General features: G+C 68.3%; 43 protein-coding genes and 1 tRNA gene (2 of these 44 cut by a window edge). 17 read left to right on the forward strand and 27 right to left on the reverse strand.

Going from position 1 to position 57,671, the window contains the following annotated elements:
• A protein-coding gene (locus tag CRYAR_RS43065; protein WP_051570246.1) for a Dabb family protein crosses the window boundary here: on the forward strand, positions 1–38 show its 3' end. 292 nt of this gene lie to the left of the window's left edge; only the last 38 of its 330 coding nucleotides appear in the window; its start codon lies beyond the left edge, outside the window; the stop codon is at positions 36–38.
• Between the two features lie 21 nt (positions 39–59).
• On the opposite strand, the gene CRYAR_RS15200 is transcribed toward CRYAR_RS43065, so the two are convergent.
• Positions 60–1,007, reverse strand: coding sequence for a helix-turn-helix transcriptional regulator (locus tag CRYAR_RS15200; protein ID WP_035851481.1), 948 nt, complete (start codon positions 1,005–1,007; stop codon positions 60–62).
• 64 nt (positions 1,008–1,071) lie between these two features.
• On the opposite strand from CRYAR_RS15200, the gene CRYAR_RS15205 reads away from it, so the two are divergent.
• A complete protein-coding gene (locus tag CRYAR_RS15205) occupies positions 1,072–1,992 on the forward strand; it encodes an alpha/beta fold hydrolase (protein WP_211247455.1) in 921 nt (306 codons plus the stop codon).
• An 88-nt stretch (positions 1,993–2,080) separates the two neighbouring features.
• Positions 2,081–2,977 (forward strand): bile acid:sodium symporter family protein, encoded by an 897-nt coding sequence (locus CRYAR_RS15210; protein WP_051570247.1) that lies wholly within the window; start codon positions 2,081–2,083, stop codon positions 2,975–2,977.
• Here the strand turns inward: CRYAR_RS15210 and CRYAR_RS15215 are convergent.
• Both CRYAR_RS15215 and CRYAR_RS15220 read right to left on the reverse strand, forming a co-directional pair.
• Complete coding sequence (locus tag CRYAR_RS15215; RefSeq protein ID WP_084700515.1) at positions 2,940–9,878, reverse strand: type I polyketide synthase; 6,939 nt, start codon at positions 9,876–9,878, stop codon at positions 2,940–2,942. The two genes, CRYAR_RS15210 and CRYAR_RS15215, sit on opposite strands and share 38 nt — an antisense overlap.
• Before the next feature lie 47 nt (positions 9,879–9,925).
• Positions 9,926–11,236 carry a cytochrome P450 gene (locus CRYAR_RS15220; protein WP_051570248.1) on the reverse strand — a complete coding sequence of 437 codons (1,311 nt, stop codon included), beginning with the start codon at positions 11,234–11,236 and terminating at the stop codon, positions 9,926–9,928.
• Positions 11,237–11,856: 620 nt separating this feature from the next.
• On the opposite strand from CRYAR_RS15220, the gene valS reads away from it, so the two are divergent.
• From valS to CRYAR_RS15235, 3 genes are all read left to right on the forward strand, one after another.
• Positions 11,857–14,337 carry a valine--tRNA ligase gene (gene valS / locus CRYAR_RS15225; protein WP_035851486.1) on the forward strand — a complete coding sequence of 827 codons (2,481 nt, stop codon included), beginning with the start codon at positions 11,857–11,859 and terminating at the stop codon, positions 14,335–14,337.
• A gap of 276 nt (positions 14,338–14,613) precedes the next feature.
• The gene (locus CRYAR_RS15230; protein ID WP_035851488.1) at positions 14,614–16,689 is read left to right on the forward strand and encodes an SNF2-related protein; all 2,076 of its coding nucleotides are present in this window, start codon (positions 14,614–14,616) and stop codon (positions 16,687–16,689) included.
• Positions 16,686–17,303 carry a peptide deformylase gene (locus tag CRYAR_RS15235; protein WP_035851489.1) on the forward strand — a complete coding sequence of 206 codons (618 nt, stop codon included), beginning with the start codon at positions 16,686–16,688 and terminating at the stop codon, positions 17,301–17,303. Before CRYAR_RS15230 ends, CRYAR_RS15235 begins: the two co-directional genes overlap by 4 nt.
• Here the strand turns inward: CRYAR_RS15235 and CRYAR_RS15240 are convergent.
• Together CRYAR_RS15240 and CRYAR_RS43070 are read right to left on the reverse strand one after the other, a co-directional pair.
• Positions 17,300–18,844: a phospholipase D-like domain-containing protein gene (locus CRYAR_RS15240; RefSeq protein ID WP_211247457.1), complete on the reverse strand. Its 1,545-nt coding sequence runs from the start codon at positions 18,842–18,844 to the stop codon at positions 17,300–17,302. The genes CRYAR_RS15235 and CRYAR_RS15240 overlap by 4 nt on opposite strands.
• A 10-nt stretch (positions 18,845–18,854) precedes the next feature.
• A complete protein-coding gene (locus CRYAR_RS43070) occupies positions 18,855–20,210 on the reverse strand; it encodes a diguanylate cyclase domain-containing protein (RefSeq protein ID WP_084700517.1) in 1,356 nt (451 codons plus the stop codon).
• Positions 20,211–20,334: 124 nt separating this feature from the next.
• On the opposite strand from CRYAR_RS43070, the gene CRYAR_RS15250 reads away from it, so the two are divergent.
• From CRYAR_RS15250 to CRYAR_RS15260, 3 genes are all read left to right on the forward strand, one after another.
• A tRNA-Leu gene (locus CRYAR_RS15250) sits at positions 20,335–20,417 on the forward strand.
• 254 nt (positions 20,418–20,671) lie between these two features.
• The gene (locus CRYAR_RS15255; protein ID WP_035862711.1) at positions 20,672–20,998 is read left to right on the forward strand and encodes an AbrB/MazE/SpoVT family DNA-binding domain-containing protein; all 327 of its coding nucleotides are present in this window, start codon (positions 20,672–20,674) and stop codon (positions 20,996–20,998) included.
• Positions 20,995–22,086, forward strand: a complete 1,092-nt coding sequence (locus CRYAR_RS15260; protein WP_035851491.1) for a tyrosine-type recombinase/integrase — start codon at positions 20,995–20,997, stop codon at positions 22,084–22,086. Before CRYAR_RS15255 ends, CRYAR_RS15260 begins: the two co-directional genes overlap by 4 nt.
• A gap of 91 nt (positions 22,087–22,177) precedes the next feature.
• On the opposite strand, the gene CRYAR_RS15265 is transcribed toward CRYAR_RS15260, so the two are convergent.
• The 16 genes from CRYAR_RS15265 to CRYAR_RS47035 all read right to left on the reverse strand — a co-directional run bounded on the left by CRYAR_RS15265 (position 22,178) and on the right by CRYAR_RS47035 (position 38,951).
• Positions 22,178–22,645, reverse strand: a complete 468-nt coding sequence (locus tag CRYAR_RS15265; protein WP_211247459.1) for a site-specific integrase — start codon at positions 22,643–22,645, stop codon at positions 22,178–22,180.
• Positions 22,646–23,196: 551 nt separating this feature from the next.
• A complete protein-coding gene (locus CRYAR_RS47025; protein WP_157017695.1) occupies positions 23,197–25,143 on the reverse strand; it encodes a P-loop NTPase fold protein in 1,947 nt (648 codons plus the stop codon).
• A 1,085-nt stretch (positions 25,144–26,228) separates the two neighbouring features.
• The gene (locus CRYAR_RS15270) at positions 26,229–27,392 is read right to left on the reverse strand and encodes a hypothetical protein (protein ID WP_051570251.1); all 1,164 of its coding nucleotides are present in this window, start codon (positions 27,390–27,392) and stop codon (positions 26,229–26,231) included.
• A gap of 373 nt (positions 27,393–27,765) precedes the next feature.
• Positions 27,766–28,842 (reverse strand): hypothetical protein, encoded by a 1,077-nt coding sequence (locus CRYAR_RS15275; RefSeq protein WP_211247460.1) that lies wholly within the window; start codon positions 28,840–28,842, stop codon positions 27,766–27,768.
• Between the two features lie 110 nt (positions 28,843–28,952).
• On the reverse strand, positions 28,953–29,120 hold the full coding sequence (locus tag CRYAR_RS47030; protein ID WP_157017697.1) for a hypothetical protein: 168 nt from the start codon (positions 29,118–29,120) through the stop codon (positions 28,953–28,955).
• Positions 29,121–29,289: 169 nt separating this feature from the next.
• A complete protein-coding gene (locus CRYAR_RS15280; protein ID WP_035851494.1) occupies positions 29,290–29,820 on the reverse strand; it encodes a hypothetical protein in 531 nt (176 codons plus the stop codon).
• Entirely contained in the window at positions 29,820–30,812 is a 993-nt protein-coding gene (locus CRYAR_RS43075; RefSeq protein ID WP_051570253.1) for an ImmA/IrrE family metallo-endopeptidase, read from the reverse strand. The genes CRYAR_RS15280 and CRYAR_RS43075 overlap by 1 nt, the downstream gene beginning before the upstream one ends.
• Positions 30,813–30,925: 113 nt before the next feature.
• Complete coding sequence (locus CRYAR_RS15290; RefSeq protein WP_051570255.1) at positions 30,926–31,945, reverse strand: DUF4192 domain-containing protein; 1,020 nt, start codon at positions 31,943–31,945, stop codon at positions 30,926–30,928.
• A complete protein-coding gene (locus CRYAR_RS48030; RefSeq protein ID WP_035851496.1) occupies positions 31,942–32,319 on the reverse strand; it encodes a hypothetical protein in 378 nt (125 codons plus the stop codon). The genes CRYAR_RS15290 and CRYAR_RS48030 overlap by 4 nt, the downstream gene beginning before the upstream one ends.
• A gap of 580 nt (positions 32,320–32,899) precedes the next feature.
• The gene (locus CRYAR_RS15300) at positions 32,900–33,508 is read right to left on the reverse strand and encodes a hypothetical protein (RefSeq protein ID WP_035851498.1); all 609 of its coding nucleotides are present in this window, start codon (positions 33,506–33,508) and stop codon (positions 32,900–32,902) included.
• The gene (locus tag CRYAR_RS15305) at positions 33,505–34,638 is read right to left on the reverse strand and encodes an FAD-dependent monooxygenase (RefSeq protein WP_051570257.1); all 1,134 of its coding nucleotides are present in this window, start codon (positions 34,636–34,638) and stop codon (positions 33,505–33,507) included. Before CRYAR_RS15305 ends, CRYAR_RS15300 begins: the two co-directional genes overlap by 4 nt.
• A 102-nt stretch (positions 34,639–34,740) precedes the next feature.
• Positions 34,741–34,956 (reverse strand): hypothetical protein, encoded by a 216-nt coding sequence (locus CRYAR_RS15310; RefSeq protein WP_035851499.1) that lies wholly within the window; start codon positions 34,954–34,956, stop codon positions 34,741–34,743.
• 275 nt (positions 34,957–35,231) lie between these two features.
• The gene (locus CRYAR_RS15315) at positions 35,232–35,726 is read right to left on the reverse strand and encodes a hypothetical protein (RefSeq protein WP_157017699.1); all 495 of its coding nucleotides are present in this window, start codon (positions 35,724–35,726) and stop codon (positions 35,232–35,234) included.
• A gap of 18 nt (positions 35,727–35,744) precedes the next feature.
• Positions 35,745–36,491, reverse strand: coding sequence for a GGDEF domain-containing protein (locus tag CRYAR_RS43080; RefSeq protein WP_051570259.1), 747 nt, complete (start codon positions 36,489–36,491; stop codon positions 35,745–35,747).
• Positions 36,492–36,567: 76 nt separating this feature from the next.
• Positions 36,568–37,215, reverse strand: coding sequence for a hypothetical protein (locus CRYAR_RS43085; RefSeq protein ID WP_157017701.1), 648 nt, complete (start codon positions 37,213–37,215; stop codon positions 36,568–36,570).
• A gap of 1,562 nt (positions 37,216–38,777) precedes the next feature.
• Entirely contained in the window at positions 38,778–38,951 is a 174-nt protein-coding gene (locus CRYAR_RS47035; protein ID WP_157017703.1) for a hypothetical protein, read from the reverse strand.
• A 656-nt stretch (positions 38,952–39,607) separates the two neighbouring features.
• Here CRYAR_RS47035 and CRYAR_RS15330 point away from each other — a divergent pair.
• Positions 39,608–41,077 (forward strand): hypothetical protein, encoded by a 1,470-nt coding sequence (locus tag CRYAR_RS15330; protein ID WP_035851504.1) that lies wholly within the window; start codon positions 39,608–39,610, stop codon positions 41,075–41,077.
• 44 nt (positions 41,078–41,121) lie between these two features.
• A complete protein-coding gene (locus tag CRYAR_RS15335; RefSeq protein ID WP_169745033.1) occupies positions 41,122–42,342 on the forward strand; it encodes an ATP-binding protein in 1,221 nt (406 codons plus the stop codon).
• Between the two features lie 71 nt (positions 42,343–42,413).
• Here the strand turns inward: CRYAR_RS15335 and CRYAR_RS45275 are convergent, their stop codons facing one another.
• A complete protein-coding gene (locus CRYAR_RS45275; RefSeq protein WP_342673865.1) occupies positions 42,414–44,729 on the reverse strand; it encodes a tetratricopeptide repeat protein in 2,316 nt (771 codons plus the stop codon).
• Between the two features lie 405 nt (positions 44,730–45,134).
• On the opposite strand from CRYAR_RS45275, the gene CRYAR_RS43090 reads away from it, so the two are divergent.
• Positions 45,135–48,881, forward strand: a complete 3,747-nt coding sequence (locus CRYAR_RS43090; protein ID WP_051570263.1) for a DUF4365 domain-containing protein — start codon at positions 45,135–45,137, stop codon at positions 48,879–48,881.
• An 8-nt stretch (positions 48,882–48,889) separates the two neighbouring features.
• On the opposite strand, the gene CRYAR_RS45280 is transcribed toward CRYAR_RS43090, so the two are convergent.
• Both CRYAR_RS45280 and CRYAR_RS15355 read right to left on the reverse strand, forming a co-directional pair.
• Positions 48,890–49,761, reverse strand: a protein-coding gene (locus CRYAR_RS45280; protein WP_169744990.1) for an IS5 family transposase whose coding sequence is annotated in 2 segments (ribosomal slippage) — positions 48,890–49,372 and positions 49,375–49,761 — 870 coding nt in all. Because the reading frame shifts where the segments join, the coding sequence is not laid out codon by codon here.
• Positions 49,762–50,258: 497 nt separating this feature from the next.
• The gene (locus CRYAR_RS15355) at positions 50,259–50,546 is read right to left on the reverse strand and encodes a hypothetical protein (protein ID WP_035851507.1); all 288 of its coding nucleotides are present in this window, start codon (positions 50,544–50,546) and stop codon (positions 50,259–50,261) included.
• A gap of 97 nt (positions 50,547–50,643) precedes the next feature.
• Between CRYAR_RS15355 and CRYAR_RS15360 the strand changes: the two genes are divergently transcribed.
• Positions 50,644–51,525, forward strand: a complete 882-nt coding sequence (locus CRYAR_RS15360) for an SMI1/KNR4 family protein (protein ID WP_211247461.1) — start codon at positions 50,644–50,646, stop codon at positions 51,523–51,525.
• A 225-nt stretch (positions 51,526–51,750) separates the two neighbouring features.
• Here the strand turns inward: CRYAR_RS15360 and CRYAR_RS15365 are convergent, their stop codons facing one another.
• Positions 51,751–52,395, reverse strand: coding sequence for a hypothetical protein (locus CRYAR_RS15365; protein WP_157017707.1), 645 nt, complete (start codon positions 52,393–52,395; stop codon positions 51,751–51,753).
• Between the two features lie 934 nt (positions 52,396–53,329).
• Here CRYAR_RS15365 and CRYAR_RS15370 point away from each other — a divergent pair.
• The 3 genes from CRYAR_RS15370 (at position 53,330) to CRYAR_RS45285 (ending at position 55,181) form a co-directional block, all read left to right on the forward strand.
• Positions 53,330–53,752, forward strand: coding sequence for a DUF6313 family protein (locus tag CRYAR_RS15370; RefSeq protein WP_157017709.1), 423 nt, complete (start codon positions 53,330–53,332; stop codon positions 53,750–53,752).
• 74 nt (positions 53,753–53,826) lie between these two features.
• Positions 53,827–54,129: a hypothetical protein gene (locus CRYAR_RS47040; RefSeq protein ID WP_157017711.1), complete on the forward strand. Its 303-nt coding sequence runs from the start codon at positions 53,827–53,829 to the stop codon at positions 54,127–54,129.
• Positions 54,130–54,257: 128 nt separating this feature from the next.
• On the forward strand, positions 54,258–55,181 hold the full coding sequence (locus CRYAR_RS45285) for a response regulator transcription factor (RefSeq protein WP_169745034.1): 924 nt from the start codon (positions 54,258–54,260) through the stop codon (positions 55,179–55,181).
• Positions 55,182–55,644: 463 nt separating this feature from the next.
• Here the strand turns inward: CRYAR_RS45285 and CRYAR_RS47045 are convergent, their stop codons facing one another.
• The gene (locus CRYAR_RS47045; RefSeq protein ID WP_157017713.1) at positions 55,645–55,899 is read right to left on the reverse strand and encodes a hypothetical protein; all 255 of its coding nucleotides are present in this window, start codon (positions 55,897–55,899) and stop codon (positions 55,645–55,647) included.
• 369 nt (positions 55,900–56,268) lie between these two features.
• On the opposite strand from CRYAR_RS47045, the gene CRYAR_RS15380 reads away from it, so the two are divergent.
• On the forward strand, positions 56,269–56,484 hold the full coding sequence (locus CRYAR_RS15380) for a hypothetical protein (protein ID WP_035851510.1): 216 nt from the start codon (positions 56,269–56,271) through the stop codon (positions 56,482–56,484).
• Between the two features lie 177 nt (positions 56,485–56,661).
• Here the strand turns inward: CRYAR_RS15380 and CRYAR_RS15385 are convergent, their stop codons facing one another.
• Positions 56,662–57,671, reverse strand: the 3' portion of a protein-coding gene (locus CRYAR_RS15385; RefSeq protein ID WP_169745035.1) for a hypothetical protein. The gene runs 868 nt beyond the window's last position; only the last 1,010 of its 1,878 coding nucleotides appear in the window; its start codon lies off the right edge, out of view; the stop codon is at positions 56,662–56,664.

Raw genomic sequence — 57,671 nt, forward strand, 5'->3', positions numbered from 1 at the left:
GTCGGCTGGTCGTGTTCGACCTGCCGAACCGGGCCTGACCCCGGGCATGGCCCCGGGGTTCAGCCGTACCGCTCGACGAGCGCGGCGCCGATCGAGGCCAGCTGGTCACGCACGCCCGGCGGGCCGGTCACCTCGAGCCACTCGACCAGCCCGGCGAGCTCGCCGGCGAGTGCGTACGCGTTGTAGCCCCGGATCACGACCTCGATCCGCTCGTCGGCGGTGGCCCCGCCGACCTCGAGCCGGTCGCCGAGGATCATCCGGAGGCGGGCCACCCCGTCGGGTGCGCAGGTCGCCAGGGCCTCGAGGGGCGTCCGCCGCCGATCCACCTCGTCGGCGATCTCGCGCCAGCTCTCGGCCAGGTCGAAGTCGTCCGGCCGGTGCACCGGTTCGCCGGTCGGGTCGGCGGACGACACCCGGTCGATCCGGAAGGTCCGCCGCCCGGCGTCGGTGGTGCCGACGAGATACCAGGACGGGCCTTTGGCGACGATGCCCAGCGGGTGGACGATCCGCTCGGTCACGGCCCCGACGCTGTCGACGTAACCGAGCCGCACCTGGACGCCGCGGATCACCGCGTCCTGGAGCGCGTCGAGCCAGCGCGGCGACCGACGCTCCACCGGGCTCGACCCCCACCGCTGCGGGTCCGTGATCACCGAGGACGCCGCGGCCTCGGCCTGCACCCGGAACGGCTCCGGCAGCGCGCGGACGAGCTTGCGCAGCGCCGCTTTCAGGGCCGGCGTCGCCGCCGAGGCCGGGCCGGCGACCAGGAACAGGGCCCTGGCCTCACCCGCGGTCAGCCCCGACAGGTCGGTGCGGGCGCCGCCCACCAGGCGCCAGCCGCCGCCCCGGCCCCGGATCGAGTAGACCGGTACGCCGGCCATGGCCAGGGCGTCGAAGTCGCGGCGGGCGGTGCGTTCGGACACCTCCAGCTCCCGGGCGACGTCCGCCGCGGTCAGCTGCTCGCGCTGTTGCAGCAGCAGCAGGATGGCCATCAGCCGGTCAGCTCGCACACCGGCAACATTCGCACGGAAAACCGGTCACGGGATGACCGGTTCAGGTGGCCACGATGACGCCATGAACACTTTCCCCGAACCCCGCTTCGTCTCCGTCAACGGTGTGGAACTCGAGGTCTTCGAAGCGGGCCGCGAGAACGCCGGAAAGCCGATCGTGCTCTGCCACGGCTGGCCGGAGCACGCCTACTCCTGGCGCCACCAGATGCCGGCCCTGGCCGCGGCGGGCTATCACGTCATCGTCCCGAACCAGCGCGGGTACGGGAATTCCTCCCGCCCGGCCGAGGTGACCGACTACGACCTCGCGCACCTGGCGGGTGACCTGGTCGCGCTCCTCGATCACTACGGTTACGACGACGCCACGTTCGTCGGCCACGACTGGGGCGCGTTCGTCGTCTGGGGCCTGGCCCTGCTGCACCCGGACCGGGTGAACGGCGTCGTCGCGCTCAGCCTGCCGTACCAGGAGCGTGGCGAGATGCCCTGGGTCGACGTCCTGGAGGCCGTGCTCGGCCCCGACTTCTACTTCGTCCACTTCAACCGGCAGCCGGGCGTCGCGGACGCCGTGCTCGACGAGCACCCGGCCCGGTTCCTGGGCAACCTGTTCCGGACCCCGCCGCGAGCGGGGGCGACGATGATCGACCTCGCCCGGGACGAGACACCGACCGGCGAGCCCGTCCTGAGCGACCGCGAGCTGGCCGTCTTCGTCTCCGCCTTCGAGTCGACGGGGTTCACGAGCAGCATCAACTGGTACCGCAACCTCGACCGCAACTGGCACCTGCTGGCCGACGTGGACCCGGTCGTCCGGCACCCCGCCCTCATGGTCTACGGCGACCGGGACACGATCGTGCGGGCGCAGCGGCTCACCGACTTCGTGCCCGAGGTGGAGGTGGTCAGCCTGGACTGCGGGCACTGGATCCAGCAGGAGAAGCCGGACGAAACCAACCAGGCGATTCTGAAGTGGCTGGACCAGCGGGCGGCTGGCTGAGGCACGGGGTGGCGAAAGGGCTGTGGACGGGCGTGCGCGGATGTTTCACTGTGACGCCCGTCTCTTCGCCGCCCCCACAGGAGAGCCGATGAACGATGCCGCGCTGATCACCGTCGGCCTTCCGATCGCCCTCGCCGTCATCATGTTCGGGCTGGGGCTCTCGCTCACGCCCGGCGACTTCCGCCGGGTCGCGGCGGCGCCGAAGGCGGTCGCCGTCGCGCTCGTCCTGCAGGTCCTGGTGCTGCCCCTGGTCGCGTTCGGGCTGGTGATCCTGTTCGACCTCGAGCCGCTGCTCGCGGTCGGCGTGATGCTGCTGGCCGCGTCGCCCGGGGGCACCACGGCCAACCTGTTCAGCCACCTGTTCCGCGGCGACGTGGCGCTCAACGTCTCGCTCACCGCGATCAACTCCGTCCTCGCCGCGGTGACGCTGCCGCTGATCACCAACCTGGCCATCGACTACTTCGAGGCCGACGGCAGCCTCGGGCTCCAGTGGGCCAAGGTCCTGCAGGTCATCGCGATCGTGCTGGTGCCGGTGGCGATCGGGATGGCCGTCCGCCACCGGTCCGGGGCCTTCGCCGCACGGGCCGACAAGCCGGTCCGCGTCTTCTCCATCGTGGTCCTCGTGCTGGTGGCCGCCGGCGCGCTGTTCGGGGAGCGGGAGAACCTCGTCGGTTACGCCCGCGACGTCGGGCTGGTCACCGGCTTGTTCTGCGCCGCGAGCCTGACCCTCGGCCACGCCGGCGCCCGCCTGCTCCGGCTCTCCGAACCGCAGGCGATCGCCTGCGCGATGGAGGTCGGCATCCACAACACGACGATCGCCCTGACGATCGCGCTCAGTGTTCTGGACAACACCGAGGTCGCGATCCCGGCGGCGGTCTACTCGGTGACGATGTACGTGCTGGCGCCGGCCTTCGGGTTCGCGATCACGCGCCGGCGCCGCACCGGCGTCACCGCTGGTGATACGGCCCCGGGCGGCCGGTCGTGACCCCGTCGTCCAGGAAAGTCACCAGGTCCGGCCACAGCCGCGACCAGGCGTCGTGCTGGTGATCGATGTCGTGGCCCAGGCCGGGAACGACCACCAGGCGTACCGGCCCACCGGCCGCCTCGGCGCGTTCGGCCAGGTCGTACGCGTGCTCGACCGGTGTCACCTCGTCCGCCGCGCCGTGCAGGACGTACAGCGGGGCGGTCACCCGGTCGAGGACGCGTAACGGCAGGCGGTCCGCGGACGCCGCCAGGACGTCGAGTGCGTCCCAGGTGGCGTCGGCGATCAGCCGCGACGTCGTCGGGCGGGCGGCGCGCTCGGCGGCCACGTACCGGCCCGGATCGTAGAAACCCATCGCCAGCACACCGCGGTGCCACAGGCCGGGCGCCCTGGTCAGGGCCAGCAGCGCGGCGTACGCGCCCCGGCTGACGCCGTAGATGCTCAACCGGTCCGGATCGATGTCGTCCCGCCGGATCAGGAACTGCGCCGCGGCGATGACGTCGTCCACCTCAAGGCCGCCCACGTCGGTCCGCGCAGCGTACTCGTCGCCGTGCCCGAGCGCTCCCCGCCGGTCCACGGAGAACACCGCGAAGCCGGCCCCGACCAGCGTGGCGTGCTCGGGGATGCGCCGGTAGCGGCCCTCGGCGTCGAGCACACCGCCGGGATCGGGTGGGCACACCAGCACGGCCGGGTGCGGCCCGGGGCCGGGTGGCAGGCTCAGGTGGCCGTACACGGTCAGGCCGTCCGAGGACGTCAGCTCGTGGACCACCGGCAGCGCCGTCTCCGGCGCCGCGCCCTCGAGGACGTCGGCGACGACCTCCACCAGCCGGCCGGCCGTCAGGTTCTGGAGCAGCTCCACGATCGGGACCGACACGCCCAGCCGGTCGCGCAGCAGCACCCGCAGCTCGACGCTCATCATCGAGTCGAGCGAGACCACGCCCTGCTCGGCCACCTGTTCCTTCGGCAGGCCGGTGAGCAGGCCGAGCAGGTCCTCGACGAGGTCGGGCAGCAGCGCCAGGCGTTGCTCGCGGGTGCCCGCACGCAACCGGTCGGGCAGGGCCGCGTCGCTGTGCTCGGACGCGTCCGCCGGGGCCACGTCGGCGTACCGGGGCAGCGTGGCCAGGTGGGCGTTGGCCCGCACCCACCGGTCCCACCGGATCGCGCCGATCGACGCGCGGGCCGGATCGGTGCGCAGCAGCGTGGTGAGTTCGGCCAGCAGGCGGTCGGCCGTCGAGCCGACGAAACCGCGCCGGGCCAGCGAGTCGCCGATCTGGTCGAAGCGAGCGGCCACCCCGACGTCGGCGACGGCGCCCCAGCCGACCGCGACCGCGGGCCGGCCGAGCGCGCGGCGGTGGTCGGCGAGGGTGTTGAGGAACTCGTTGGCCGCGGCGTACGGGCCGACCTTGGACCCTCCGAACTGCGCCGCGGTGGAGGAGAACAGGATGAACAGGTCGAGCTGGTCCGGTGCGGTCTCCACGTGCAGGTTCCAGGCGCCGTCCGCCTTGGCCGCGGTCGCGTCGAGGAAGTGCTCGGCGGACATGTCCGCCAGCAGGTCGTTGTCGTAGACCACCGCCGCGTGGACGACACCCCGCAGCGGCGGCAGGGTGCGACGAGCCTCCTCCAGCGTCCGGTGGAGCTGGGCGCGGTCGGTCACGTCGGCCGGGGCGATTCGGACCGTGACCCCTCGCTCGCGGAGCTCGGCGACCGTCCGTTCGGCCTCCGCCGACGCGAGGCCACGCCGGCTGAGCAGGAGCAGGTGCCGGGCGCCGCGGTCGGCCAGCCAGCGGGCGGTCGCGAGCCCGAAACCGCTGGAACCGCCGGTGACGACGTAGGTGCCGGGCGCCAGCGTCACCGCGGGCAGCGAACTGGCCGGCACCCGGACCTGCTGGTCGCCGATCCGCACGACGAGCTTCCCCACGTGCTCCCGGCGCGCCATCGCCCGGAACGCGGTGGCCGCGGCCTCGAGCGGCACCTCGGTCATCGGCAACGCGGCGATCGCGCCGTCGTCGAACAGCCGCACCACGTCACGCATGTAGCGCCGGCCGATCTCGGGCCGCTCGAGCAGCAGACGGTCGTAGTCGAAGGCGTGGAAGGAGATCGACCGGTTGAACGGGCGCAGCCGCAGGGCGCGATCCGCGGCGAAGTCGGCCTTGCCCAGTTCCACGAACCGGCCCAGCGGGCGGAGCAGCTCGAGGCTGCGCTCCAGGATCTCACCGGGAATCGAGTTGACGACGACGTCGACGCCCTCGCCGCCGGTCCACGCCCGGATCTCGTCGGCGAACGCCGTCGTCCGCGAGGTGGCGACCCCGGCCACCCCTTCTGCCCGCAGCAGGTCCCGCCGTTCGGGCGTGCCCGCGGTGGCGAAGACCTCGGCGCCCAGCCACTTCGCGATCCGGATGGCGGCCAGCCCGACGCCGCCGGCCCCGGAGTGGATCAGCACCCGTTCGCCGGGCCGCACGTTCGCCAGGTGCACGAGCGCGACGTAGGCGGTGACGACGGGGAACAGCGTCGCGGACTCGGCGAGGGAGAGCGACGCCGGCCGGCGGACGACGTGCACCTGGTCGAGGGTGACGTAGGACGAGAACAGGCCCTTGCTGACCGCGAACACCTCGTCGCCCGGGCGCAGATCGGTGACCTGGGCACCGACCCGGACGACGGTTCCCGAGCACTCGATGCCGACCGCCGGTCCGCTGTGGGTGTTCTCCATCGCCTCCCGGGCCAGCAGTCCGGTCGCCTTCAGGACGTCCTTGAAGTTGAGCCCGGTGTACGCGACGGCCAGTTCGACCTCGGTCGGCGCCGGCTCCCGCCGCGAGCAGGCTTCGATCCGGATGTCCTCGATGCTGCCGCCGGTACGCAGGCGCACCGGGGTGTCCGCCGTGCCGACGGTGACGTGGTGGAGCGGCGACCGGGCTTCGGCCCGCTGGAACCGCAGCACGGAGCGGTGCCCGGACCGCAGCAGGACGTCGTCGGCCCCGGAGTGGATCAGCTCGTCGATGAGCGCGTCGTCCGGTGCGTCGGCGTCGATCTGCCGGCAGCGCAGCTCCGGGTGCTCGGCGTTGACGGCGCGACCGAAGCCCCACACCGACGCGCTGAACGGGTCCGGCGGACCGTCCCCGGCCCGGCCTTGCGCGCCGCTGGTGACCAGGAACAGCGACGTCGGCTCGTGGAGGGCCCGGATCAACTCCAGCGGCCGCGTGCACGCTCCGCAGGCCCGGTCGTCGGCGCGGTCGGGGTCGACGACGAGGATCACGCCGCGTGTCCCGGCGGACAGGCCGGTCGACCAGTCGCCCTCCGGAACCACCCGCCGGACCACGCCCCCGCGTGCCGCCAGTCCGTCGGCGATGCCGACCGCCAGCGGTGACGCGCCGACGACCGTCCAGCTGCCCTCGGCGGTGCCGTCGTCCGGCGCCGGTTCCGGGCGCCACACCTGCTCGTAGTACAGCTCCTCGGTCGTCTGGCCGGGTGTCGCGGCCGAGTCGGACAGGGCCTGGGCCCGCATGCCGATCAGCTCGGCGACCACCGCCCCGTCGTCGGTGATCAGGGTCAGGTCGCCCACCACGCTGTCCGGCCCCGTCCGCCCCCGGCCGTGCACCCACAGCGACCGGCCGGGCGAACGGTGGAAGCGGACCTCGTCGATGCGGACCGGCACGAACGTCCTCGACGTGCCGTCCGGCCGGGCGCCGACGAGCATGGCGTGCAGGGCGGCGTCGAGCAGCGCCGGGTGCAGGCGATGCCCGGAGTGGTCGACACGGCCGACGTCGATGCGGGCGACGACCTCGCCGGACCGCCACCAGAGCCGTTCGATGCCGCGGAACGCCGGCCCGTACGGCAACCCCGCGCCGGCCAGGTGCGCGTAGACCGCCTCGTGCGCCATCTCCGTCCAGCCGACCGGCGGATCGGTGGCGACGGCGGGCGGCGGGGCGGGGTCGGCGAGCGTCGCCAGGCGCAGGCCGGCGTGCCGGGACCAGCCCGAGTCGTCGCCGCTGCGCCGGGCGTGCATCGTGACCTCCCGGGTCAGCGGGTCGTGGGTGACGCGCAGGGTGGTGACGCACTTCGGCGGCAGCGCCAGGGTGCGGTCCAGCACGATGTCCGCCAGGACGCACGGCGTCCGGTCGCCGAACGCGGCCAGCGCCGCCTCGATGTAGCCCGCACCGGGGAACACGACCGTGTCGGCGATCCGGTGGTCGGCGAGGTAGGGGAACTCGGCGGCCGACAGTTCGGTGTCCCAGGACGGCAGCGGCGTAGGGAGCTTGCGGCCGGCCATCAGCCAGCCCTCGTCGCCGAGCCGGGCCGACCGCGCGTAGGGCGACTCCAGCCAGTGCCGCTCGCGCTGCCAGGGGTAGGTCGGCAGGTCGACGGGCCGGCGCTCGCCGGGGTGGATCCGCGCCCAGTCCGGCTCGCCCCCGGCGACGTAGAGGCCCCCGAGCGCCTCGCGCAGCGTGCGCGCCCCGGGCCGGTCCCGGTGTTGCGAGGCGAGCACCGGGACGTCGGCTCCGGCGTCGATCACCACCTCGCGGATCGCCGGGGCCAGCACCGGGTGCGGCCCGACCTCGAGGAAGGCGGCCGGCCCGGTGGCCGCCGCCCGCGCGATCGCCTCGGCGAAGCGAACCGGCTCACGCACGTTGCGCCACCAGTAGCCGGCGTCCATCGTGGTCCCGTCCAGCCAGTCGCCGGTGACCGTCGAGAGCAACGGCAGCGTGGCCGCGCGCGGCCGCAGGCCGTCCAGCGACGCCAGCAACGGCACGCGGATCCCGTCCATGACGTCGCTGTGGTACGCGATGTCGACGCGCAGTTCGCGGACGAAGACGCCGGCGTCACGCAGCCGTTCGGCGACCAGGGCGACCGGCGCGCGCTGACCGGACAGGGTGCTGGTGCCGGGGCTGTTGCGGGCGGCCACCGAGACCCCGTCGACGAGGTACGGCGCGAGGTCGTCGGCACCGAGCCCGACCGCCAGCATCGCACCCGGTCCGGCCGCGCTGGTCCGCCGGGCCCGCTGGACGCCGATCGTCAACGCGTCCTCGAGCGAGTACACCCCGGCCGCGTACGAGGCCGACACCTCGCCGACGCTGTGCCCCACGACGGCCGACGGCTCGACACCCCAGGATCGCCACACCGCGGTGAGCCCCGCCTGCACCACGAAGTTGCCCACCTGGGCGTACAACGGCTCGGTCAGCCGGGACGTCTCCTGGTCGCGGCGGAGCTCGTCGTCCATCGAGATCCCGAACCGGGCGAGCACCCGGTCGCACTCGCGCACGGTCGCCGCGAACACGGGTTCCTCCTGCAGGAGGGCCCGGCCCATGCCCCACCACTGCGGACCCATCCCGGTGTAGACGAACACCGCGCCGGAGCCGGCGGCCCGGCGGGGCTTGTCGGGGATCTCCAGCGCACGCAGCGCGACCGCCGCCGAGGCGGAGTCCGCGGCCACCACGGACGTCCGGAGCGGGTGGTGCGACCGGCCCCGGCTCGCCCCCCGGCACACCTGGTGCAGCGCCGGAGCGTCGTCGGCGGCGAGCAGCTCGGCGTAGCCGTCGACGAGCGCGCGGAGCGCACCGGCGCTGCGCGCGGAGACTGGCAGGACGAACGGACCGGTGGCCGGATCGGGTTCCGGCGAGGGTCCCGGTGGGGGCTGCTCCACGAGCGCGTGCGCGTTGGTGCCACCGAACCCGAAGGAGTTCACCCCGGCCCGCCGCGGGCCGATCGCCGGGTCGAACTCCACCGGCTTCGTCGGTACCCGCAACGGCAGCGTGTCGAAGGGGATGGCCGGGTTGGGCCGTTCGAAGTGCAGGTTCGGCGGAATGAGGCCGCGCTCCACGCACAGCGCCGCCTTGATCAGGCCCGCGACCCCGGACGCGCCCTCCAGATGGCCGATGTTCGTCTTGACCGAGCCGATCCAGTGCCGGGCCGTCGACCCCGCGAGCGCGTCGCCGATCGCGGCGACCTCGATCGGGTCGCCGACCGGCGTCCCGGTGCCGTGGGCCTCGAAGTAGCCGATGGAGCCGGCCTCGATGCCCGCCGTGTCGCACGCGGCGGCCACCGCCGCGCGCTGGGCCGCCCGGCTCGGCACGGTGATGCCCGGGGTGCGTCCGTCCTGGTTGACCGCGGTGCCGAGGACCGCGGCGTAGACGCGGTCGCCGTCCCGCCGTGCGTCGGCCATCCGCTTGACGACGACGACGGCCGCGCCCTCGCCGCGTGCGTAGCCGTTGGCCCGGTGGTCGAACGCCTTGCACCGCCCGTCGGGGGAGAGGAACTGGCCCTTGGCCAGCACGATGCTCGACGCCGGGTCGAGCATGACGTTCACGCCGCCGGCGATCGCGACCTCGCACTCGCCGCTGGCCACCACGCCGCACGCGTAGTGGAACGCCACGAGCGACGAGGAGCACGCGGTGTCGATGGAGAGGCAGGGCCCGCGCCAGTCGAACGCGTGCGCGAGCCGCGCGGAGAGCAGGGTGAGGCTGGCCCCGGTCGCGGTGTGGGCGCCGATCATCTCCAGGTTGGGTTCGGAGACCTGGAGGTGGGTGGCGTCGACCATGGCGTTGCCGATGTAGGTGCCGACGGCCCGGCCGGCCAGCGCGCTCGGGGGGATGCCGGCGTCCTCCAGCGCCTCCCACGTCACCTCGAGAAGCAGCCGCTGCTGCGGATCGACGATCGCCGCCTCGCGGGGAGTCAGGTCGAAGAACCCGGCGTCGAGCCGGTCGACCGGCTCGGTGAGGAACGCCGCCCGGCGGACGGACATCCGGCCCGGGGTCTCCGGATCCGGGTCGTAGAACCGTTCGGTGCGCCACCGGTCGGCGGGCACCTCGCCGACCGTGTCCACGCCGGACATCAGCAGCTCCCAGAACTCGTCGGGGCCGTGCACTCCGCCCGGCAGCCGGCATCCGATGCCGACGATCGCCAGAGGCTCCATGGTGATGACTCCTGTCGTCGAGGTGGCCGGTGGTGGGTGTCGCGGCCCTAGGCCCGGGGAACAGCCGAGATGCGTGCGCCCCGGGCCGGGACGAGCATCAGGTTGCGCACGCGGGCCGGCTCGGTGCGGTCGCCCGCCGGCCTCAGCTGCCACCGGACGAGTGCTTCGCGCAGCACGATCACGCCTTCGACCAGGGAGAACGCCGCGCCGATACAGCGCCGGAGCCCACCGCCGAACGGAAGCCAGATGGTGGCGGGCGGGTTGCCGTCGAGGAACCGGGCCGGCCGGAAGGCCGCCGGCTGCTCGAACAGCGTCGGGTCGGCGTGCACCAGCCCGATCGAGCCCATCACCAGGGTGCCGGCGGGCAGACGGTACCCACCGAGGTCGACGGGTTCGGTGAGCGTGCGGCCGACCTCGTGGATCACCGGATGCAACCGGAGCGACTCCTTGACGACGGCCTCGAGGTACTTCTGGTCGTTCTCGTCGGCCGCCCGCTGCGCCGCCGCGAGCTGGTCGGGGTCGTGCGAGAGCTCGTACAGCGCCCAGGCCAGGGCGGTCGCGGTGGTCTCGTGCCCGCCGACGAGCATCGTGATCAGGTTGTCGTGCAGCTCGGCGTCGGACAGCCCGTCCGCGCCGCTCCCGGCGGAGAACCGCAGCAGCTGCGAGAGGACGTCGGTGCGCTCGGCGAGGTCGGGAGCCTTGCGCCGCTCAGCGGTCTCGGCCCGGATCAGCGCGTCGACCCGCCGCTGGAGCTCGGCCTTGCGCCGCCACACCCAGAACCGTTGGAGCTCGGGTTTCTGCAGCCCTGGGAGGTCGAGCGGACCGATGTCGAGCAGCTCGGGGAACCGGACGCGCAGTTCGTCGAGGCGTGGCCCGTCGGCGATGCCGTAGACGACACGCAGCATGACCTCCAAGGTCAGCGTCTGCATCCGGGCGTGGGCCGAGAACGGCACTCCGGACGGCCACCGCTCGGCGTCCTCGGCGGCGAGGCCGGTGATCAGTTCGCCGTAGCCGCGCAGCGCCGCCCCGTTGAAGGCCGGCCACAGCAGCCGACGAAGACGCGTGTGCTCGTCCTCGTCGGCGAGGAACAGGGAGTGCTCGCCCAGCAGCGACCGGAGGACGGCGTTGCCGCGGTTGGCGTGGAACGTCGTCGGCGACCCGGCCAGCAGCTGCCTGATGTGCTCGGGGTTGGACAGTTGGACCGCGGTCCGGCCGCCCACCAGGCGCAGCCGCACGGTTTCGCCGTACCGGCGTCGCAGGAACGGCACGATCCGGTGCCGCAGGCTGAGGAAGGCGGCGCTCTGGACCCACTCCGGCAGGCGTGGCCCCGGGGGCAGGTCGGCGGTTCGGGTGTTCATGGCGCCGCGGATCCTTTCTGGCTGAAAAACGGAAACAGTTCGCGCCGAATTCGGCGGCGTCAGGACAAGGGGAATGCCAAGCCCTGGAATTCCGGGAAAAGAACCGGAGAGTCGCTGTCCGAGTGCCTCGAAAGGCGGCGCGCCGTCGCTGATTCCGCGCCCGGACAGGTTCATTCACCCGGCACGAGAAGGGCCTCGATGCCGGTGACAGGTAGGGGTCGAGATGATTTGTTGTCCGGCCATACTAAATCCCACCAGCAGCCACGAGTCAACGCTCGACCTGTGCATACTTTCGTGCACAGGTCATGGTTGCCCGATTCGTCGGAGGTGGGAACGGTGGGGGAGAAGTGTCGAGTGCGGTGGGTGGGATCCTCGTATTAGGGAATGCGAATCGCAGTTTCGACTGCGTGTTCGGAAATTTCGAATCGCCCTGGCAAAAGAATGCAATCTAGGGTTCACTGTCCTGATTGGAGTACCTCGCGAAGCGGTACGCGAATGCGGCGGGTGGCCCCGCGCGCCGGCGTGCGCGGGCGACGTCACCCGACCCCGGGGGAGGAATTGATTCGCCCGGGCGGGCACGATGGTCGTCAGGACGTCCGGACGACGCGAAAGGTGAAGCGGTGACCGATACGGCAGCCCCTCCGGAGAGGCCCTCGCTCGAGGGTCTGGAGGAGAAGTGGTCCGATGCCTGGGAGGCATCCGGTCTCTATCGCTTCGAGCGGGCGGTATCGCGGTCGGACGTATTCTCGATCGACACGCCGCCGCCGACCGTCAGCGGGTCACTGCACGTCGGCCACGTGTTCAGCTACACCCACACCGACATCGTCGCCCGCTACCAGCGCATGCGCGGCAAGTCGGTGTTCTACCCGATGGGCTGGGACGACAACGGCCTGCCCACCGAGCGCCGGGTGCAGAACCACTACGGCGTCCGCTGCGACCCGTCGCTGCCGTACGACCCGGACTTCGAGCCGCCGGCGAAAGCCCCGAAGCGCCAGCTGAGCATCTCCCGGCGCAACTTCATCGAGCTCTGCGAACGGCTCACCGGCGACGACGAGAAGCAGTTCGAGCACATGTGGCGCCGGCTCGGGCTGTCGGTGGACTGGTCGATGACCTACACGACGATCGGCGCCCGCGCTCAGAAGGCGTCCCAGACCGCGTTCCTGCGGCTGGTGCGGCGGGGCGAGGCGTACCAGTCCGAGGCGCCGACGATGTGGGACGTCACGTTCGGCACCGCGGTGGCGAACGCGGAGGTGGTGGACAAGGAGGTCAGCGGTAACTACTACACGCTGGCCTTCGGCGACGTGCTGATCGAGACCACCCGCCCGGAGCTGCTCCCGGCGTGCGTGGCCCTGGTCGCCCATCCCGACGACGAGCGCTACCGGCATCTGATCGGCACCGAGGTCGAGACCCCGCTGTTCGCGGTCAGGGTCCCGGTCATCGCCCACCCGGCCGCCGCCCCCGACAAGGGCACCGGCATCGCGATGGTCTGCACGTTCGGTGACAGCACCGACGTGCAGTGGTGGCGCGACGCGTCGCTGCCGACCCGCACGATCGTCGGCCGCGACGGGCGCGTGCTGCCGCTGGACTTCGGCGCACTGCCCACGTCGGACGCCGCGGCGGCGCAGAAGCTGATGGACGAGCTCGCCGGCAAGACGATGTTCTCGGCGCGCGAGCTGCTCCTCGAACGCCTCCGCGACGCCGGGGCGCTGCGCGACGATCCGCGCCCCACCACCCGCCCGGTCAAGTTCTACGAGAAGGGCGACCGTCCGCTCGAGATCGTCTCGAGCCGCCAGTGGTTCATCCGCACGCTCGGCCACCGCGCCGAGCTGCTCGCCCGCGGCGAGGAACTGCGCTGGACACCGCCGTACATGAAGGCCCGCTACGACGACTGGGTGCGCGGCCTCAACGCCGACTGGCTGATCAGCCGCCAGCGGTTCTTCGGCGTGCCGTTCCCGGTCTGGTACCCGGTCTCGGCCGACGGCGAGCCCGACTACGGGCACCCGATCTTCGCCGCCGAGCAGATGCTGCCGGTCGACCCGTCGGACGCCTGCCCGCCCGGCTACACCGCGGAGCAGCGCGGGAAGCCCGGCGGTTTCGTCGGCGACCAGGACGTGATGGACACCTGGGCCACCTCGTCGCTGACGCCGCAGCTGGTCACCGGCTGGCTCACCGACCCGGAGCTGTCCGCGCTGACGTTCCCGATGGACCTGCGCCCGCAGGCGCACGACATCATCCGCACGTGGCTGTTCGCGACCGTGGTGCGCTCGCACCTCGAGCACGGCGTGCTGCCGTGGAGGAACACCGCGCTCTCGGGCTGGATCCTCGACCCCGACCGCAAGAAGATGTCGAAGTCCGTGGGCAACGTCGTGACGCCGACGCACCTGCTCGACGACTTCGGCGCCGACGCGGTGCGCTACTGGGCCGCCAACGGCCGGCCGGGAACCGACACCGCGTTCGACACCAAGCAGATGAAGATCGGCCGCCGGCTGGCGACCAAGCTGCTGAACGCGACCCGCTTCGTGCTGGCCGTCGGCGACGCCGGCGGAGAGGTCACCGAGCCGCTCGATCGTGCGCTGCTGGCGTCGCTCGACGTGGTGGTGGCCGAGTGCACGGCGGCACTCGACGCGTTCGACTACACGACCGCGCTGGTCAAGGCCGAGCGGTTCTTCTGGCTCTTCTGCGACGACTACCTGGAGCTGGTGAAGGCCCGCGCCTACGAGGGCGGAGCGTCGGCCGCGGCGACGCTGCGGCAGGCGCTCGACGTCCTCGTCCGGCTGCTCGCGCCGTTCCTCCCGTTCGTCACCGAGGAGGTCTGGTCGTGGGCCCACGAGGGGTCGGTGCACCGCGCCCCGTGGCCCTCGGCGTCGGGCACCGACGGCGACCCCGTGCTGCTGGCCACCGCGTCCGCGACGATCGCCGCCGTCCGGAAGGCCAAGTCCGCGGCGCGGCTGTCGCCCCGCGCGGAGGTCGCGCGGATCACGGTGACCGGTCCGTCCGAGGCCGCGTTCCGGGCCGTGGCCGACGACGTGCGCGCCGCCGCTCACGCCGCCGAGTTGAGCTTCACCGGGTCCGACGAGATCGTGGCCACCGTCGAGGCCTGAGGACGCCGGTACCCCGTCCGCCGGAACGCGACGGACGGGGTGCCGCACGAAGTTCCCGGACGCGGTGTAATCTGAGGCTGTCGCCACTGCGCTGTCGTCGCCTTTCGCCGCGGGGAACGTTGCCCGCCGCCAGACCCATCGCACCCGTGAGACGCCTGCCGAGGCCTGAACCACGCCGTAGCCGCAGGTCGTCACCGCCCGGGAGCGCCAGGCTCGTGCCGCGCCGCAACGACACCCCGCCGCGGCGAATCCGCCCGGCAGTCGAAGGAGGATTCTGTGGCTCGACCTGGCCAGCGCCGTACGGGCGCTCGCCGACCTGCTCCGCGTAACCAGCGGGCTCGTCGTCCCGGTGACGTGATCGCGTTGCTCGCCGGCACCGCCCGCGAAGTCGAGGCGGCCGCTCAGCGTGGGCGTGTGACGCCCGCCGTCCGTACCAAGTTCCACGCCGTCGCGCTGCTGCTGCGCGACGAGCGGGCCCGCCTGCGCGCCGAGGCCAACGGCGCCGAGCAGCTCAAACGCCTCGACGGCATCGCCCAGATCCTGGCGACGACCGCCGTGCGCGACACCGAACTCATGGCGCTGCTCGCCGAGGACGCGGTGGTCTCCGACGCCACCCGGTCGCTCAAGCGCGAGATGCTGCGCACCGTCGGCATCGAGCCGGCGCCCGAGGAGGCCCCGCCGCCCCCGCCGGTGGCCACGACGCCGGAGCGCCGGGTCGTACCGCAGTCGGTGGTCACCCGGCAGCTGGCCAACCCGTTCCTGGCCCCCGACTTCGACGCGTACGCGCAGCGGCCGGCCACCCGCTCCCGCCGGCTGACCAGCTGGGAGCTGATCAGCCCGCTGCTCAACTCGTTCGAGCGCGCCGGGAGCGGCGACTCCGCCTGCATGGCGCTGCCCGCCCCGTGGGAGCTGCGCCGCACCAGCGGCAAGGAGCTGATGGCGCACCAGGCCCGCCTGGTCGCCGCGGCCGCCGACGGGCACCGCACGTTCCTGCTCGCCGACGAGCCCGGCCTGGGCAAGACGGCGCAGGCCCTGCTCGCCGCCGAGGCCGCGGACGCCTACCCGCTGCTCGTCGTCGTGCCGAACGTCGTCAAGATCAACTGGGCCCGGGAAGCCGGCCTGTGGACGCCGCACCGCCCGGCCACCGTCGTGCAGGGAGACGGCGACAACATCGACGGCTTCGCCGACATCGTCGTCATCAACTACGAGGTGCTCGACCGCCACGTCGGCTGGCTCGGCAACTTCGGGTTCCGCGGCATGGTCGTCGACGAAGCGCACTTCATCAAGAACAAGACCTCGCAGCGCTCCCAGCACGTGCTCCAGATCGCCGACCGCATCCGCTCGCGCAACCCGCGGCCGCTGCTGATGGCCCTCACCGGCACCCCGCTGATCAACGACATCGACGACTTCCGCGCGATCTGGCAGTTCCTCGGCTGGATCGACGACTCCAAGCCGCTCGGCGACCTGATGAACGCGCTGGAGGACACCGGCCTGACCCCGGCCGACCCCGGCTTCTACGCCGCCGCCCGCCAGTGCGTGATCGACCAGGGCATCGTGCGGCGGCGCAAGGTCGACGTCGCCGCCGACATCCCGGGCCGGCGCGTCGCCGACCTGCCGGTGGAGCTGGACGGACCGGCCGGCCGGTCGATCCGCGCGGCCGAGAAGGACCTGGCCCGCCGGATGGTGGAGCAGTACGAGCGCGCCCGCACGTCCGACGGCATCGATCCCGAACTCGTGCGCCGCATCGCCAAGGCCGAGCTCAAGGACGCCGCCAAGACGACCGGCGAGAACGTGTTCAGCATGATGCGCCGCATCGGTCAGGCCAAGAGCGGGCTCGCCGCCGACTACGCGGTCCAGCTGGCCCGCAGCGCCGGCAAGGTGGTGTTCTTCGCCAAGCACGTCGACGTGATGGACGCGGCCGAAGCGCTCTTCGAGAAGCAGGGCGTGCGGTTCGCGTCGATCCGCGGTGATCAGACGCCACGCGCCCGGCAGAAGAACATCGACGCGTTCGTCGACGACCCTGACGTCGCGATCGCGGTGTGCTCGCTGACCGCCGCGGGCGTCGGGCTGAACCTGCAGGTCGCGTCGAACATCGTGCTCGCCGAGCTGTCCTGGACCGACGCCGAGCAGACGCAGGCCATCGACCGCAGCCACCGCATCGGCCAGACCGAGCCGGTCACCGCGTGGCGCATCATCGCCGCGCAGACCATCGACGCGCGCATCGCCGAGCTGATCGACAGCAAGGCCGGGCTGGCGGCCCGGGCGCTCGACGGTTCGGACGAGGAGGTCGTGCCCTCGGCCGACGTGCAGCTGGAGGCGCTCGTCGCGTTGCTGACGGACGCACTCACGTGAGTGAGCCCTTGGCCGACCAGGTGAAGACGCTGCTGGCCGCCCCGCGGCCGTGGAGCGTGACCCAGGTCGGCGAGGCCGTGCTCCGCCGCCCGGCGGAGCGCTACGACGGCCAGCTCCCCGACGACCTGCTCGCGCTGCTGCTCGACGCCATGCGCGAGCACCTGCCCGGCGTCGGCGTGGGCATCGCCGCGCCGCAGCTGGGGATACCGCTGGCGCTGGCCGTGATCGACGACCCGGCGCAGGTGTCGCCGGAGGTCGCGGCCGCGCGCGAGCGGGCACCGCGGGCGCCGCTCGACCTGATCAACCCGGTGGTGACGCCGGTGGGGGAGGAGCGGGTCGCGTTCTACGAGGGGTGCCTGAGCGTCCGCGGGCTGACCGCGGTGGTGTCCCGTTCCCGCCGGGTGGTGCTGACCGCGTCGGACCGGACCGGGGCCGGCTACTCGCAGGAGCTCACGGGCTGGGCGGCGCGGATCGCGCAGCACGAGACCGACCACCTGAACGGCGTCCTGTACCTCGACCGCGCCGAGCTGCGCTCGCTGTCGACGACCGCGGCGTACGAGGAACACTGGGCCGCGCCGACCCCGGCCCTCGCGGCGGCCGCGCTGGGGTTCTAGGAGCGCGACCAGCGGGAGTAGCGCGCGGGGATGAGGACCTGCTCGGCCGGGGCGAAACCGGCCGGCGCGCCCGCGCGGCGCCAGGTGTCGGGCGGATGACCGGCGGGCAGCCACTCGGTGCGCCAGATCCCCAGCGCGGTGTCCAGGTCCTCGAGGTCGTCGACCGCCGGCGCACGCAGGTGCTCGGCCCACAGGCTCACCCGCAGCTCGGTCACGGCCCGGCCCGTGGTGACGACGGCGCAGGTCAGCTCGCTGTCGGTGCCGACCATCGACCGGCTGAAGAAGTTCGCCGAACCGATGCTCGCGAAGACGTCGTCGATGAGCATGAGTTTGGTATGAACCGTCAGATCCCGGACGCGGTACATGACGACGTTCGTCCTCGCCGGGGGCGGGAGCCGCTTGATCATCCGCCGCAGGTCGCCGGTGATCACCGGGCGCACGGTGCTGTCGCCGCCGTCGGCCGGGTCGCGCCGGCCGGACCCGACCAGGATCACCTTGACGCCCCGCTCGGCCGCGGCACGCAGCTCGCCGTACAGCTCGTAGTGGCGGTTGCCGCCCGGCGACTCGTGGAAGTACTGGTCCTCCAGGTAGATGTAGCGCCGCGCCGCCCGGATCGCGGTGATCAGCGTCCCGTACACCTCGTAGGTGCCTTTGCGGACCACGGCCGGTGTCCGCATCCCGCGGCGGTACACCTTCCAGGGGGCGTAGGACCGCAGCACCCGTAAGGCGACGCCGGGCGCGTCCCGGGCCGGCTGCGCGGGCGGCGGCGGCACCGTGCGCGGCGCGTCGGCCGGGTTGAGCGCGGTCGCGCCGCCGCGCGGGTAGACGAACCAGCGCCGGGGGAGGAACCGCGGCGGGAGCTTGACCGCGTTCTCCCAGCGGGAGCGGAACACCTCCCAGACCCGCTGGGCGGCCGGCCCGCACAGCCGCGCGGCACCGTCGTGCCAGCCCCAGCGGTGGACCCCGAGACGCAGCCGGTCGTGCGGGGTGGTGTCCCAGCGGCTGGGCACCAGGTCGAGGCCGCCGACGAACGCGGTCAACGTCCGGTTGATCGAGAATACGATCAGCTTCTGGTGGTTGGACCCCAGCACCGGCCCGGACCAGTCCAGCAGGACGCGGTCGTGCAGCGGAGGCGTGGCGACCTCCCGCGTGGTGGGCAGCCACCCGCGCAGGGCCCTGGCCGCGACGACGTTGGCCCGGAACGGCCCGAACGGCAGCCAGGGGATTCCACCGGAGTACTCGGCCGCGCTGAGCACGACGCGGACGTCGGCGCCGTCCGCGACCTTCTCCGCGAGGAGGTCCTTCAGCGGCCGGCCGAGGTCCAGGTCCGGGTCGGCCTGGTAGCTGGCGATGTACACCGCGTCGCCCGGCCCGACCTGCTCGAGCAGCCGCGTCAGCTCCTGGAAGTAGGCGACGCCGTCGACGATCGGCTGCCAGTGGGAGTCCTCGACGAGCGTCGGGCAGGCCTCGGTCGAGGGCGGGAAGAACCGGGCGGCTAAGGCCTGCGCCGACACCGGGCTGTCATCGACGTCCGAACTCACGCCGCAGACGTTACTCGGCGGCACTCGCGAGCCGCGGTTCGAACCGTTCGATTCGGCCGCGACCACCGCGTTTGGCCTCGTAGAGCGCGAGGTCGGCGTGGTGGATGAGGGTTTCGGCGCTGTCCGCGTCGCCCTCCAGCGTGGCCAGGCCGATCGACACACCGACGCGGAGCGTGTGCCCGTCGATCTCGTAGGGCTGGGAGAGCTGGTCGTGGATCCGGGCGGCGACCGCCGTCGCGTCCCCGCGGCACAGCACCAGGAACTCGTCGCCGCCGAACCGGCTGACCAGGTCGTGGGCCCGGGTCGCTCCGACCAGGCGCTTGCCGACCTCGGCCAGCAGCTTGTCGCCGACCGCGTGGCCGTAGGTGTCGTTGACCGGCTTGAACCCGTCGAGGTCGAGGAAGAGCGCGGTGACCGCGTGCCGCTGCGCGATCGCGGCCGCCGCGCGCTCCAGGAAGAGCGCCCGGTTGGGCAGCCCGGTGAGCGTGTCGTGCAGCCGGGCGTGCGCCAGCCGGGCCGACCCGAGCAGCGTCAGCGCGCCGACCACGATGATCACCGTCACCGCGGCGGCGAACCCGGCGAAGATCAGCCACGCCACCCGGGTGGTCTCCTTCACCGGGGCCAGCAGCTCCGCGCGGGGCTTGGTGATGATCATCCGCCAGGCCGTGCCGTCCACCGGCAGCGCGAGGTAGTAGTCGCCGCTCGCGGTGACCCCGCGACCGTCGGTCCGGGCCGCCGCGGCCAGCTCCGGGTCGAGCCGCCCGCTCGTCGCCACGATCGTCGCTCCACTGCTGTCGACGACGTACGTGCGGCTACCGGTCACGTCCAGGGCGCTGCGCAGGATCGTGGCCAACTCGTTCACGGTCGCCGGCACCACCAGCACCCGCTGGCCGTCCCCGGCCGCGAACGGCTGAAAGGCGTACACCATGTCGACGCCGGTCTGCGTCGTGATGTCGCCGTAGGTGAGCTTGTCCCGGGTGAGGGCCAGCCGGTAGCCCCGCGTGGTGAGCAGCGACGCCGCCAGCGTCGAGATCCCCGGCGGCGACGCGCTCAGCACCGCCCCGTCCGCGTCGAGCACCGCCAGCCAGGTGATCCCGGACCGCTGCACCTCGAGGATCGGCGCGAGCCCGGAGACCGGCCCGGCGAACATCGTCTCCGCCCACTCCCGGGTCTTCTCCTCACTGGCCGTCACCGTGTCCCCGCTGACCCCCGCCGCCAGCCGGGCCCGCGTGTCGAAGTCCTCGACGATGCTGTGCCGCGCATCCCGCTGCACCTGGGCGAGGTAGAGCCCGGCCGAGGCCACCACCGCGACCGCGAGGAGCACCACCAGCCCAGCAGCGAGGCGCCCTCGCCACGCGGTAGTCATGCCTGTCTTCTCGGCAGCTCACCCGGCGAGCTGAGAACCCGCACCACAGGGGGTGGGGCCGACTTGGGAGTTCGTCGGCGTATTGGGTAAGGTTTCCCCAGCGGTCGCCGAGAGGCGAACTCGCGTCCGGGTGGCGGAATGGCAGACGCGCTAGCTTGAGGTGCTAGTGCCCGAAAGGGCGTGGGGGTTCAAGTCCCCCCTCGGACACACACGCACGGCATACATGCCGCACTTGATGGTCTCGTGGTCAGACCGTGTTGACCACCCTTCCGCGGCATATTTGCTGCTCTTTTCGTCGTGACCACCCTTGTGTGGTGGGTCTCGTGAGCGCGACGGTTCCTGCTGTCGTCCCGGTCTCCGGTGGATCGGTTCCCGGTTACGGGCGGGGCTCGGGTCGCCCTGGGCGGTTGCCGCTGGCGCGGCTCGCGCCCGCTGGCGCGGCCGGGACGCGGGTGTATGGCGTGACGGCGTTGGACGACAGCGGACGGATCCTGGACCGCGGTGTGCTGTCCGCGCTGGGCTGGGGCTCGGGTATGCGGCTCACGGTCGGCGAGCGCGGCGGGCTGATCGTGGTGGCGGCCGATCCGGCCGGGGCGTGCCGCGTGACGAGCCAGGGCTTCGTGGTGCTGCCGGTAGCGCTGCGGCATTGGTGCGGTCTGCGCCGGGGTGACCGGGTGCTGGTGGTGGTCGATCCGGGCCGCGGGTGGATGGTGGTGCATCCACCGGCAGCGCTGGAGGCGATGGTGTCCGCAGCGCACAGCGCGGTGTGGGGCGGTGAACCGCTATGACCGGATCGCCGGTGGGTGCTGGCCGGGCTGAGGTGGACGCGGCGCTGGTGTTGCTGGCGCGTCTGGGGGTCCGTCCGGAGGATCTCGTGGGAGCTGGCGGCGGGCGGGCCGTGGTGCCGACGTTCGCCGAGTACGTGCCGGTGGTGGCGGCCGCGGTCGGGGCGGGCACCCGCCGGGTATACGGCTCGTACTGGAATCGGGTGGTCGAGCAGTGGGGTGCGCGGCGGCTGGACGAGCCGAGCCCGTCGGAGATCGCCCGGCTGGCCGAGACGCTGCGGGCCCGGCGGGTCGTCCGCGCCAACGCCCGTGGGGGCCAGTCGACGTCCGAGCATCTGATCGCGGCGCTGCGGTGCGTGTATCGGCATGCGGTCGCCGACGGACTGATCGGTGAGGGTGACAATCCGGCGCGGAAGGTGCCCAAGCCACGGCGTGCGCCCAGCACCCGCGGCGCGGTCGGGGCGGAGCGGCTCGCGGAGATCAACCAGGTCGCGGCCACGACCGGCGACGACCCTGCGCTGGACACGCTGCTGCTGCGACTGCACACCGAGACCGCGTGCCGGCGCGGCGGTGCGCTGGCGCTGCGTCCGTGTGATCTGGACGCGACGCAGTGTCTGGTCCTGTTGCGGGAGAAAGGTGAGATCAGCCGCTGGCAGCCGGTCTCGCCGACACTGATGCGTCACCTGCTGCGCCATGCCGAGGAGCGCGGCGCGCCCCGGACCGGGCAACTGCTGCGGTATCGCTCCGGGCGTCCGATCACCACACGCCGGTACGACTACCTGTGGAAGCGGATCGGACAGCACCTGCCGTGGGTCGCCGCGCAGGGCGTCAGTACTCACTGGTTGCGGCACACGACGCTGACCTGGGTGGAACGGACCTACGGCTACGCGGTCGCGCACGCCTATGCCGGGCATACCGACCGGCGCGGTGGCGGAGAAACCGGCGCGACCATCACTTATGTGCGTGCCTCTCACGAGGAGGTAGCCGCGGCGCTGGTCGGTCTGGTCGCCGAGTCGCATCCCCTCGCGCCGCTGCCTGGAGTAGCTCCCGGCCCGTCGCCCGGCGAGACCAACGCCGGGAACTCGTGCTGAGGATGGGGCGTCAGGGCTGCCTGCCCGTGACCCTGTACGGCCGCACACGTGCGGCGGCGTGGCCGCCCCAGTGGATAGGTGCCACGATGATCTACCACTGGGGCGGAGCGTCGGCGGAGCCGATCGCGAGCGGGTGCGGTTCGCCGGCGAGCGCGGCCAGTGCGGTCGCGACTTCGTAAGTGCTGGCGCGGACGTAGGTGGCGGTGGCCGACGGATCGCTGCGGCCCTGGTGTCCGGCGTAGGCGTGCGCGACGGCATAGCCGAAGCGGCGTTCGACCCAGGTGAGCGTCGTGTGCCGCAGCCAGTGGGTGCTGATCTGTTCCGTGGCGACCCAGGGCAGGTGGTTGCCGATGCGGGTCCAGAGGTGGTCGTAGCGGCGTGCGGTGATCGGTCGTCCGGTGGTGTAGCGCAAGAGCGGCGTGGTCGGGTCGCCGTCGCCGCGGGTGTCGCGGTGGTGTTCGAGGTGGCGCATCAGGGTCGGGGAGACCGGCTGCCAGCGGATGGTTTCCCCTTTTTCGCGCAGCCGGATCAACAAGTGCGCGAAACCTCCTGCCGCCACTCGTATCGCCTAAGCAGCGGAAGCCACCGTCCGCGTTCTAATTCCGACACCAAACCTCGACAAGGACGCTGTACACCGGCGACGGCGAGGCATTGTTGACCCAAACGTTGGCAACTCCCACTACGCTGCCGCCACCATCCACTCCGTCAGGAAGCCATGCGGCGATCTGTATCGCCTGCTCGCGCAGTCGCTGGTCCTCGCGTGCGGCATCGCGGTCTGCCTCTCTCCGAGCCAGGTCCCTTGTCGCGTCTGCTGCTTTCCGGTAAGCCGCCGCCCCGCGCTACCGGCAAAGTAGAGGGCGGCTCCGACTATGAGGGCCGGCTAGGACGGTACCGCCCGCATTGACCCAGTCGCTGTCCACTGGGGCAACCTAGCGTCACCGACCGTCTTTTCCGGCGCCGTACCAAGCACACTGGCCGCATCGCCCGCCTTGACGAGCACTGTGCGTCTGGGCTGTCCGGTGGCAACAAGCGTGCGCTCCTCGCGCTCGGCGGCCAGTAGAGGACGTTGCATCCAAAGGGCTGCGATCGACGTCGCCAACCCTACTCGTCTTAAATGGGACGTGAATTCCGCAGTGAGAACTGATCAACCGCAGACTGGCCAACTATCGAAGCGCAACTCTTGACCGCACGGTTTATTGATCGTTGGATCTCTGCCGGATGGCGGCCCAGACCGGACCGCGCGGCGGCAACCTCCGTGACAGCGACGATCATTGACTCAGACTGCCAATCTCGCGGGGAGCGATCCGCCTCGAAAAGCGTTGCTAACAAGGCAGCGATTCGCATGTATGGATCGATCGCACTGGCAAGCAACTGCGCTTCCGAACCGCCGGTTGAGGGTCCAGGAAGCGAGCTCTTCGTAAGGGCAGCACTGAGGACTTCCGCTAACGTCCCATCTCCGCTTGCAAGAAGCTCCTTGAATGCAAGAATCTCGGTGAAAGAGTCATCAGCGGCCGGTTTGTGACGGAGTCGTTGGAGGACCGCGCTCAAGACCTCATTTAGATCCGCGGTAAGTACGCGGTCCACCACGGTCGCCAACCGAAGTTCGGAAGTGGTATCGCCGAGGCTCTCCTCCTCAAGGACCTGGACGCACGACCGAGCAGCCCGAATCAGATCGCGAGCATTTCCTCCAGACCAAGCATGACAGAAAAGAACCGCACTGGCTGGCACGTCACTTGCTCGTCGCGCAATGAGATCTCGACTCTCCGCGAAGGTCAGCGGCTTCAGTTCGATGAGCGTATCAAAAGACGAGTCGAAGACGTCGCGCAACGGAACACCACGGGTCGCGAATCTCAGTAAAGCGTCATTGGATACGGATACCAGGAAGTGAACACCGGCCACATGGAACAAGTCCTTCAGGCCGTTCACTACCTTCACTGCGTCACTACCTTTGTTAAGCTTATCTAACTCGTCTACACATATGATTACGGGTGTCTTCCGCCGCGTGATCTGGGAAATCCGATACATGAAATGCCGTAGCGCGTGGACAGAGTCGGCGTGCGTGAGCGCCCGTTCGGCTCGACTCAATTTGCCCTGACCTTCGAGCCCAACACTGCCGATCTTCAGCGACTTTTTCGTCGTTCCCTCGAGGTTCACAGTCCACTTAAGCCAGTCAAGCTGTTGATGTGCGAGACCGGCGAGCGTCCGAGGAGACGACCGCAGGCGGGCGCCCGCTTGGAAGGCGCGCCAAATTTTCGCGATGAGTAACCCGGCTAGAACGCCGAGGCCCGCCAGTGCCGTCAAGCCTGTGTAGCCGACGCTTCTGGCGGCGAGCACCTCGTGTGCAGCATCTCCGTAATCCGGCAAAGTGCTGAGGTTCTGCTGATCGCCAACCCAAAGAAGGGTTAATCCAGCAGCAACTCCGATAAAAAGCAACCAGCGGGACGCTGGCAGGATTTTGTCGTGGAGAGTGGGCGCTAAGCGCAACTGATCGATACCGGAGGATTTCCGCCGTCCTAGCTTCGCGTTGTTTGATGTCGCGCTCAGCAGGGCCTCTGTCAATTTCCAATGAATCAGTCGGACTATTTCAGACTCGCTGTAGTGGATTGGCGCCACAACGTGAGCGCCGATGCATTCGAACTTCGGATTGGCGATAAGGTGCCGCATAAGCGTCGATTTACCGGCGCCTCGTGCGCCGACTATCCCGACTGCAGAAGCAGTATGTCCGGTAACGAATCTGAAGGCACGGTCGTAACTACTCGAGGAAACTACGTACAGATCTTCCACCTCGACCAACCTCGGTGCCTTTACTGCAACAAAAGTGTTTGCCCAGCGTTCTTCCGCCTCCATGAGCTCTGTGATCGCGAGATTCGCGGCCGACTTGAGTTGCTCCTTTAGTGCGTCGACCAGAGAAATTCGCACTTGTAAATCAGTTCTCCGGGCGGACCGGATCCACCAGACAAGCACAGTGACACCCAGCAACTCCCACAGCATGATCGTGACGAACGGCCAGGACAGCGTCGGCGATCGCAATAACGTGCTCAATTTGTTGTGGAGCATGTACCACAGAACTAGACCCGCAGGAGGGCCCGCCCAAAAGGGGAAGGCCCGTATGAAAGATGCGAAAGATATAGCGGATGGTGTTCGCTTGACGTGTTCTATTGTTTCGGCGCACGCACGCAACACCTCGTCGTAGTGGTCTAGAACGTGACCCCGCACTTCATCCCGGAGTTTTCTATCTAGCATTAAGCGGTTCTCAAGCGCGAGAGTCGCATCCAGGTGTCGAGCGAAGGCTGTACGCGACGTCTCCCTCTCGACGATACGCACCGTCATCGCAGGAGCCCGCCATCAATACATAGCATCCCTCTATTTTGATCCCACGTCGCATTGCGGATAGCCGATATTCGGCCAGGAAAGAGTGTCATAAGGTACCAGTCGAGCGGTCGCTGAAGAGGCGAGTCGACTTCGCCGCAACGGACTGACGAGGTCCGGTTTGCCCCGAGAACTGCGCACTTTTGCGGATAGGCTGGTACGCTGATTCGCGCGCGCATGTCGGGGTCTCAATGCAGCTGTCAAACCAGCTTCTGGCTTGGTGCATGCAAGGCAACTCGGAATTGTTAAGTTCATGGCACCCCGATCTGATGTCGCCCATGCCAGGCACGACACTCGGACGTACTTCCGTGGGAACGACAAGCGCCTCCGCGCCAACCAATTGCTCGGTCCGGAGCATCCGCTCATCGGCCATGACAGTACGTTTGCGAGCTGGCAGGCGAGTGGCCAGGACGCCTCGGGAGCTAACATCGGCGTTGGTTCGTACTCGGCGGCGCACTGCGTCCACGCCTGGAGTGCGCCACTGCTCTACTTTTGTCATTGACTCGTGCAAGGGCCTGGTTCACGCCTATTTGCCCAGGGTATCCCGGCGTCGGCACTCATGCCCTGCCTGCTGGCCACGAGTGAGGTCCAGCCCCAAGAGCATAGCTACAGAAGAGCGCTCATTCCGACCTATATGATGACTAATAAACCAAATAGAAAAGGCCGCTTTGCGCTCAAACGCTGCCGAGAAGGCGAGGGTTCGGCCATTCGGGCCGTTCAGTGCGAGCCAGCCTGCCGACGGGTGTCGGCAGGCTGACTGAGCGCTGATGAGATCAGTGCGGTGGGACGGCTCCGTTCGTCGGATCGCCGGCCGGACTGCGTCCGGACACTGCAAGGTCCGCGACGCGGTTGAGGAGCGGGACAGGCGAGTCGAGGAGGCCGCTTTGTCCGACGCTGCGGATCCATTGGACTTGGCGGGTGGAGATGCCGTGGCGGGCCGCGAATTCGGATGAGCTGATGTCAGGGCCGGCTCGCAGTTCGGCCCAGAGTTGGCGCCAGCGCTCGTACGACGCGGGGTCTCGGGGAACGCGTCGAAGTACGTCCGCCGGCGGCGTGGCGCCACGGGGCGGTGGGGCGTTCCGGTCTGTGCCGGGTGGCGTGAGCTGAGCACCGATGATGCGGGCCCACGCCGCGCTGTCGGATTGGGCTGTGAGTGCCGCGGAGATGGCGTCGATGTCGAGTGTGGTGACGGCGATCTCGGCGAGGATGGGGTCTTGGTGTCGCGCACGGATGAGCTTGTTTATGTGCATGGAAAGCGCTGCGTGGCGCTGCTCGCCCCGCAGCTGCTGCCGCGCCACGGTGAGCGATTCCTGGCGGGAGTAGCCGAAGTCGACGGCGAGCTGGCGAGCCCGGCCGGTAACGGCCGGTTCGCGGAGCTCCTGACGGAGACCGTAGACGGGTGCTGTCTCGGCGAGTTTCTCGGCGGCGCGGAGGGCATCGCGTCGGCGCGCGGCGGCGTGGAGCAGCCACACCGCGTAGGCGAAGATTCCCATGCCGCCGAAGACGACTGACAGGTAGGGCACGTGGTAGTGGCCGACGAGGTTGATGGAGACGGCAACCGAAACCGCGCCGGCGGAGAGGACGCGCCAGCCATAGGCGGTCTCGCCCAGACGTCGCCGAAAGTCAGCAAAGGCCGAGGCGACGACGCCGCCCAGGTCGATGACGATCGCGAACGGGGTGACGATCAGGGCGCGCCACCACCAGTCGATCTCCGGTGGCCACGGCGGGGCGTCGATGCCTACCCAGATCTGGCCGATCGCGGAGCCGAGAGCGGCGATGCAGTAGAAGATCCACGCGGCTGTTTGAACAGCGGCGCCGTCTGGTGGAGCGGCGGGGGGATCAGCTGCGAGTGGGGTAGTGGTGAGGTCCGAATGCGACGTGGTTTCGTTGATCTTGCCGGGATCTGTGTCGGCGGTCAGCGATGCAGTGGGCGGCATGGGTACTCCTGCGACGGTGAGGCAGGACCCAGCGCCCCGAGTTGGGACGCTGGACCTGGTGAGGGCGCGTCCCTGGCGATCGCGGTGAGTTGCTCAGCGATCGATGGGCGATGAGTTGATGCGGAAACGGGCTGGTTGCCGATGCGTCCGGGCGACCGTGCCGAGAGTTTCCTGATTCAGCAGAATTCGGTGCACGGTGCCTCTGGAGCGTCCGAGGACTCGTGCGAGCTCGTAGGACGTGTAGTCCAGTTCAGGGTGCGCGCGGAGGTGAGTGAGCACCAGATCGACGAGCTGACCTGGGCGGAGGCGGGGCGAGTGCTCTCGCATCATGAGTCTTGCCGCCGGCGGGTAGTCGCTCGGCCCGTCGCCAGTGTCAGCGAGCACATGCGTGCGTCTCCATCTGTGCGGAGAGCGGCCCGTATTGCGGCCGCGCGGCGACCCACTCGGCGAACGCAGCCCAAGTCCAGCCGCCGCGGGTGATGACCGGCACGGTTAGGTGTCGGGTGTATTCGACTGATGCGTCGGCCAGCGCGAGCGCGGCTCGGACTTCCTCGGCGTCGAGTGAGCTGGCGAAGACTCGCAGTTCGAAGGTGTCCGTGTTGCAGGCGTTTATAGCGGTGTACCGGACGTTGCCGGACGTGCCTTTGGCGTAGTCCTTGACGGCGCGGCGATCGCGGTTGGTGAACGCCGCGAAGTCGGGCGAGCTCCGCCGGGCGAGGCGGACGATTTGCTGCTCGTTGCGATAGAGGAGCTTCATCCATCGGTAGGTGTGGCCCGGTGAGCTGAATCCCTTTCTTGAGAGGTGCACGTGGAGGCCGGTGCGCTCGGACGTGCGGCATCCGTGCTCACGCAGCAGTGTGAGCATTTCCCAGGGGAAGTGCGCGAGTGCCCAGGTGTAGGACATGGGGTGGCTGACGATCTCGAAGCCATCCGTGACGGAATTGTCGAGCTTGAGGTAGCCCAAGTCCCCGAGGTGTGACGTTGCGGTTCGGGCGGGGCCGTGATCGTCGATGCTGTGGACTTCCAGTTCCAGCCCGAGGTACAGCGGACCGGCGCCGTGGAAGATCGGCAGCGGTTTGTAGCTGTAGTCGAAGATCAGTGAGCGTTCGTCGCTGCAGCCGTCGCAGCCGCAGCGGGTGGGACAGCCGTTGTCGCAGGAGTCGGTGTCATCGCTGGTGTATTCGCCGCATTCCTCGCAGCACCAGTAGAAGCGCGAGCGGCAGTCGGAACAAATCTCTTCCCCGGACGCGAGGGTGCTCGTCGCGTCGGATGGGACGGCGCGGTCACAGGAGACGCAGTAGAAGCAGTCACTGCAGTAGGCGGTGGCCAGGTACCACTGGCCGCAGCCGTCGCAACGGGAATGTGCGTGCCCGATGCATGCGCGGCAGCGGAGCGCGCCGTCCTGGGTGGTGATGTCGGCTGGGCAGTTGGCGCAGAGTGCGCTGGTCATTGTCGTGAACCTCCGGTGTTTCCGGGTGTTCGACAGCGCGGGGCCGCATCGCCCCGCGCATGGCGTCGAACGGGGCGATCAAGAAGGTGCGGGCAGTGCTTACGGGTAGGTCAGTGGAGGAACAGGAACGTCAGCAACGGAGTCTTTTCGATGACGGTCAGCGCGGCGACGTGCAAGCCCACGAGTGTGACGATGTGGGTGAGTGGGTGCAGTGCGCCGCGGGTGATCCGGTGGCGGCAGCCGAGTCGTTCGGGGTCAGGTGCTGCGTGTTTGCCCATGAGGGGCCGCCTTCCTGGGAGGTAATCGCGAGCGGGTTCGTTCGGTGCCGTGTCGGGCGGCGGCGGACGACGGGTGCCGTCGGCCGGGATTCAGATGTGGCTCTCGTTCGCGGTGACCGAGTGCTCGTTCCGCGCGTGTCGTGGCGACACAAGCGCTGAGTCGCGCGAGTCAGGCGGCGCTCTGGCCCCTGCCGGTCGTGACCGGCCGAATGCGCAGTGGCGGGATCCGCCGCCAGGAGGCAGCTAGCGTCTCGGGGAGGATCGGGTGGTTGATCACGTCGTAGATGCGGACCCACACGGCGTGCCAGGGCTCGGCGGACGCGCCCTGACGGAGCAGCGCGCCGGTCGTCGGAGGCGTTCCGGCCAGGGCGGGGTGTGTCGTGGCCCGGTAGTGCGTTTGGCTGCCGGCGAGCATCGGGCAAGCCCGGATGCTGTAGGCGGCGCACGGCGGGCAGACCGGCGGTTCGGGGGTGCATTGGAGCCGGAGGTCGGATTCCCGAGCGAACAGCACGGCTCGATCGAGGAGGCGGTTTCCGCAGATCTGGCAGCACTCCTCGAGAAGGCAGACGGCGACGGCCAGGTCAGTCAGCTGACCGAAGAGTGCGATGCCCTCACGGGTGCTCGGGGTGACCCACGGGACGACGAGACCCCCGGATCGAGGACAACCCACCAGGTGCGCGGGAATGTCCGGCGTGCTCATCAGGCGGCCTGCTTCTCAGCCGAGGGAGCCGGGGTGGATGGCTCTGGCCCGGGGCGGAGATCGAGCAGGATGTGCTTGGCGACACTCAGGACGGTTTCGGCGCAGGACCGGATCAGGGCGAGGTCGCCGGCCGCCCAGTCGAGGACGTAGGCGTCGCTGTAGGCGGAGGTGTCCAGATCGAGTGCGGCGAGCACGATGTGCGCGACGCTCTCCGCCTCGGTCTCTCGACGCCCACGGTGCAGATCCGTCCTGGTCAGCTGCTGATCCAGGTGCCCGCATCGGATGTGGGCGAGCTCGTGGGCGGTGGTTTTGGTGCGTTGGGCGGGGCTAACGTCGTTGCGGACCTGGACGACGCGGACGTCGGGCCGGTGCACGGTGACACCGTTGGCGGCGCCGAGGTAGCCGGTGGCAGGGGCGATCAGCTCGTAGTGGTAGCCTGCGGCATTGATCAGCGTCACCAGGTCCGGGTAGGCGCCGGTCGGGTCGTCACCGGTGAGCAGCTGGGGAGCGGCGCGTCGGCGGCGCAGCACCGTGGGCGGTTCGAAGGGTTCACCGTCGGTCTGCGAGAGCTCGAAGGTATTGGCGAGCCGGAAGCCGACGACCTGCACGGCCGGACGTCCGGACGGCTCCCGAACGACGGTGTATCCGGCGGCTTCCCTCTCGGCGGCCTGCTCGTCGGTGGGGCGGCGGCGGATCGGTGCCCACACTTTGAAGGCGTTTTCGCCCGGCCGGACGTGACGATGCTGTGCTTTCCAGCCGGTGGTGCCTGCCCTGTTGCCGAAGGGAAGGAAGTAGCGAGGTGTGATGCCGCGCTCGTCGGCCTGGGCAAGGAGCAGTAGTTGGTTGGTGAGCGTGTACTGCGCGCCGAAGACCGCGACGCGTTCGAGGAACTCGACCCATTGGGCGGGCTCGCTGGCGATCTGGGCGAGTCGCTCGTCGAAGTCTGCCTGCAGTTTTTCCAGTAGGGCGGTGTGGTCCTTGTCGTGGCTCATGAGGTTCCCGTCTATGCCGACGGGCGAGCTGGGACCGTGACGGCCCCAGCCGGCCCGAAGGCGCGAGGTGGAGCCGCCGCTCCGACTCGGAGGAGTCGGATGCGATCAGCGGATCAGCGGTTGTCGTTCCGGGTGTTGGTAAAGCGGCGCAGCTCGTTGGGGTGGATGCCGGTGCTGAGGACGTCGTCGAGCAGGTGCGCGATCCGGTAGTCGGGCTCCGCGGTAAGGGCGCGTTGGAGGGCGACGCGAGCCAGCGCGCCGTTGCCGCCGAGGTATGCGGTGAGCGCGAGCAGCGACGCGGGGGCCGCGGCCAGGTCCGGCTCGGCCCGCCGGGTCAGGTCGGTCCAGAGCGCACGCTGGGCGCTGCTGCCGTCGCACGCGGCTGCGGCGTAGTCGCGGACCGGCGGGATCAGCAGGAAGGCGTGGAGCATCGCAGCGGCCTCGTCGGACAAGGGCTGCCCGTCGGCCGCGGCGTGCAGGGCGTCGTCAACGGCGTGTTTGCCTTCGGTGAGCAGTTCGGCCGGAACAGCGGACACCGCATTCCGGTCTTCGGCGGGCAGGCGAGTGGCCAGGTGACGGAGGGCCGTGAGCGACGCGACGTGCATCCGTTCCTGTTCTGGCCCGGTGACTGGTGCGATCAGTTCGTCGAGGCTGTCGCGGCTGGGGAGCACGACCATCCCGGCGTAGGTGGCTTGCGCCGGGAGTTGGCTTTTGGCGACCGAGTACGGCGTGCCTTCGGGCGGGCACTTGATGCAGCCCGGTGTCACGCAGTAGTAGCGGTGGTCGTCGACGCGGATCATGCGCCGTAGGGCGACGCCTGCAGCGGTGAGGGCGGCGGCCAGCGGCCGAGCTGCGGCGGCGATGCGGTCGGCGGATCCGTAGCCGATCACGATGGCCTCGAAGCTGGTTGCGGCGATCTGTGCCGCCGTCCTCTCGGCTGTGTGGAGGAAGGGTTCGGTGGACGCGTCTTCGGTGGTGGGTGGGAGATCCACTCGGGTGGTCAACTGCACCCTGCCCTCGTCGACGCCGATGGTCACCAGGCTGTCGGCCGGGTGGAAGCCGAGCAGGTAGGGGACGATCGCGATGAGGTCGACGTCGTCGGTGGCCCGGAGACGGAACTCTGGGGTGGTCACAGGTCCTTCTGGTCGCTGAGCGTGGCGGTGACGTGGACGTCGAAGTCGACGGTTCCGTCGAGGACGCCGCGGATGTGTCCGGTGTCGACGAGCAGGCGGTGGCGGACGTCGTTTTCGGTGGCCCACAGGCCGTGGTCGTCCTCCCGGGTGAGTTCGAAGGTGCCGGTCACGGTGAACGTGACGGTGTGGTGTGGCCGGTAGAGGCCCAGATCGAAGTGGACGAGGAAGGCGTTGAGTCCGGCTCGGCAGATCTCGCCGCGGCGGTGTTGGTCGACGACGTAGGCGCGGATCTGCGCGCGAAGCGTGTCGTAGGCGCTGCGGACGTCGGCGAGTTGCTGGGTCGGTGTCTGGTCGACGGGGACGAGTTCGGTCATGACGGGAGTCCTTTCGGAGCCGGTCGCGGCTCTGTCGCGAGGTCGCAGAGGGGGCGACCGTGGATGGTCACTGGGGGAGTGGGGTCGGCGACGCGGAGAACCGACCGGGGAGCAACCGTGGAGCGCGCACCGTGTGCGTAGTAGATGTCCCACCAGCGGTTGTGGCGCTGACAGCAGGCGACGACCTGGAGCTCGGTGCCGTCGTAGGCCAGGACGTTCGCACCGACTCGCAGACGGTGAACGGGCTGGAGAGTGACCCGGTCAGCGGGTCGGACGAGCCAGCGCGGCACGGACGTCGATGCCCGCCGTGGATCGGTGTACTGCAGTCCGACGCGGGTGCGGGTAGTCAGGACGACGGTCGCGGCCAGCCAGGTCTGTCCGGTGTTGACGTGAACGGCTTGGCCGGGGCGAAGCACCGGTGTTGACCGAGCGGGCGAGGTGAAGAGGTCGATCATTGCGGTCTCCGTTTCGCAGGAGAGTGAAGACGCGGTCCTGCTGGCCGCGTCTGGTCAGGTGGACGAAGACGGCAACAGCCGGGCAGTCAGCGGCGGCGGAGCCCGCTGCGCGCGGGACCAGCGCCTCACCGTGAGTCGCGGTCGGCGGGAACGCCGGCCGGACGGTGCGTCAGGTCCTGCCAGGCTCCGTGGCGGGGGCGTAGCTCGGTCCAGACCTGCCACCACCGCTGCTCGTTGCCGTACGACGTCGCAGTCAGGTGCGCGATCAGCGCGTCGCGCCCGGAGCCGGCGAGCGTTCCGACGAGCCGGTGGGCGCCGTTGAGGACGACGAGGCTTTCCGCGCTTTCCGCTTCACCAATCGCGTCCAGGGCGCGGATCACGCGGTGGCCGGTACGCCGGGCGACCTGAATGGCGTACTCCAGGGACCAGGAGCTGATCAGCTCCTCGAAGACCCACTCGGCGGCGAGCACCCCACCGTTATGGGTGCGGCACGCCGCCACGAACGCAGTCATGTCCGCGGGGCCGAAGCGGGGATTGCCGTTGCTGTGGAAGACCGTGGCGCCGCCACGGCCGTCGTTGTGCAGCAGCCCGACAGCCTCGTCGTTCACGCTGATCGTCGCGGTGCAGGCGACCCCGTCCGGCGTCGGCGCTTCCTGGAACGAGGTGATCGTCAGCGTGGGATTGCGGGGTGCGTACAGCCAGGTGTGAGGAACGACGAGAAGGTCCGGGCTCATCGACGGGCTCCGTCGAGGACCGGAATGGTGTGCGAGGTGCCCAGGCCGAGGCGGCTGCTGATGAGCAGGCCACGCTCGAGCGTCGCGACCGCGTCCGGGAGACAGTGGCGCTCCCAGTCGCGCAGGTCATCCCCGAGTTGGCCGTGGCGCAGACACTGGACCAGACCCGCTGCTTGCTCGATTCCAGCGTTGGCTCCGCGGGCGGTCACGGGCCGGGGCGGAGCGAGGGCGTCACCGAGCAGCACGGCGTAGCCGGCGCCGATCGGCCACACCATCGACGTCGGCGGATCGACGTCCATGATCGCGACGGCCGCGCGCCGGCGGGTCGAGACCACGAGGTGGGCTTCGGCCGCGGGGAGGCGGTCGACCGCTTCCTGATCGAGACGCGAGCGGGCGGACCCGCCGATCTGCCCGTCCGTGACGTAGCTCCGCTCGCCCGGTGAGACTCCGAACCACGCGCGGAACTCGTTGGGGCTCGCGTTGAGGCCGAAGATCCAGTCCTGCCCGCCGGGCACCGGTGCGAGGTTGAATTGGCCACCCTGGCCGAGGTCGTAGCGGCGAAAATCGCCAGAGGGGTCACCGGGCCGCGAACTCGTACCCCGGTGCGCGACGCAGCCGGAGTAACACGTCTGCCGTCCGGGGTCGAGCAGCCGGCGGCCGATCGAATTGCGGCCGTCGGCGAACACGACCAGATCAGCGGGCTCGGAAGACCCGTCTGCGCGGACGACAACGGGACCACGGACGCTCTCGTGCAGCCCGACGATCCTGGTACCGAGATGCAGGACGGATCCCGGCAGGCGGGCGCGGAGCGCGGCGTGCAGCAGCGCCCAGGTGGTGAAGCGTCCCGGGTAGGGGATCCGGGTGGTCTTGATCGGGCGTCGGTTCCGGACGGTGATCTGCGCGATGGTGTCCGACCGGCCGGTGACGATCTCTCGCTGCGGGATGCCGATCGTGGCCAGGACGTCGAGCGCGGTGTTCTCCAGCGACATGACGCCGCCGGTCCGCGTCGCCAGGGCGGGTGCGGCGTCATACAGGGTGAGGTCATCGAAGCCGGCGCGCAGCAGCAGGAGTGCCAGGGTGGGGCCGGTGAGCGAGCCACCGACGATGGCGATCTTCGGGTGCTTGTACATGGGTCCCTTCCAAAAGGGGTGGTGGGACCCTGGGCACGGCTCCGCGGCCGGCCCAGGGGCAGAACGCGTTGCGTGCGAGAGCCGACGAGGCTCAGATTTCGGTCAGCTCAGGACGATGCGCAGGGCATTGACTGCGGCGTCCATGGCGTCGGCGGCGGTGGCGTAGTACGCGGCGTGCGCGCCGCCGGGGATGTAAAGCGGGTAGTCGATGCGGGCGCCGCGATCCCAGATCCGCACCGTCCAACCAGGGTCGGTGTCGTAGGGCGGGATGAGGTAGCCCGTCGCATCTACAGAATCGGCGGGCGGGTGAACGACCACGCTTCGAAGCCCGCCGTCGGGACGGCCGTGCGGAGCGACTGTCCAACCGCTCGGGGCACCGGCCTGAAGCTGCCGCAGCACGCGAGCGACTGCTGCCTCGCTGGCGGCAACACGTCGTTGTGCGTCTTCGTGACGGCGGCGATAGTCGCGCTCGGCGAAACTGATCCAGTCCCCGCGTCGAGGATCGTGAATCAGGTAGCAGCCGCAGTGCCCGCACCACGGGCGGTTGTCTCTTGAAAGGACGCAGTTACCGCAACAACCACACCGAGGCCCGTTCATGCCCAGGCCCGGAACTCCGCTGCTACGGCTGGCGGTCCTCCGCCCCAGGGATGCAGAAGGCCGGCTGCGGCGCCGATCCGATCGGCCCAGGACTCGGGGAAGCGGTCGACGTCGAACACTAGATCCCACGCGTCGAAGGCGTCTGTTGGTCCTTCACCCCAGCTCAGCCCGCCGGTGGTGTAGGCGTCGAGGCCCGGTTGGTCGGGTGGCGCGAATCGGTGACGCTGGACATCGCGGCCGGTCAGCGACCGTCGGAATCGCTCGAACAGGATCAGCATGTGGTGCTGCGCGGCCGCGCGGAGCTCCTCGACGCGGGCGGCTTCGGTCCACGCGTCTTCGCCGTGGGGGAGTGCGGGCTCGATCCAGCCGTTCTCGATCAGGATTCGCAGGTCATCGACGGAGGCGTTGGCGCAGAGCTCCTCGATGACGGCGGTGGCCGCGGCGCTGTCGAGTTCCGTATCGGCGGGTAGGTAGAAGACGCGGGCGATCATGTTGGCACCCATTAGGGCTCACTCCTTGGGGGAAGGCGTATCGGAACCGGTCGGCCGGCGGTCGCGGCGGCGGTCCGCAGGGCGGTCACCGGTTGGTGCGGGCAGTCCGTCGCGGAGCGGGTCGTAGAACTCGATTCCGGTGCCGTTGCGTTTGGCGGCGAACATCGCCAGATCGGCTGCGGCGAGGGCTCGGCGGGGGTCGTCGAAACCGGTCGCGATGCCGACGCTTGCCTGCACGGGCACGGAGGTGCTGCCGACGGTCACCGGTTGTTGGAAGGAGGCCGTCAGCGCTTCTGCGAGGGTCTGGGGAGCGGCGGGGCCGGCGATGAGGAATTCGTCTCCGCCGAGACGTGCGACCAGATGCTCCGGTGCGGTACTGGTGAGCCGCTGCGCGATGCCGGCGAGGTATTCGTCGCCTCCGGTGTGGGTGAAGGTGGCGTTGAGGGCGTGCATGTTGTCGACGTCGACGAGCGCGACGGTCAGCGTTTCGCCGGTGTGGTCGGCCAGGTAGTGCTCGGCGACGCGGCGCACGGCCAGCCCGGTGACCGGGTCGGTGTAGGCCTCGTCGAGCTGCTGGGTGACGTCGACCAGTTGGTGGTTGAACTGGACGAGCCGGAGGACCGCGAGGATGAGGCCGGCGAGGTTGACCGTGGTCGCTGCCTTGACGTGCCCGGTGGCCAGGAGGCCGCACGAGATGGTGATGAGCATCGCGGCGGCGATCGTCGCTATGGCGTGCTGGCGGGGGAGTTTCTGGTCGGTGGGCATTGGGGGTCTCCATCGGGTGTGGGCGCATGACGAGGGGGCGAATCAGCGCGTGCCGATTCGCTCGGTGCACGTGGTGTCAGGGGGTGCGGAGCGCGACGACGATGTCGTCGGGGGCGAGCGTGTCGATCTGCCCGTTGGCCTCGGCCAGGTAGTCCATCCGGGGAGCGAGCTGCCCGGTACCGGCCGTGAGGAGAGTGCCGTCGAGGCAGAGCAGTCGGTCGCCGGGGACGGCAGAGAGCCATCCGAAGTGGGCGTAGGCATGGGAGCCGAGTTGGAGTGCTTCGAGGTGGCTGGTCGGCAGGTCCATCGCGCGGTGCGGCAGCGCGTTGTAGGTGTTCATGACCAGGACGCGCGGTTGGGCCAGGTAGTCCTGTTGCGCCCGGTCGAGCGGGTACCGGGTGGGCGTGGTCCGGTGGTGGGCGAGGAACGTCCAGTAGGGCTGGGCGGGGCGGGTATTGGCCACGACCTGCTGCCAGACCGTCCACCGGTACCAGTTGAGCTGGTAGGCGGCGTTGCGCATCGCGGCAAGGTCGAGGTGGTGGAGCCGGCCACCGGCAATGGATTCGTGCTCGATGCGGGAGAACCAGTGGCGGCGTCGGCCGGCGAGGAAATGGTCGGCTGGACCGTGGGTGGTGAGGGACAGCGCGGCGAGGCTGGCTTCGGCAGCGGCGGCGATCCTCTCGGCGGGAGTGTCGTCGGGAAGACAGACCAGGGATAGGGACATGGGTGTCTCCTTCGGGAGGACGCGGAGGGCGGGCACGCCGAAGGGCCTCCGTGTGTGCGGAGGCTGGAGCGGTAGGAGCTACCGGTCTACGTCGGGGTGCAGAGAGTGGTGCGGGTGGGCGGGGCGCTCACGGGCGGCGCAGGCCGACCGGCCGGAGAGGCGGGTGGGCGGTTGCGACCGCGGTCGTGGACGGGAAGCCCAGGTGATGCGATGTAGAGGTGGAGAGAACTCAGCATGACGGTTTGACCCAACGGACCGATTGAAACCGGGTCGGCGCAGCTCGTGTTGGGCGTGCTGATCCGTTGATGCCAGCCTCACGGTGCTGGCGGTACGTCCGTAGTGCCCCCGCAGGCCTGCTCTCTATGACACGTGCACGGAGGTGATAGATCCATCGACGGCCCGATGCCGCCTTCGGCAGTGAGGGCGCCGGAACCATCCCGGCTTGCAGGCGCGGGAACTTACTGTCATGCCGATGAGAATGCATCCGCACTTATTCGATGTGAGTGCTGCATCGAACGACTTTCTCTGCCGAGTGCAGACGATGGCCGGCCGTCACCAAACTCTAATATCTGTAACGAACTGACGAGTAGCCACACATTTGTAATGCGACCTCCATTCGCGCGGCGGCCGTACGACCTTGGAGTGGCCGTTCCTCGCCAGCTCGCAACCTGGCGCCAGGCGTTAACAGAGCATCTGAATACGGACGAGGTGCTGTAACGAGGAGGGGTGCATACGGTGCATCGAGCTAGTTGCCCGGCTTCAATGATCCTTGCTAGCGTTCTGGCGGAAGATGTGCGCGCAATTCCTGGGGGGAACCTATGCGAGCAAAATCTGCTGTTAGAGTGATCGTGACACTTTTCGTTGCCGTCGCTGCTTCTGTCGTTCTGCTTCCGACAGCGTCGGCTCAGGCGGCGACGACGGTTGGGCCGGTAACAATCAACTGTGGCGCCCTGACCTGCAGCGCATACCTGTCAAGGTCGGCGACACGAGCAGCCAATGACAAGCTCGCTGCTGGCGGCGGGGCATATGCGGCATTGGCGGGTAGTATCTGCGGTCCGTTGGGGATTGCTGCACCGCCCGTCGGCATCGCATGCGGCACTGCAGCGGCGCTCCACGCGGGATTCATTCAGCAGGAGATCGGTGACGCCGCCACCAAACACGGCACTCGCGGAGCCTGCCTGAAGGTGACGTTCACTCGCCCCTACAAGGGGAAGTCGACCATTACCTGGTGGTCAACAAACAACGGGAACTACTGCAAAGACTAGGAGCCGCAGTTCCATGAAGGGGCGGCTCTCTTTGAGAGCCGCCCCTAGCCGTTGCCGGGCCAAATAAAAAACGCACTGGTGCGCACAGTCGAAGTTGCACCTTCGTTAGGATTGAGGGAAGCGTTCCCTTCGACGCCTCCTCATCCCACTCTATTGCCGCCGAGCGCGCGAAGCGCACTCTATTGGCCGCGATCAGCTAGTTCGCTGGTTCTCCGCAGTCCGGACGAGGAGCCGCCCGGAGTGCCCTGCCACACGGCGATGGAGCACGAGGCGAGGCGCAGTGAAGCTCAGAGGCCATCACGTGGACAGGTCTGTCGGTGATACCTGCACCGCTTTGCCGGTAGCGCTGTCGTCCGGCCGGTCGGCCACCCTTTCCTTACGCAGCTTTTGCGCGACTGCGATACCGAGATTGATCAGGGCGCCGAGGATGGCGGCGAGGTCGCCGAGATCCACTCCGGTGAACGTCACCACGGTGTGCTCCTTCGCAGGTTGGCAGGCAAAGACGCTGATCCCGTCTCAACCTGGCAGCGCCGAGGCATGCTCCCGCGGCCGACGTGTCTCCGTCATGCTCGCCTCCGACGTCTACTTGCACTTTGCCGGGTGTAACGGGTACGGGCAGGAGACGCCGTGGGACAGCATGCGCCGCACCGGCCCGAGATACTTGTCCCCTGTAACACCGGTGGCGTGATGCGGAGGAGCGCGAGTGGCAAGCCGCGGCGAGAGCGATCGGAGCCAGTGGCCTCCGGTCGGGCCGGTGCGCGGGTGGCTGGAGTTCGTCGGGGCCCTGCACGAAGAGGCCGGGTATCCCAGCCTCCGGACGATCGCGTCGCGAATGGCTTTGCGAAACCGGACCCGTGTCAGCAATCTCCTTCGCGGTCTGTCGCTTCCCGCCGATGCTCAGCAGGCGATAAGCCTGGCACGTGCGCTGGGCGGTGGAACGGATGAGGCTGACGAGGCCGTCCGCCGTTATGAGGCGGCGTTCCTGGAATGGCGACGCGCTCCTGGTCCGGATACCCCCGCTCTGCTTGGGGTCCCGGTGGCCGACGCCGATCCCCGGGAGTTCGGCGTCCATAACGCCATCACGGTGACCGGCCAGGCGAACGAGCGGCAGCCGTCCTACGTCCTGCGTGATACCGACACTGAAGCCGACGGAGTCCGCTCACTGCTCCGCGCCGCCGCACAGCGAGGGATCCGCGCCGCAGGCGTTCCTGGTACTGGTCGGAGGCTCGTCGGTCGGCAAGACGCGCTGCGCGTTCGAGGCGGTCCGCGCGGAATTGCCGGACTGGAGGATCTTCCGCCCGGCCTGTTCCGCCGACGTGCAGTCTCTGGTGGGCAGTGGGCAGGACCGGACGGTGCTGTGGCTCGATGAGTTGCAGCGATACGTGGACTGCAGCGATCCGATCACTGCCGAGACCGTTCTGGCCCTATTGCATTCCCCTGCGCGGATCGTGGTGGTAGGAACACTTTGGCCCGAGCACTATCGCCGGTACACAGCGCTGCCGACACCGGACGACGATGATCACCGTGACCATGAACGGCGGCTTCTCGAGCTCGCTCGCGCGACGTTCATCAGTGATCAGTTCTCCGCCGCCGAGCGACTGCGAGCCCGGGCTGTCGCCGAACATGATCCGAGGATCCGGACGGCACTGGTCGATACCGACTTCGGACTCACGCAGACGCTTGCTGCCGCGCCCCTGCTCATTTCCCGGCTGGCCGGTTGCCGCACGGCAGCGCCACGAACCTGGGCTGTCATGACGGCCGCGATTGCCCTCGCGCGCCTGGGCCACCGCGGGCCCCTCGCCCCTGATCTGCTGAAAGCGGTCGCGCCGGGCTACTGTATGCAGCGCGATCGCGCCGGTGCCGGGTCGGACTGGTTCTCATCAGCGCTGGAGGATTGCACCGAGACGTTGCATGGAGCCTCGTCGATGCTCATCCCGTACTGTGCCGATCCGGACGCAATGGGCCTCGTGACCGGCTACACCGTAGCTGACTACTTGGTCGCCCACGCCGAACCGACACTCGATATCCCCGCGACCGTGTGGACCCAACTGGCAGTCCAATCCTTCAATCCGCAGGACGCGGTCCGCCTCGCCAAGGCAGCCGAGGAAAGGCTCCGCTACTTCTGCGCCGAGGCCCTCTGGAGGCAAGCACACACCGCGGGACACCCTGATGCGGTCGGAGAGCTCGCCGGGCTGCTGATCAACCGGGGTGACCTCGCCGGCGCACTTGACCTCTTGTTGCCGGCCGGAACCGCGGGAGATCGCCAAGCGCTGGCCGAGGCAGTGGATCTGCTCGGCGAGATGGGCGACCCGCAGCGCGCGACCTCCCTGCTGGAGATCAACGCCAGCGATGGTTCCCGGTCCGCCCGCCACCAACTGGTGCGACACCTGAGGGCATCGGCGAGCACGCCGATGCCGACGAGCGGCTGCGGGAATGGGCCGCCACCGGGGACGCGGACGCGCAATACCTGCTGGCCCACCGTCTCCTCGCTGCCGGCGCTCTCGATGAACTGTGGTCGCGGGCCGAAGCCGGCGACGCCGCTGCGGGGGTGTGCCGTGCTGACCTGCTGGCCGTGCGGGAAGACATCAGTGGCCTGACCGCAGTGGCTCGCGGTGGCGATTCGGTCGCCCTGGAGCGACTCGTGGTCCTGCTGGTCAGCCAGCACCGCATCCGGGAAGCCCTGGGCCTCCTGCGGGAGATCAGCCCGGACAACCCGGTGGCGGCAGGCCACGTCACGGAGATCCTGTTGCGCCGGGGCGAGTTCAGCGAAGTCGAACGGCTGCTCGACGAGGCCGACAGACGCGGCGACCCGCACACCACAGCCTGGTGGAACCAGTTGCATCACGCACGCGGCGATGCTGCCGCATTGCGCGCCAACGCTGAGCGCGGGGATCGGGCGGCCGCCGTTCGCCTCCTGGCTCTACTCGACAGCCGAGCACAGCACGCCGAGGCCGATCGGTGGCTCTCCACGCAGCAGTCACACGGGGACCTGCGCGCTTGGGTCGGTCATACCCTCGCCAACCGCCTCGACGAGCGCGAGGACGTGGAAGGCCTCCGGCGCCTCGCCGATGCAGGAAACTCGATGGCGGCCGAGTGCTATCTCGCCGCGGCACGCAGGCACCACGGTTACGACGTACTCGAACAGTGGGCCGCTGCCGGTCATTCGGGGGCTCGTACCTACCTCACCGAGCTTCTCGCCGAACGCGGCGACGCCGACGTTCTTCGAGGTCTCGCAAGTACCGGTGACACCTACGCCGAGGCCCTGCTGATCGAGTTGCTGTGTAGCACGCGAGACGTCGCCGCCCTCGCATCCGAGGCAAGCAACGACAACGCGGCCGCACTAACGGGCCTCATCCGGCTGCTGGTCGAGGATGGAGACCAGGCAGGGCTGCAGGAACTCGCAGAAGCAGGTCACCTCCACGCCGCCCGCGCGCTGGCCAAGATGCAAATGAACGTCGACGACCTGGCCGGCGCCCTCGAGACACTCACCGCGTACGGCGACCAGGCTGATGCGGAAACCTCAAGCCTGGTCGCACACATCCTGTACCGGGCCGGAGACCGACACGGACTGGAAGCCCGCGCGGAGACCGGCGACGACGACGCAGCCGGAGCGCTGGTTGCTCTCCTCATCCGACTTAAAGACCGAGACGCCCTTTGGGACTATGCCGCCGCTGGCCGACCAGCGGCCTGCCGTGCGCTCGCCGACGCGCTGGACCAGTGGGGTTACGATGACGATGCCGCCCTCGTCCGGCGCCTCGGCCTCGACGCCGCTGGCCGAGCCATGCCCGGCCCGGATGCCATTCCGGGGCCGACATCGCGGACACTCCGTCGCGACGTACTTAGCGCAGCCGCCACGGCCTGATATCCGCGTGTGTTGTTCGGTGCGGCCTGCTCTGAAACTCGCTGTCATGCCGACGAGAGTGCGTCAACCCCTTAAGAATCGCGTAGGCGTTCCGCCCATCGCGCGCTACGAAAGGCGTCATGAAGGGCGTCTGCGCGTTGCGCAATTACAGCGGCTCGGTGAAGTTCGCCCATATCGGTTTCGATTTCAGAGAGTTGGCGCAGATAGCTTTCGAGATTCGGATGATCTGGCCCGTAGGTATTCTCCGTGATTGAAATGGCTCGTGCGATACCGTTTCGCGCTGCTCTGAGGTCGCCCGCATCCCGCTGTAAGCGACTTAAGCCGGCGAGCACGGACGTCAATTGTGGAGCATCTGGCCCGAACGCTTCTTCAAGGATTATCCGCGCACGATCGAGAGCGGACCGAGCATTGACCGGAGAGCCGCCTTTGGACAATGCTCGCCCGAGAATGCTCAGTAAGAAAGCATTCATCGGATGCATCTCGCCGGCCTGTTTCGCTGTTATTCCTAAACTTAGTTCTAGTACTGCTTGTGACGTTTCAAAATCACCCACCCGGTAAAGGGTGCGGCCGAGATGCCCAGCGCGGAAGGCTGTTGTTAGATTGTCGGTACCAAACAATTCCTCAGTGATAAGGAGAGACAATTCTAAGTAATTTAGCGCCGCCTCCATGTTCCCTAGATCGTCTTCCGCATTGCCAAGGAGACTAGCAACGTCTGCCACTCGCATCGAATACGGGCCTTCCAGGCTGCGGACGAACGTGAGGGCTTTGCGTAAGCAATTTCGGGCTGCCGTGGTGTCTCCTCGGCCAGCGAGGTACGCGCCTAGCTTAGTAAGCAACTCACCAGCCTCTGGTGTGGGTAACGTCCCGCAGTGCTCCAGCACCTTGGCGGCGTGCGGAGCTAACTCGGTCATGACCGGCCAACTTTCATGCCCCCACGTATCGTCTGGCATGGAGGCGGCCACGATGCGAGCTACCCAATGCACCCAGTCAAGGGCATTCATTCCATCGCTCGTCAGCTGGCTACGCGTTGCCTCTGCTACGAGGCGGTGCATACCTACGTGCGAATCGTCGAGGCGCGTCACCAAATTCAACCTTGCCAACGATCCAACGAGCTCTTCTAGCTCGGACTCACTGATATTCCAGGCCAACTCCCGGCCGATAGGTCCTTTGAGCGCCAGTGCTTGGTCGGTGATTAACCAGGTCGGGATTTCATCCGGATCGAGGAATGCGAACAGTCGCAGCAGCGTTAAGGCGCCCGGTTGTTGCTCAGCCAAAGTCGCATGGTGGATCAACCAAGTTGTCGCGACGGTGCGAGGATAGTCGACTGCAAGTTCGGTAAGCCGCGACCCTTGAGCCTCAGTCCTTCTGAATAGGTGGAGGTACCCAGACAGCGACAGGCGGTGGGCTTCCATGTAGGTAGCTGCTTCGGTAAGCGCTAAAGGTAGGTCGCCTAGCTCCTCGGCGAGCATCTCGGCGGACGTTTGGTCGTTGCCGGCGGCGAACTCCGACGAACTATTAATCAAATAGGCTACCGACTCAAGTCGATCGAATGGTCCAACATTTAGGCCGTTCGCTAGCCCTATCCAGGGACGGGTTCGAGAAGTTATTAAGGTGTCGCCAGATCCCCCTGGAACCCAGTTTCGAACGGTTGTCGCGTCCGATGCGTTATCCAGCACGATTAACCAATCCGACATAGAGCGCAGAGCAATCACCACATCGTTTGCGGTAGTGTACAGATCTGAGCCTGCTGAAATGCCTAGTGCCGATGCCAGTCGAGTTAAGTCCTCGACCATGGTTAGCTCGGACTCGGCTCTAACCCACCAAGTAATCTGGTAATGATCGTCAGTCCGCGCTCGGTGGGCGAACTCGAGCGCTATCTGACTTTTCCCCGCTCCACCCATGCCGTGCAAGGCTATGGCGGCCCCTCGCTTCCCGGACACAAGGCGATTTAGTCGAGCAATCGCATCTTCCCTGCCCGTAAAGTGTGGGTTGCGAGGCGGCAAGTTGCTTGCCGGCACTGACTCGGTGATGCGCGCACCGAAAGAGTGCTGGTAGAGTTGCGTTACAGGGGCCAAGTAGTTGTGCGCATGAGCGACCGGCGCATTGGGAGTTTCGTCCGGCCCTCCTGCCATTGGGTTAGTTGGTCGGTCGCCCGAGGTGACCTCTGCGGATTGACGATGCTGGAGCACGCCGAGCGTCGCCGTTCCGGCGGTGAGCAAGGCGACCAAAGCCCACATGACCACGCGATTCTCGAGCCAAGGCCATTGAGGCAGGAGCTCCGTCGCGATATTAGTAGCTATCGCCAAAGCTGCTACCCATACTGCGACTACGGCGACCAACCCGCTGCGGATCAGATGGCGCATAGTTTGGCTAGCGCGCGGCGTCATCACAAGCCTGATGCTCTCATCATGCGGATGTAGTCGCCCGTCCAATTGTCGAGTCGAGCACCCGGGGATCCCGACGCATAACCAGGCGGCGGTCGCTCGCCCCCACAGTCCGCTGCGGATCGCTCGCGCTGCAGGCGTGGTGCGAGTCGCGAGAGTCAACGATCAACGGCGCGGTTTAGCTGTGGAGTGGGAGACGGATGCTCGCTCATGCCGCCGATGGGAATTTCACCTGACAACGCTGCAGCTTGTATTCGGTTCTCTGGCGACACATCGGCCGACGCGTCGACGCGCGGCCGACCGCGACGATGGTTTTGGGCTGGTTACGCGGTGACGAGGCCAGATGCTCATCGCGGGCTAGTTCTAGACTGCTCGGGCCGTGGGGGAACCGGGCAGTGAAGGGGGAGCATGGCCGAGGAGGGGCTCGACAGCGAAAACCTCGGACGACTGGGCATGAACATCGTCGAGCGAATCGTCCTCCTATCCTTCCGGTGGGCGTTTCGCGACCAGACGATGATGGATGCCGGCATCGACGCGCACGTCGAGGTGAAAGACGCCGGCTTCGGCCACACCGGTCGGCTGCTGGCTCTACAGATCAAGTGCGGTCGAAGCTTCTTCACGAAGCCGTCCGGCGAGGGCTGGAGCTTTCCTTTCAACGATCGTCTCGCGAAGCTGTGGACCGGCCATGCGCTCCCGGTGATCGTGGTGCTGGTCGACCCAGATACCAGCGTCGCCTACTGGCAGCAGGTCACGCCGCAGACTGTTGAGTCGACCGGCAAGGGCAACCGGATCGTCGTGCCCCGCGTGAACACGGTGAGTACGGCCGCCGACGTGTGGAATCACATCGCCAGCGGGATCGAGCGAGAAGCGCAACTGCGCTACGACCAGCTTTTGACCGTCCTGCCGCCAGCCACGGTGGGCGTGCTTGAGCGGCTTCATGCTGATCGGCCGGAGGATGGCGCCGTGCTGGCCGTCCATCTAGCTGACGGCCGGGGCCAGCCGGAGGACACGGTCAAGGTGCTATTGAGCGCGTCGCCGATCTGGTTGACCCGGGCGGGAGGTGACGGCTGGCGGGCCGTCGCGAACTACGCCTTGGCGCACGACCACCCCGAACTCGCGTCGGTCGCATTCGAACGAGCCGCCGCCGACCAGGACGGCAGCCAAAAGGGCCGTCTGCTTGTTGCGGCGGCCCTGCCGCTGCTGCATGAGGATCGGGCACGCGCCGCCGACCTGCTCACCAGGGCGGAGCGGCTCGATGGCGCCCAGATCCTGGTGTCGCTGGCAAAGGCGATCCTCGACCATCCGCACGCCGACGCCTCCGCGTGGACGCTCCCGCCGGATCTCGATCTGGCGTCGGATCAGGTGCAGCAAGACGGTGTGGTCCAGGCGATATTGGCCGGACATGCCGTGCAAGCAGGTGACCTGAACGCCGCGATCCGGTATGGAAGCACAGCGTTGGAGCTGCAGCCGGACGACACCGCCATCATGATGATGCTCGCCGACGCCTATTTTCGCCGCTCTCAGAGTTCACGGTCTGAGCCGGACGACCTCCAGCGCGCTTGCGCTCAGCTCATTCGTGTCGTGGAACAGCGCCACCGGTGGAGCGGACCCACTGGCGAACCACTGGAAAACCTACTTCGCCAGCTCGGCGTCTCCGAGGACTACGAGGCGATGCTGCGGCACGCGGTCGGCCCTCCGTTCGGGGAAGCGCTGCCGGACGAGGCCGACCGCCCAGTAGTGCGCCAACACGCCGTCATGGCCGCGCTGACCCTCGGCGAGACAACGCTCGCACAGCGACTTGCCGACGGGCTCGATGAGTCGCCCCGAGCCCAGACGCTGGCGGCCCGGGCCCGCGGTGAGGAGATTGCCCCCGGCCGTCTCGTCGACCTCTGGACGCAGGCCTTCGCGGCGGCAGAGTCTGCTGGTGACGCCTGGCGCGTGGTGGACGCCGCCATGCAACTGGCCGAACTCGGCGTCGACGTTTCCGGACGCCTGACGCAGCTGGTCGAGCGGTCCATGATCACCGCCATCGTTCAGCGTCGCATCCACGCCATCGCCGAAGCCGAACAGCACCTCGACAGCGCGATCCCGGCCCTCCGTGCGCTGACCCCGACAGACCCCACAGCGGCTGAGGCACTTATTAGCCGTCTGGCCCTCGCTGGCCGCCTCGACGAGGCGCTCGCGGCCTGCGACCTGGCCCAACGGACTCTGCGGCAACCGGTATTCACCGCTCAGCGGGCGTACCTCCTACGCCAGGCCGGCCGGATGGAAGAGGCCGAATCAGCTGCGCGCGACGCGCTGGCGGACCCTCACCTCGGGCCTAGCGACCGGCGGCGCCTCCTCACTTTCCTGGTCGAACGCGCGCTGGACCGCCGGGACGGCAGAGACGCCGAGCGGCACGTGATGGCCGCCATCCGGACCATGACGACGCCATCCCGCTGGCTGGTCTGGTATCTCGTCCACGCCCAGCTGATGCAGCTCGATCCGAGCAGGGCCGCGACGACGTTGCGCCACTACCGGCCGCAGGCCGAGAGACCCACCGAAGGCAGAGCGTGGCTGCAGGCCATGGCCGGCGAAACCTGGGATCCTCTGGACGCCAAGCAAGCGCTGGCAATGGCAACAGGTTTCCGCAACGCCGACCCACCGCTGGCCGCAGGGCTGCTCACCGCTCTCGTTCGTAACACGCGCACCGAGCCGCACCCGCAGACCGAGGACACGGATGCCGCGGAGCTTGTCGCCATCGACGATCTGGAGTCCGGTGACCCTCGTTCGATGGTCCCGGACGACCTTTACGTGGCCGCGTTCGGCGCGTTGAACGACCTCATCGACGCGCACGGACCGCTCCTCGGCCTGCGCCGCGTGGACGGCTCTCTTGATGCCCTCGCTGCAGAGCTGGCTGAATCAGCGTCCGCACGGGACCACAGCCAGCTGGCTGAGTTGGTCGAACGGGTAAGGGCTGGCCGGATACCGCTGGGGATGCTGGCCACCATGCTCGGAATTCCTTACGGCCTCGCCTTGATACAGCGCGCGTCCGGTGTCCAAGTCGCTGCCTCCGTAGCCGACGCTGAACACGACGCCGACGTTCAGGCCGCCGCGGCAGCCCTCAACACCCACGTGGCCGTGGAGACCTCCGCGCTGATGCTGCTGAGCCAGCTTTCCCACGGAGAGGAACTCATCGGCCGGTTTGCCGGCTTGCACCTTCCGTTCGACAGCCGCCGCGACATCATCCTCGCCCGCATCGAGGCCCGCGGTGAGGCCGCGGGAGCGGGCCGGCTCGGCTGGGACGAACACCATGGGCAGCCGATCTTCTATCCTCTGACTTCGACCGAACGCCTCACCATGCTGCGTCGCGCCAACGCCCTCGACCAGATCTCAGCGCACACCCTCTACGAGCCGGTAGACGCGCTACCGGACCTCCGCGACGCCGACCCTGCCGTGTTTGGGCCATGGGCAGGTCCGATCCAACTCGCCAGAACCAACGGCTGGACGCTGTGGAGCGACGATGTTGCCGTCCGCCAGTTCGCCCGCGCCCTCGGCGTGCCGGCTTTCGGGACGCCCGCACTGATCGAGGCCCTAACCGTCCGCTCGATCGAGGAGGTCCTCGCCAGCACTGGGGACCAAAAGCGCGTCGATGCCTTGCTCGCCTGGCAGCACGAAGCCGTCCGGGTATTCGTCGCCGAGTTCATCGTGGATGTCCCCGCAACTCTCGGCGACGTTCTGGCTCAGGCCGCCGCCGACGGCTGGACGGCCCGCGCCGGTGCCGCTGTACTGACTCGCCCGTCCTGGTGGCTCTGGCAAGAGAAGCCACTAGCCAATCTGCTCACTATCTACGAGCACGTCACGCAGCATGAGCCCGATGCCCTTCCTGCCTGGCAAATGGCCGCCATGGAGGGACTAGCCGCTCTGTTCCTCACAGATCCACAGACCGCCTACGTCTGGATTACCGCGATAGCCCTCCTCGGCTTCGCCGCCCCGCCGGGCACCGCCGCCATCGAGGGCGGACTTTCCCGCGCAACCGCGATCGCGCACCGACGCCAGCTCCTCAGTCCGCCCGAGCCGCTGACCCTCGCGGTGGACCTTCTCACTGAGCACGGCGTTGTCGCCGACCCGGAAGCGTTTCTCGCGGAAGTGCACCTCGAGCTAGGGCCTGTTTGAAAAGCTGGTCACCGTAGCCATTCGTTGATCGCGGCGATGTGCAGCGTCGTGAGAAAGCGGACGGCGAGTTTGTCGTAGCGAGTCGCGACCGCCCGGTAGCGCTTGAGGCGGTTGATCCCGCACTCGACCGCGTGGCGCTGCTTGTAGGTCTCGGCGTTGAACGTCGGTGGGCGGCCGCCGGCGCTGCCGCGACGTCGGCGGTGGGCCAACCGGTCGGCTGGTTCGGGGATGGTGGCGCGGATTCCGCGTCGGCGCAGGTAGACGCGGTTGGCGCGGGATCCGTAGGCCTTATCGGCTAGGACCCGCGCCGGCCGTGTCCTGGGCCTGCCGACTCGACCGGGGACACCGATCGCGTCGATCACCGGCTGGAACTGCGGCGCGTCTCCGGCCTGCCCGGCGGTGACCAGCAGCGACAGCGGACGCTGTCCGCCCTCGGCCGCGAGATGGATCTTGGTGCTCAACCCGCCGCGTGACCGTCCCAGACCATGGTCGTTGGGCTCTGCGGTGCACCCTCCCGGCGGTTGTTTCTGATCGACCCCCTTTTACGGGCGCCCGCGGCGTGCTGGTGAGCCCGGACCACGGTGGAGTCGACGGACACGTCCCAGGTGATCAGCCCCCGGGCCTGGGCGCGGGACTGCAGATCGGACACGATGCGCGCCCAGGTCCCGTCCCGCTGCCAGTCCCGGAACAGCGCATACGCGGTCTCCCACGGCCCATACCGTTCGGGCAGGTCCCGCCACGGCGCCCCGGTCCTCACCCGCCACCGGATCCCATCAATGACCTGCCGCCGCGAACGCGGCGGCCGACCACCCGGCTTAGCCGACGGCAACACCGCCGACAAGACTTCCCACTCCGCATTCGTCAGATCACCACGAGCCACGCATCACCCAACGAACGAAGCGCTTTTCAAACACGCCCTAGCCGCCGTGGATTTCGGCATCGGCACGGTGGACACGACATCATCCACGCAGCGCTCCGTCGGGGCAGCGTGTGGCTATTGCTGACGGCTACGGTCGGTGCTCGTCTGGCCGATCGGATGGGGGTGGTGGTTGTGGCCCGTCGTCGTGGCGAGCGGTTGCCGGAGGTGCGGCTGCGTGCTCCGCAGTTCGTTCCGATGACGCAGGGAGCTACCGTCTCTGGCATTGCGTGCGGTCGAAGAAGCGACCGCCCTGGATAGCCCCTGGTCGCAGAGCTGGACGACCGAGCGAAGCCGCGCGGACGCACTGGCCGCTATCGCGCGCATTCGCGAGGCCCTTACCGACCGCTGAAAGCGGCTGACAGCTTTCGAGGCGGCCCGTCACACGCACCCCTGCGCGCCGTAGCGAAACTGAGACTGCGGAACATACTCATCTGCCGCCGAGGGCTTGAGCTGTCAGGTCAGTTCTCGGCCGTGGGTGACGCCGCGCAGCGGCGACGGAATTCCGATTGCCACTGGCGCACCTGATCATCGTCGTGGAGCAGCGACCCGTCCGGCCCGGACTCGAGGTCGATTCCGCCAAGCAGGCCGATCGCCGACCAGATCACCTCGTCGTCGATCGCGGTCGGCGAGTGAAGCCATGTGGCTGCCCACTGATCCGCTGCGTCGCGAGTTCGCGAGCCATCGAGCACTCCGGTGAACCACGCGTCGACCTCGGCGCGGGTGGGCGCTGGCTGTTCAGATATCACCCGAACACCGTGGCAGACGCCGACTCGAACGCACGCTCGTGCCGCTGACGGCGAGCGACGATGGCGTGGGCCTCCGATGACGCGGCACGATACGCGTGTGCGTGTTGAGCGTCTGAGTTTCTTCGTGGAGTCTGTCGAGGCCGTTCCCGAGGGCTGGCGGCTCGAGGGTGTGCCGGGCTATCACCCCATCAACTGGGCTCGTCCGGGGGACCGTTTCGATCAGGCCTGTCGTGAGAACGGTGGGGACGCGCGGGACGTGGCCCTGGTGGTGGTGGAGTTGAGCGAGTCGTGCACCGTCGTGCGGGGTACGGGCGGCGACCTGCTCCGGTCTGACGACATCATTTCCGGCGAGCGTCTGACCGACGACAGCGACGCTGGTGTAGGGCTGCTTCCTTGGCGGGATGCAACGGAGTCCCTGGCCGCGATTCTGGGTTTGACTCCGCTCGACGGCCGGTCTGGCACCGGATTCGACTGGTCATCTGTCGAGAGGGAGCTCGGTGCCGTATTGCCACCCGACTACAAGCGGTTCGTCGACGGGTACGGCGCCGGCCTGGTCGACGGTCACATCACCGTGTGCGCTCCGGATGCACCGCACGACTGGGCAGACTTGGTGCCGCATAACACTTGGGCCCAGCAATGCGTCCGTCTCGACTTCGCCGGCCCGGAGAAGCATGCCGGCGACTGGCCCGTGGGTGATCCGACGTACTGGACACCAGACCGAGAATACGTTCCTTCCTGGTTCGAGCCGGGAGATGAGCTGATCTCGTGGGGGCACACCGGCAACGGCGACCTGCTCTTCTGGCACGTCGAGCCGGGTACGGCCGCTAGCGACTGGCCCGTCGTCATGAAAGAGGAGGGTCCGTACTGGGAGCAGTACCCTGCCGGCTTCTCATCCACGCTCGCCAGCCTGCTGACCGGGAAAATTCAATCTAAGTACCTGAGTCATTGGCTCGGCGGGCCGCATTCCTACCGTCTTTGATGCGACCACTCAGGGCGACAATCCCGTGCAGCTAGACGAGCGCTCCGTCGTCCCGAAAGAACTCGCGAAGGCCGGTGATTGAGTCGGGTCACCACGACACGTCGAGGGCCGCAGCACTTGGCCACCGCCGCCCGACGTACCGCACGAGACGCGTCGATGAACCGCGCGCACGAACATCCGCTCTTGCCGCCGAGCGCGCGTAGCGCACTCCAGCCGCGTGGCAATTCAGCTGAGTCGTTCGCGTTGCCCGGTGAGGCGGTGCCCGTCTGGGTCGAGGAACTCGATCAGATCGATTAGGGCGTTCTGAGCGTGAACCAGTCGTTCAGGGCGCTTGCCGGGCAATGCATCGACGGCTGCACCCAGCCGATCGAACCAGCGACCGAATCCCGGGTCATCGAGCTTCTGGACGAATGAGGCGTAACCTAGGCAAACAGCTCCGCTGGCCTGCTCTGCGCTATTTGTGGCCACGGCCATCAGTTCCCCGATGGCCCGCTGTTCGCCCCGGTATATGTAGTAGTCGTCTCGCCAGGCCGAGGTGCTGGCGAACGCGTGCCGGACGCCCTCTATGCGCTCCAGCAGCAGGCGGGTATCCTCGGCCGCTCCGAGATCGAGGAATTGAAGGTCGCGTCGGATCACTTCTAGCCACCCGAAGAACTCGGCGATTACATACAGAGTGTTCATCCGGAAGTATTCTGGATGGCGACCGCCGCGGAAGCCGTTCGGTCGCAACACGTTGAAGATGCGGCTTTGCAGGTCAGAGGACGACAAAAGCAGTGGATCCCGGTAACGCGCCACGAGTTGGCGCGCTTGTTCGGCCTTGCTCTCGGCCTCGCGTTTGCGGGCAAGCTCGTCAGCGAGTTCGGCGCTCATCCGAGTCTGCTCTATCTGTAGCGTGGACACCTCGCGGGCTGATCGCCGCCGAGACACCTCGCTGAATACCGCCGAGAACACTGATACTGCGGCAGCGATCCCGGCAACTAGCAACGCCGACGTTGAAGCCGACACGAGGCCCTCCGTCCCCTCACGAGCGCCGCGGCCACGACGCCAGCGCAGAGTATTCGAAGTGACGCAAGGGCGGCTGGAAGCGTCAGGACGTCGTTAGCCTCCGCCGAGTCTCGCGTACAGGATTCTGCGGCAGCAACATCCGCTTCTGCCGCAGTAAGGTTTGGCAGCGGCGCGTCGGTCTCGTCTGCGACGGCCCCGTTTGGCGAGCGCCTGCCATTGCTTGTGCGGGCCTTGTGCGGACGAGCGTCGGGCCGGGAAGTGTGCGCTACCCGGCCCGAGGTGTCTGGAGCGTCAGCCGCAGTAGGAGTAGAAGTCCGGCAACCACTGGTTGGTGGTGTCGAGCGTCGGGGGGAGAGGCAGTCCCAGATTTCGGCGCCGGCGTCGGAGAGTCATTTTGGGCGGGTGGGGATCGGTTGTCCGCTAATGCGAACGTTTGGGCCCGGCGGCGCGGGCAGCCCGGTTACGTCGAGATCCGAGAATGCGGGCGGGAGCGGCCGGGTGGTCACGATCCTCCTCGGAAGATCGGCGCGCTGGGCCGGCCGGCGGAACCATGGGGGCGGAGTCTCGCTCGGTCCCCGGCAAGACTTGCATCCAATGAGGTGCCGCACCCCGCCAGCCGCTCCACGCCAGAGTCCTGGGTGATCTGCCACCTGCGGTCGGCGCCGCCTCCTCACCTCGGCTATGTCTTAGACAGTTTTCCCCGTCGCATGGTCGAGGGGGAAAGAGTCCCCCATGTGGAGGCGGCATGCCCCCCAAGTAGTGGACTGCATGCTCGGTCGCAATCGCTAGTGTGGCCCTCATGCAGCCACGCGACGTGGAGGCGGTCCCTTCGCGTGGAATCGCGCTAACACCGCCGCCACCGGACCGCATCCGTGATCGACTGCGGCGTCGGCTGCTCGCGATGCTCGGAACTCGAGTCGGACTGAATCACTGGCTTATGACCCGTGGCACCGTTCTGCTAGCGGGCTTCATTGCCTTGTATCTCCTCAATGGTCTCGTCATCGGGTGGAAGACGGCCTACGACGTCACAATCGGCATCACGTCGCCAGGTGACCGGTCGATCTCGGTGCCTGCCCTCGCCTGGGCCCTTTCCGCTGCAGGATGGCTCGCAGCCCCAGCCATATTCGGCGCGGTCGCCGGTGTCGTCATCGGTGCTGCCGTCAACCATCGGCGAACGCAGTCCATCGGCGACGTCTTGACCAAGAGGGGTAGCGACCAATGAGCAGCGGTTGGGCTGCCATACCTCGTAGGTTGACTGGTGCCCGACGGGACGCCCAGCTGAAAGCGACGGCTCGCATGACGCTTCCGCCGCTCAAAGATCTGGTGTATCAGGACTGCGGGTACAACGTCCCGCCAGGATTTACCGAAGACTTTGTACGTCTGCACGAGGGCGGCTGGGACATCGCCGAGAGAGACTGGGAGCGGATCGTCGTCCTTGTCTTGGACACCGATGCAGTGCATCCCAAGTCAAACGGCATCCAGGCGATTCGTGAGGCAGTCGAGGCAGCTGCAGCGTTCCTACATGACGACTATGAGTGGCCATGGTGCCCGATCTGCCAGCGTGGTACAGACGTCGAGAGACGGGAGGAGCCCGCGTGAACGCCGCTAAGCCGGGCGCTGGGCCTCCTGGGAGCTTCCGAGCGCTTGCAGCCCGACTACTCGACGAGTCCTTCCCTGCTCGCAGCGCCAGATGGAAGAGCGCCTACCTCGACCGTGTAGCGGATCGGATGGTCGCGTCGAGCGCGTCGCGACAATCGAGCGGTCCGGAGGACAGCGACGACATACGCCCTTCAGGCCAACAACCCCCCTCCCAAACGTCGGATCCGGGCGTCATCCGGGTCTTCGTCATCGACGATGACGAGATCCTTCTGCATGGCATCGATGCCTGGCTATGCCAAGGAAATGCCGCCTTCGGCGGTCCGACCGATGGTTTGGAAATACGGGTCGTCGCAACCGCCAAGTCGGTGACCGAGCTCCTCTCCACCCACTGGCAGGGGCAGAACCCGGCGCCCCCGCCCAACCCGAACAGCGGCATCCCATTGGCGGGGTACAACGATGGCCACCACCGCAGCCACAACATCAGTCGCCCGGCCGTTCCACCCGTGCGTCGCGGCCCGTACGCCGAGGAGCCGCCGCGGCCGCGCCTTAGTCCGGTGGCGTTGATGGATCTGCGTCTACGGGACGGCCGGCGGGTAGCCGAGAACGTGCGTGCGCTGATTGAAGCCGGTTATGCCGTCGTCACCTGCAGCACGATCGACGACGCCGGGCTGGTGCACGAGGTCGGCCGGGCGGGCGCGTTGAGTTACGTCCGTAAGGCCCGGGAGGCCGGTGACATGCGTCAGGCTCTGGCGGCCGCCGCGCGCGGTGAGAGATACGTCTCGCAGAGCCACGCGGCGCTGATCCAGCGGGCCCGGTCCTACGGCGTGCCAGAACTGTCCGGCCAGGAACGGGAGGCACTGCGGCTCTACGCGTCCGGGCTGACGATGTCGAGCGTCGCCCGGCGGCTCAACGTCAAGCAGGGCACCGCGAAGAGTTATCTCGACAGGGTGCGGGACAAGTACGAGCAGGCCGGACGCGCTGCCCGAACAAGGCTGGAGTTGCGGGATCGCGCCATCGAAGACGGTGTACTCAACTCGCCCACGATCGAATGATCAATGCATCCACTCAGAGTAGTAACCGCACGTTGGTGCGGAATGACGCGGCCCGGAACGCGGCGTGCGTTCCAGGCCCGGAGTTCGAGGACTTCAGCTGCAGTAGTTCTTGTAGTCCCAGCAGTCGTTGTAGCGCTTCTTGCGGTGGCGGCGCCTGCGCGGCCTGCACTCGTTGTAGTCCCAGTCGTTGCAGGGGACGTAGTCGTAGCAGCCGCTCAGGTCGTCCAGGCTCCGTGAAGTTTGTGGTCGGGCGTTTTCTCTGTGTGCCAATAGGTTCGCGCGGATCGGGCGACGGCTCGATCGGCGTGGCAACGGCAGGAACATTCACGTCCGAACACTGGCTCATGCCGTCGTTAGAAGGTTCACGGGTCGGCCAGCTGGAACGGCTTGAAACGGTGGGCACCGGGAAGCCGTGCTTCCCGGTGCTCCGTCTGCAGGGTCGAATCCCTGTTTCAGGTCACTTTCAGCTTTGGAACCACGGGCGTCCATCCAGGTATGCATCGAAGAGGTGCGCTGGAATATCCACCACATAGTCTGGATCAAAGCGACAGGCGCTGAACGCCGACTCTGTCACCCGGTGTTTTGACTCCCCGATGATGAGATAATTTACCGTCGTGCCTCGCACCCTTGCGAGGAAGGTGTTTCGGCTCAAATCTGGACCCCATGCGATGCTGCCAGTATCGCCTCGCGGCTCGATGACTTCGGTGGTCTCGAACATGGTGTGAAATGTTCGGTCCGTCCGGAAGGCGCGGCGATACCCGTCCGGGTCGATCAGGTACCACTGTCGACTGCCCGGACTGTGAACGACATGACAAAACAAATCGGGGCGCGGTGATGATGCAACCGCGGCATTCGTTGGAACTATTGAACCGAAGATCGCGACTGCTGCAGTCAAGCATATTTCGCGGTAGGCTCGCATCTTGACCCATCTATAGTGGTGACGTTGTTCGCTGGGTCGAGACGGTACAACGTGGATTGTCAATTCCTGATGCCGCGACACGCGCAAACGCCATTAACGTTAGAGGTAATAGGTCGCTGACAAAGATCCCGCGATACGGGACTCAGTTGGAGAACCGAACTAACGCTCATGCCGCCGAGCGAGTACTCGGCCGCGTTGTTGCAGTCCAAGCCGGCGGCGATCAGAGACGGGTGCCGTTCGCACTTCTCCGCCAGCGTGTTCAACGCGTCGCCCCAGGACGGCCATCTGCTCGGCGATCCTCAGCCGCTAGCGCTCCAGCAGCGCCATTCGCCGGCCGTGCTCGCCGCTCCTTCGGCGAGCACGCGTGAGAAGGCTCAGCAGTAGGCGGTACACGTAGGTTTTGGCAACGTCTATTAGCGCCTATGCGATGTACATCGCGACGGACGGCCGATCCAGCACAAACGGTTGAAGCCGAGGTTCATCGCGGAACTCGGCTGCCGACGAACCCGACCGTTACCGTCCGGTGCTGAGCGGAGGTGCGGCCGCCCGAATTCTTCAAGACTACTCCGGCGACCACACGAGGTCAGCCTGCGACATGGCTCGGCTTAGAGCGAGCAGCGTCTCGCCGCCGTCAATGTCATAAAGCAGCCCGGCGCCCCCGGCGATACGCCGAGCCACCCCAACTAGGCTGACAAGTGTCTCATCGCGCAGAGCTGAGCGCCACGCATCGACGTCCCCGTCGCGTATCGCCGTCGCCGCGCGCACTTCGGATGCGACAAGCGGTGGGTACCCGCCGGGCGGCGGCAGTTCAGCGGCCTGCATAGCGATCTCAGCGGCGGTCTGGCGTGCGTGGTACGGACTGCCGAGCCGGGCTGCGCGCGCGAGCAGCGGATCCGCCTCGACGGTCTCTTCCGCGAGTTTTTGGAGAATGATGGCGGCAGCTGGTGGCCGGGTCGCGTAATAGTCGCCGGCGTCCAGCTGCGACAGAGCTTCGTGGGTCCAGTCGCTATCCCGACTGTCACCTAGCTCCCTAAGTATTGGCACCGCTAACGAGAAGAAGCCGGGTCGCATGCCCGCAGGGAGCGCGGGAATCAGCAGTTCGAATTCATCGATGAGGCGTCGTGCGCGGCCTCGGTCGTCCTTGATTAGGGCTTGAGCCGCGATCCGCAGTGCTGCTTCCGCCTGCTCCACCGGGTCGGTGATGCGGGAACGGAGGTTGTCCGCAATGGCACGCGCACCGATGGCCTCGTTCAGGATCGCTGTTGTCCGTAGGGCAAGCTGATGTCTGCTCAGGGTCACGTACTTCGTCATGGCGGCCGCCCAGTCTCGCATGATCTGGTCAAGGCCTGCGATCCTGATCTGGAAGTTGAGCGTTGTGAGCACGTCGGCTGCCGCCACAATGCCCCCGAGCTCCAGCTGCTGGTGATTGGCGATGAGCCGCTCGAAGCGGTCGGTGTCGCCCGAGATGAGCAGTGCCTCTGCAGCCGGACCAAGACAGGCGGTGAACGCCTGGATGAACGAGAAACTGACATTGACCAGATCCTCTATCCGGTCGACTGCGGCGTCAACGG

It is taken from the genome of Cryptosporangium arvum DSM 44712 (genome assembly GCF_000585375.1).
Taxonomy (GTDB): domain Bacteria; phylum Actinomycetota; class Actinomycetes; order Mycobacteriales; family Cryptosporangiaceae; genus Cryptosporangium; species Cryptosporangium arvum.

Bases quoted from the DNA above. Each gene is read 5' to 3' on its own strand.
- CRYAR_RS15270 (WP_051570251.1), bottom strand. From the start codon at position 27,392: ATGCCGCCCACTGCATCGCTGACCGCCGACACAGATCCCGGCAAGATC.
- CRYAR_RS15300 (WP_035851498.1), bottom strand. From the start codon at position 33,508: ATGAGCCCGGACCTTCTCGTCGTTCCTCACACCTGGCTGTACGCACCC.
- CRYAR_RS43085 (WP_157017701.1), bottom strand. From the start codon at position 37,215: ATGTCCCTATCCCTGGTCTGTCTTCCCGACGACACTCCCGCCGAGAGG.
- CRYAR_RS15260 (WP_035851491.1), top strand. From the start codon at position 20,995: ATGACCGGATCGCCGGTGGGTGCTGGCCGGGCTGAGGTGGACGCGGCG.
- CRYAR_RS47040 (WP_157017711.1), top strand. From the start codon at position 53,827: ATGACGCTTCCGCCGCTCAAAGATCTGGTGTATCAGGACTGCGGGTAC.
- CRYAR_RS15365 (WP_157017707.1), bottom strand. From the start codon at position 52,395: ATGAGCGCCGAACTCGCTGACGAGCTTGCCCGCAAACGCGAGGCCGAG.
- CRYAR_RS47030 (WP_157017697.1), bottom strand. From the start codon at position 29,120: ATGGGCAAACACGCAGCACCTGACCCCGAACGACTCGGCTGCCGCCAC.
- CRYAR_RS15275 (WP_211247460.1), bottom strand. From the start codon at position 28,842: ATGACCAGCGCACTCTGCGCCAACTGCCCAGCCGACATCACCACCCAG.
- CRYAR_RS15220 (WP_051570248.1), bottom strand. From the start codon at position 11,236: ATGAACACCCGAACCGCCGACCTGCCCCCGGGGCCACGCCTGCCGGAG.
- CRYAR_RS48030 (WP_035851496.1), bottom strand. From the start codon at position 32,319: ATGACCGAACTCGTCCCCGTCGACCAGACACCGACCCAGCAACTCGCC.
- CRYAR_RS15280 (WP_035851494.1), bottom strand. From the start codon at position 29,820: ATGAGCACGCCGGACATTCCCGCGCACCTGGTGGGTTGTCCTCGATCC.
- CRYAR_RS15205 (WP_211247455.1), top strand. From the start codon at position 1,072: ATGAACACTTTCCCCGAACCCCGCTTCGTCTCCGTCAACGGTGTGGAA.
- CRYAR_RS43070 (WP_084700517.1), bottom strand. From the start codon at position 20,210: ATGACTACCGCGTGGCGAGGGCGCCTCGCTGCTGGGCTGGTGGTGCTC.
- CRYAR_RS47025 (WP_157017695.1), bottom strand. From the start codon at position 25,143: ATGCTCCACAACAAATTGAGCACGTTATTGCGATCGCCGACGCTGTCC.
- CRYAR_RS45285 (WP_169745034.1), top strand. From the start codon at position 54,258: ATGGTCGCGTCGAGCGCGTCGCGACAATCGAGCGGTCCGGAGGACAGC.
- CRYAR_RS15380 (WP_035851510.1), top strand. From the start codon at position 56,269: ATGCCGCCGAGCGAGTACTCGGCCGCGTTGTTGCAGTCCAAGCCGGCG.
- CRYAR_RS45275 (WP_342673865.1), bottom strand. From the start codon at position 44,729: ATGACGCCGCGCGCTAGCCAAACTATGCGCCATCTGATCCGCAGCGGG.
- CRYAR_RS15315 (WP_157017699.1), bottom strand. From the start codon at position 35,726: ATGATCGCCCGCGTCTTCTACCTACCCGCCGATACGGAACTCGACAGC.
- CRYAR_RS15210 (WP_051570247.1), top strand. From the start codon at position 2,081: ATGAACGATGCCGCGCTGATCACCGTCGGCCTTCCGATCGCCCTCGCC.
- CRYAR_RS15215 (WP_084700515.1), bottom strand. From the start codon at position 9,878: ATGGAGCCTCTGGCGATCGTCGGCATCGGATGCCGGCTGCCGGGCGGA.
- CRYAR_RS43080 (WP_051570259.1), bottom strand. From the start codon at position 36,491: ATGCCCACCGACCAGAAACTCCCCCGCCAGCACGCCATAGCGACGATC.
- CRYAR_RS47045 (WP_157017713.1), bottom strand. From the start codon at position 55,899: ATGTTCGAGACCACCGAAGTCATCGAGCCGCGAGGCGATACTGGCAGC.
- CRYAR_RS15305 (WP_051570257.1), bottom strand. From the start codon at position 34,638: ATGTACAAGCACCCGAAGATCGCCATCGTCGGTGGCTCGCTCACCGGC.
- CRYAR_RS15370 (WP_157017709.1), top strand. From the start codon at position 53,330: ATGCAGCCACGCGACGTGGAGGCGGTCCCTTCGCGTGGAATCGCGCTA.
- CRYAR_RS43075 (WP_051570253.1), bottom strand. From the start codon at position 30,812: ATGAGCCACGACAAGGACCACACCGCCCTACTGGAAAAACTGCAGGCA.
- CRYAR_RS43090 (WP_051570263.1), top strand. From the start codon at position 45,135: ATGGCCGAGGAGGGGCTCGACAGCGAAAACCTCGGACGACTGGGCATG.